Below are 55,010 nucleotides of genomic sequence, written 5' to 3' on the forward strand. Positions count from 1 at the left end.
CACGGGTTCTGGGAGTTCGAGTAGCTCAGGCTCATGTTCGGCGACTGGATGACGACCGTGTTGAGCGTCTCGGCGAACGTGCTGCCGCGACCATCGCCGACGTGCGGCAGGATGTCGTAGCCGACGATGCCCGAGAGCACCGTGTTGCCCGAGTTCACGAGAGTGAGCCGGTAGGTGATATCGCTCGCATCAGGGTCGACACCGACCACGACATCGGGGTTCGAGACCCAGTCGCAACCGTCGTCCGTCACGACACAGATCTCCTTGACGACGTCGAGACGAGCGACGCCGCTGACGCTGACCGAGGTCGAGCTCGAGGCAAACGCCTCGGTCGTGTTGCCGTCACCGTCGATGTCGGTGGTGTCGACGACCTTGCCACCCCACGTCGTGGCGTTCGGGTCGAAGACGTTGCGGGAGTCACCGGCCCAGACGGAGGCCTGGCTGTTGGTGCCGGCGGCGACGGCAGACGTCGGGCTCGCGCTCACGCTCATGGTCGGCCAGGTCACGTTCGCTCCGAACGTGGCACCCGTCGGCCACGACGCGATGACGGCCTGGCGCGAGGCTCCACCGATCGTCACGTTCTTGTACGTGAAGCTCACGCCGGGCGGAACCGCACCGACGGGGAAGCTCGCGGAGTTGGGAAGTACGTTCCACCCGACGGGGGCGATGAACACGTACTGCGGCGACACCGTGCGGTCGGCGGGGATGTTGGCCGTGGACCCGGCCACACCGAAGGTGACCTTGCCGCCCGGGACGACGAGCCCGCCGCCTTCGACGACGGGGGTGCCGATGAATCCCGCGTTGAATGCGGGGGCCGCTGCCGCGACCTTCGGCCACTCGCGGAAGGTTGCTGTGCCCGTTGCCTCGGTGACGATCGGAGCGATCTCCGGATTGGCCGTGTACGTCATGGTCGAGGTCGCAGTGTTCGCCCAGCTTGTGAGCGGCGCACCGACAGGCACTTCGTAGCGGTAGAGCACACGGAACAGGGTGCCCGCGGTGCCCGAGGGGAGCAGATTGGGCCCCGCCAGCTGGCCGGAGGTGACGGTCGCGGCGACGATGCGCTGGCCCGTCGGTGCCGCGTAACTCGTGCCGGTCGCGGTGCCGGTCGTGCCGTTGCTCAGCGTGTAGGCGATCGTCGCGGCGGAGTTCGTCTCGATGCGGTAGACGCGCAACGTCGAATCGCCCAGGTCGTCGTCGACGATGGTGGCGACCGCCGGAACGTTGCCGCGGTTGTTGGCGTCTACGGTCCAGTACTGGTCCGTCCTCGTGGTGAACGGCGCGACCGCCTGGCCGGGGGTGCACACCCGGTTCCAGTCGTCGCGACCGGATGCCGGGCACACGAGCCCCGTGGTGTTCGGGGGCACGTTGACGAAGCGCTGTCCGCCGGCGACTTGATCGGCCGTCGAGGCTTTCGCGAGATCGGCGCGACCGAACGGCTGCACACGCACGACACTGTGGGTGAAACTGTTCGCCGCGGTCTTCACGGTCGCCGCGTCGTCGAGGTACGTGACGCTGACGTCGACGTTGTTGGTGACGGGCACGACGAAATCGGCACCATCGGCCGCCTCGGGGAACGCGCTCGCCGGGTAGCGCACGGTCACCGTGCGCGGGTTGTAGCCATACCCCTGGCTCCACCCGCTGAACGCGGTGACGCCGAAACCGCCGGCGGCCGTCGCTCCGGACTTCGTCCAGGTCACGGTATGGGCGGCCTCGTCGTAGACGCCGCCGTCGCCGGCGCTGACGAACTGCGCCTGTACCGGAAGATGATCGACGACCGTGTAACTCTCGCCGCAGAGCAGGTTGCCCGCTGCCGTCCAGCGTCCGGAACCTCGGTTGGTGAAGCATCCGTCCGACATGGCGATCGAGTAGGTCATGTCGGTGTCGGGGCGCACCGTGGTCGGCCCCGTCTTGGCGATCGTGGGGTTTGCCGGAAGGGCGATCTGCCAGGTGACCGGCGGCGCGGATGCCGTGACCGGCGCCACCGCGTTGGGCGACGTGATCGTCGCCGAGTTCTGTATCTGGTAGCCGTTGGGGAAGTAGGCGGGCGCCGTGACACCCGGAGCGCTGGTGTCGATGTCGCGCACGTACTGCACGAGGAAGGTCGACGACGTGCCGGCAGCGACGTCGCCCAGGCGCACGGTCACCCCGCCCGTGACGCTGTTGGTGATCGTCGCACCGCCACCCGCCGGCGGAGTCCAGGTCTCGTAACGGTGGATACGGAAGGTCCCGTATGTGGGGTCGAGCGCCACGGCCGGCAGCGTCACCACGGCGTCGGTGCACTCCGCCACCGAGCACGAATACGCGATGCGGTAGCCGAGCCGGTTGTTCTGCTGGTTGTATCCCGTCGTTGTGACCGTCTCGCCCGTGCCCGGGTTGATCGGCGTCAACTCGATCGACAGCTGTGCCGGACCCGCCGCGTAGGCCGCGGGCGCAGCGACGAACATCATCGTGACGGTGGCGAGTGTCGCCAGCATGGCGATGGCTGCTGTGCGCAGGCGCGACGGCATGCGAGATTGACCGGTCATCGAACTCCCCTTCAGAAAACCGCAGAGCGTACCGAGGCACGTCTCCTCTGCATGCTTTCGTTTGAAAGGTCGCAGAACGATCACGATGAAGAAACTTCACCCTCACTTCACCCTCCCGCGCACACTCGAGACACCTCATCCGGCGCGAGGCACCACGTCTCCCGTGGTGTCTCGCGCCGGAATCGGTGTCTCAGCGGATCAGGCTCAGCGGCTCAGGCGATCAGGCCGCGCGGCGACGACGAGCGACGAACGTGACCCCACCTCCCGCGACGAGCAGCAAAGCGATTCCGGCGAGCGCGAGCGGCAGGTCGCCACCCGTGGTCGCCAGTTCGTTGACACCGGGGGTGCCAGGGCGGGCTGGGTCGACCGGGGTCTTCTCCGGCTCCTCGGTACCGCCGCCCGGCGTACCAGGCGTCGGCGGAACCTCCGACTCGCGCACGATCACGCCGGCGTCCCACGTCGGGTCGATGCCCTCGGTGGCGCGCACCTCGTTCCACGGGTAGTCGCGGGTGAGGTGGACGTTGTCCGGGCCGAGAACGATCGTCTGCGTCATGCCGGTCGTGGTGTCGGCATCCGAGTCGATCGCGTCATCGTCACCGGCATCCGCCTTCGTGAAGACGTAGATCTTCTGCTGCTCGGGCGTCGGCGCGAACTTCACGCGGTACTCCCCGGCTGGCAGCTCGTCGAACAGGTAGCGGCCGCGATCGTCGGTCTTCGTGGTCTCGATGACCTCGCCGTCCTGGATCAGCTCGACGGTGACGCCGGGCAGAACCTGCTCGTCGTCGTCCTGTCGGCCGTCCTTGTTCGCATCGATCCACGTGACGTCGCCGACGGCGTACGACTTCGCGGGCTCGGGCGTCGCACCCGGAGTGTTGTAGAGCACCACGTCCTCCGAGCCGCCGTTCGCCGCGACAGCGATGCGGCTGAGCTCGGTCGCCAGCTGGTACCCGGCGGGCGCCACGTCTTCGCGCAGCCAGAACGTTCCGGCGCTCTTGACTGTCGGGGTCGTGCCCTCGGCGGTGACGATCTTGCCATCGACCACGCGCAGGTCGCTCAGCACGACCGTCTGTTGGTCGTCGGCGAGCACCGAGAAGCGTGCGCCCGCGTCGGTGATCAGCTTCGCGGCATCCGTGCTGTCGCGCTTGAGCAGGTTGAGCGGATAGTCGTTCGTCGGGGTGATGGTGGCCCCGGTCGCGCCGATCCTGTTGGTGATGCCGACGTTGGCCTGGTGGTCGGCGACACGCACCTTGAAGAACAGGGCCAGTGTCTCGCCGCTCACCAGGCGTCCGCGCTCGAGCGTGACCGTGTCGGTCGCGGCATCATACGCAGCCGTGATGTTCGTGCCGGGCACCGTGTAGGTGGCGCCGCCGACCGTCGTGCCCGAAGTCACGTCGCCCGGTGCGACCCAGCCCAGGAACTCCACGCCCGCGGGCAGCACATCGACGACGTCCTCGACCATGTTGGTGAAGGTGCCGTGCGGCATGAGCTCGACGCGGTAGATGAAGTCGGTCTGGGTCAGTGCGCCCTCAGCATCCATCTCGACCCGCAGGCTTCCGGTGAAGGCGTCGTTCGCGGCGTCGTAGACGCGCTTGCGCACCTCCATCTCGTTGCCGAAGCTGGTCGCGGTCGTGCGCGAGGTCGAGGTGTAGACGATCTCCTGACCATCTCCCTCGTAGCGTGCGGCGTTGTCGACCTCGATGGTCTGCTTGCCCTGCAGCACCTGCGTGGGCAGGTCGACGGTGATCGACCAGCTCTTGGTGAACGGGGCGGCGGCGGATGCTCCCCACGCGGCGTCCTTCGGGAACGCGGAGTTCGGGGCGATGACCAGCGTGCCGTCCTCGGCGATCGTCACGTCGAAGGTGTCGGCGTCGAGTGGGAAGTTGTGGTCGTACGTGCCGGTGATCGACTCCTTGATCGCGGGGAGCGTCGCCGCGGTCACATCGAAGATCGAGTGATCGATCTCATCGATGATGCGGGAAGTGGCCGCGTCTCCGACGTTCTCGCCGATACGGAACGTGTAGGGGATCGTGGTCGACGTGCCGCCGGTGACCGAGACGGTTCCGCCCGGGGCGGTCTTCGAGAACCGACCCGGGTCGTCGACGCCGCCCGAGGTGTCCTTCGGAACCGTGATCGTCGTCGACGCCGACTTGGACTCGTACCTGCCGTCGGCGTACACGAAGTACGCGTCGTTCGATACGCGGTACTGCGTCGCGTACGGGTTGTCGCTGCTGGCCTGCTGCGGCAGAGCGGTGATCGTGGCGGCCGCCGAGAGGCGGTACTCCTTGGTGACGTCCTTACCGATGTTCACGAAAAGGTTCTTGCCGTCGACGACGTAGGCGCCCCGGTACTCGTCGGCGGCGATCGTCTTCTCGATGTCACTCGTGATACCGGTGGCGGGGCGGAGCGCGACGGCGGTGCCGTCCTGGTCGATCGCGGTGAGGAATCCCGCGGCATCCGTCTTCCACGACGTCTGGGCCGGCAGCGTGTCACGGATGACGACGTTGCGCGTCAGCGCGAACGGGCCGTCGGCGAAGTCCGCGAAGACGCGCAGGTCGGCGCGCAGCGTGTAGGTCGCGTCGATCACGGTGTCGAGGGTCGCGCCGGCCGCGAGCTGCTTCTGCAGCTGGACGGCGGTCGGGTCGACGGTCTTGCCGAACGCGGCACCGGTGCCCGGGCGGTCCTGACCCTTGACCGAACCGCGGATGGCGGTGCCGGCGCTGTGCTTCGAGCCGTTCACCTCGACCTGGTTGGTGACGGTGACGGCGTACGAGCCGCCGTTGACCTTGTCGACGGCGTCGTACGCGCGCTGCAGCTCGGCGCGCACGGCCTCGAGGGCTGCGGCGTCGGCGATGGTCGCCTTGTAGGCGAACGTGTAGACGGAGTTCGCCTCGGCACGGAACGTATGGGTGAAGCTCGTACCCGAGATCGCGGGCAGGCCGGTGAGCGTGGTGGTGACGGGGTTCAGGTCGTTCGCGTCGCGCACGACCCGGGAGCCTGCGAGCGATCCCTCGACGAAGGCGAGGTGGGTTCCGAGGGTGTCGGTCAGCGTGACGTCGCGCGCCTCCCTGCTCGAAACGGTGACCGTGTACGGCAGGGCGATGTCGAGGACGCTCGAGTCCATCACGACGCGACCGTCGACGACGGTGTGCGGGATGTTGACGCCGGTGACCGACTTGTTCGACGAGGTTGCCGTCGACTGCGGCGACTCCCCGGGCTCGGTGACGATGACCCTCTGGGTCGTGGGGGTGCCGTCGACGTTCCAGACCAGGTCGCGGACCTCGGACTGCTGCACCTTCTCGAGGGTGAAGGAGAGGTCGAGAACGCCCTGGTTCACATCGGCCGGGAACGGATCGTTGAAGGTCACGACGAGCTCGCCGGCGGCGTTGACCGCCAGGGAGTGGACGGCGGTGTTGCCGTCGGGAACGACGAGCGCCGCATCGGGGATCGTGATTCCCGACGGCAGACCGATCGCGACGACCGCGCCGTCGTCCATGCTGCCGTAGCCGAGCTGGAAAGCGTACGTCCCGCCCTCCTGCAGCACGGGCATGCCGTTGTGCCCGCTTCCGGTATCGACCGGGAAGACGGTGACGCTGCCACCCGCGGCGAGCGCCGGAGCGCTCAGACCGCCGATGGACATGAGGGCGACGAGGAAGCCCGCCAGCCAGTGAACGAATGTGCGCGCGCGGGATCGCCGCGCGATGTGCTCAGACATCGATTACTCCAGAACAGATCAGGGGGCGCATCAATTGGGGGGACGCACCCCTGCGTCGGTACCGATTCCGGTACTCGTCGAACGCCGCGGTCTCGGGAACCGGGCGTTCACGCACGGGTCCGAAGACCCCTGCACTGGAGAGACGGGGAAGGAGGGCTCCGATTACGGAGTGTGGGGGGTGAACCGGGGGTGAAGTTCTCGGATGACGAAGGTCGTCGCGTCATTCGAAAAGGTTGTCTCCGTCCGAGCCTCAGCGACGGCGGGTGTTCCGCTGCGCCTCCTCCGGGCGTCGCCGATGCACGTCGAGCACGACTCCGCCGATCACGGCGAGTAGAAGGGCGGCGCTGAGGCCCCCGATCGCGAGGTGCTCCGGAGTCGGGGCCGGGTCGTCGCGCACTTCGACGCGGGGCGAGGGGGTCTCGCCCGTCAGCGTGCGATCGTGTGCGACAGGGGTGACGGCTGGTGCCGCGGCCGCGGGTTCTGCGGGCGCGACGAATACCGGTCCGGCGGCGAGCGCGGCCGCCAGGGTAAGGGTCGAAAGGGTGCGCGAAAGGCGCGCGCGAACGCGAGTGTTCCCCACCGGGGGTCTCCTTCATGGCTTCGGGTAAAGCCGGACGGATACCGGGCGTACATCCCCCATCACCTCGACTCCGCCCGAGGAGTGGAGAGGCAGCGATACTCTAGCCGATCCCGCGATGCGACCGGGTGGCGGCATCCGCTTGCGGCGGCCTCCGCCGCGGCTTACGCTCGCGACATGTCGAGCAGCGCGGTCGGGGTCGTCCAGGAGTTCATGCGGGCATTCCGCGAGCAGGATCGCGCGGCGGCCGAACGGATCATGGCCGACGACTTCGTCTTCACCAGCCCGCAGGACGACCACATCGACAAGGCGACCTGGCTGGAGCGCTGCTTCCCGACGGCCGGGCATTTCAGCTCACCGGCGCAGACCCTCCAGATCATCCCGATCGACGATCTCGTGCTGCACCGCTACGAGTATGCCGTCGACGGCATACTCTGGCGCAATGTCGAGTCGCTCGAGGTGCGCGACGGTCGCGTGCACGCCGTCGAGGTGTACTTCGGCGGGTCGATCGGTCGCGCCGGCTGACCGGCGACGGCGCCTACTCGGCCGCTGCCTCCGACTCGGCGATCTGGGCGCGCACGGCGTCCATATCGAGGGCGCGCACCTGGCCGATGAGGTTCTCGAGAGCCGGGGCGGGCAGCGCGCCGGCCTGCGAGAAGACGAGGATGTTGTCGCGGAAGGCCATCAGGGTCGGGATCGAGACGATTCCCGCAGCGCGCGAGAGATCCTGGTTCGCCTCGGTGTCGACCTTCGCGAAGGTGATGTCGGGGTGCTGCTCCGACGCACCCTCGAAGATCGGCCCGAACATCTTGCACGGGCCGCACCACTCGGCCCAGAAGTCGACGAGCACGATGCCGTCCTTCTCGACCGTCTGCGCGAAGTCCGCACTGCTGAGCTCTGTCGTTGCCATGGGGTGTCCTCTCCTCGGGGTCTCGACCAGCCTACGGATGCAGCGGCGGCCGAGGGCCGTCGTCCGCTTCTTCCCCGGATCCGCCTGCGACCTGCAACTCCGCCCGCGCGCGTCCGTTCTGCACGGCCAGTACCGTGCCTCCGACGACGGCGGCCAGGAACGAGCCGAGGAGAACCCCGATCTTGACGTGCTCGTCGGCGACCGACGACGACCCGTAGGCGAGCTCGCCCACGAGCAGTGAGACGGTGAAGCCGATGCCCGCCAGGAACGACATCCCGGCGAGGTCGGGCCAGCGCAGCGACTCCTCGAGCCGCAACGCGGGCACACGGCTCAACAGGAAGGTCGTGAAAAGGATGCCGACCGGCTTCCCGACGACGAGGCCGACGATGATGCCGATCGTGATCGGGTCGCGTAGTGCGGAGGTGAGCCCCGCCCAGCCGCCGATGTGCACGCCCGCCGCGAAGAAGGCGAAGACGGGCACCGCGAAGAGCGTCGCGACGACTCCCCATCGGTCGGCGAAGTGCGCGGCCATGCCGTTGTACTCCGGGTCGTCCGAGCGGTTCTCGGCGGAGTCCCCGGCGACGGGCACTCGGGCGCGCTCGGTCGGCAGCACCGGCACGACGAAGCCCAGCAGCACACCCGCCACGGTGGCGTGCACGCCGGCCGCATGCACGAGCGCCCAGACCGCGACGGCGAGGGGCAGCAGGATCCACCAGGCGCGGACGCCCCTCTGCACGGCGAACGCGAAGCCGGCGAGGGGAAGGATCGCGAGCACGAGCAGCGGCAGACTGATGCTCTCGGTGTAGAAGGTGGCGATGATCGTGATCGCGATGAGGTCGTCGACGATGGCCAGCGTGAGCAGGAAGACGCGAAGAGCCGGCGGCAGGAACTTTCCGACGACGGCGATCACGGCCACCGCGAACGCGATGTCGGTCGCGGTGGGGATCGCCCACCCCCGCAGTACCTCGGCTCCGCTCGACAGATTGACGATCACGAAGAAGAGCGCCGGCACCGCGACGCCTCCGACCGCGGCAGCGATCGGGAGAGCGGCCCGCCGCGGGTCGCGAAGCCGACCGGCGGCGAACTCTTCCTTCAGTTCGAGGCCGACGACGAAGAAGAAGATCGCCAGCAGTCCGTCGGCGGCCCAGGCGCCGACGCTCAGGTCGAGATGCAGCGCGGGGATGCCGAAGGTGAAGTCGCGGACGGCCTCGTACCAGGGGGCGGCAGGCGAGTTGGCGAGCACGACCGCGGCGACGGTGGCGGCCAGCAGCAGCGCACCGCCGAGCACGTCGCTGCGGGCGGTCGAGCGGATGCCGCGCCACAACTCGTGCGGCGCGAGACGGAGACGGGAAGAAGACATGGAGGTACCTCGAAGAGTAGGAGTGGTCGACGAAACGGTCGGCCGCCCCCGGTGAGGTGCGGCCTACGGTCGACGCGGCGGCGGGCAGCCGGCGATCTCACCGTGCGAGATCGTTCCCCAGACGCTGGTCCACCCGTTCGTGCCGGGGTGCATCACGACACGCATCCACTCCCCCATCGGGGTCGCCGACGAAAGCCGACGCGGAGCGCGCGTCGAACCGGCGGCGAGGATGGAGGGCATCGCCCCAGGGTATCGGTCGGGCCTGAACGGCACCCGTATCACCGGATCGAGTGGTTGCTTCATTCGAACATATGTACTACACTCGGAGCATGACAACGGATGCCGCGACACCCCTCGACAGGGTCGAGCGCGGTCGTCTGCTCGATGCGTGGGTCGGCGGTGGCGCTGCTGGGGCAGCGCATCGGTGAGCACGATGCGGAGGTCGCGGAGCACCCGTATCACCGTGATGCGATCTACCGGTCGATGATCGCGGAGTACTCCGCGGCGGGGCACCTCTCGCGGGGCGCGGTGGAGTTCGCGTTCGCCGACGCGCTGGCTCTGCGCAGCATGCCGACGATCGAGCAAGCGTTCACCGCAGGGCGGGTGACCGCCGCGCACGTTCGTGAGATGGTGCGAGCCGCGTCGGTCGTGCGTGAGGCGGTGCGCAACGGGCGAGCGGATGCCACAGTGATGGGTCTCTATGAAACCGCGGTGCTCGTGGTCGCCGAAGCAGACTCCCCCGCCCGCACGCGCGCGCACTCCCGGCAGGTCGCCGCTGCCCTCGCCGGTGAGACGCTGCTCGAACGACACCGCCGCGCCGCCTCCGAACGCGGTGTGACCGTGCGGTCGCTCGACGACGGACTCGCCCTGCTCACCGCCGTGCTGCCCGAGACGCTCGCGGTCGCGATCCAGGACCGCATCACCCGAATGGCGCGAGAGGTGATCCGGTCCCGCGGCGCGGTACCCACACCGGCGTTCTTCGACGGCGAAGACCCGGAAGACCTGATCCTGCCCGAACACATCGACCCCGACGACCCTCTCGCCGGCGTTATCTTCGGCGAGGACTCCACCTTCACCAGCGACCCGCTCCCCAGCCCGCTCCCCAGCGACCCGCTCGCCTCACCCGCGGGTCCCGAGAGCGTCAGCGTTCCCGGCAATGCCGTTCCTGATGATGAGCGGACGATGGATCAGATCCGGGCCGACCTGTTCAGCGACCTGCTGCTCGCAGCCTCCCCCAGCCCCGCACTCGGCAACGATCTCGACGGGGTTCAGGCGCGTATCCAGGTGACCGTCGCCGCGACCACGCTCGCCGGTCTCGACGACCACCCCGCCGCGCTCGACGGCCACGGTCCCCTCGACCCCGACGTCGCCCGCGCCCTCGCCGGCCGCAACAACGGCTGGAGCCGCCTCTTCCTCGACTCCGACGGCATGGTCACCGAAACCGACACCTACACCCCGACCGAGGGCATGCGACGATACCTCCGCGCGCGGGACCAGCACTGCCGCTTTCCCGGATGCCGGATGCCCGTCCACCGATGCGAGATCGACCACAATCACGACCATGCCACGGGCGGCAGAACCGCGATCGACAACCTCGCTCACTTCTGCACGAGTCACCATCAGCTCAAGCACCCCGACATCGACCCCGATCACCGCTGGACCGCCCGGTCCAGACCCGACGGCACCATCGAATGGACCAGCCCCCTCGGCCGCATCCACTCCGATCGTGCTCCGCGACGCGTCATGTTCGTCTGACGTGCGCTGCGCGCGCTTCATCGACGCCGTGCGTCCCGTCGGTCCCGGGCGACTCATCGACGCCACGCGACTCATCGATCCCGCGCGACTCATCCACGTCACGCGACTCATCGACGTCACTCCGGGCTGAACCATCGGGACCTTTGGGCCGATCCGCCGAGACCTTCGATCAGTCGCCGACGACGAGTCCCGCCCGGTGCGCCAGGATCACGGCATGGATGCGGTCGCGCGCACCGAGCTTGGTGAGCACACGGCCGACGTGCGTCTTGACCGTCGACTCCGTCACGAAGAGGCTGTCGCCGATCTCGGCGTTGCTGAGGCCTCGGGCGAGCGCGAGGAAGACGTCGCGCTCACGGTCGGTGAGCGACGCGACGAGAGACGCGGCCGCATCTGCCTGGTCGGCGACGCCCTCCACCGCTGCCGCTGAGGCGGGCGAAACGCCCAGCGTCGGGGTCACGTGCTGCAGCAGCATCCGCGTGACCCGCGGCGACAGGGCCGCGTCGCCGCGATGCACCGCGCGCAGTGCGGAGAGCAATTCGTGCCGCTGCACGTCTTTGAGCAGGAAACCGCTCGCCCCCGCGCGGATCGCGCCGAACGCGTACTCGTCGAGATCGAAGGTCGTCAGCACGAGAACGCGGGCCTGCGGATGCCGGTGCACGATCTGCTCGGTCGCGGCGATGCCGTCGAGCCCGGGCATCCGGATGTCCATGAGTACGAGATCGGGCTGCAGCGCCGCGGCCTGAGCGATCGCCACCTCGCCGTCGCCGGCCTCGCCGACCACCTCGATGTCGTCCTCGGCCTCCAGAACCATCCGGAACCCGAGACGGATGAGCTGCTGATCATCGACCAGCAGCACCCTGATCTTCTCGGTCATGCGTCCTCCTGTGCGAGAGGGGATTCGAGATCCGATCCGGGATCTACGAGCGGGAGTTCGGCCCGCAGCATCCATCGTCCGCCGTCGACCGGCCCGTGCGTGATCGTGCCCCGCACGTGCGCGACGCGCTCGTCGAGACCGCGCAGCCCGAAGCCGGGGGAATCGCCCGGCTCCGTCGCCCCGTCGTTCACGATCTCGACGTGCACGGCATCCGCCCGGTGCTCCACGCGCACCGTGATGGCGGTCGCCCTCGGCGCGTGACGCATGGCGTTCGTCACGCCCTCCTGCACGATCCGTGAAAGCGCGTGATCGATCGGTGCGGACAACGTCGTGGGCGTCCCCGACGCTGCCAGGCTGATCGGGTACCCGGCGCGCTGCGCGGCTGCCACCGTGTCTTCGGGCGACGGGGCGGTGAGCGGCGCCAGCGGCAGAGGACTCGTGTCGTCGCGCAGTACCCCGAGCATCGCCCGCATCTCGGTGAGGGCCGTGCGAGCGGTCTGGGCGGTCGCGGTCGAGGCGGCGCGGGCCTGCTCGCGATCGGCCGTCGCCGCCGCCCCCTCCGACAGCGCGACGATCACGGTGAGCGAGTGCGAGACGATGTCGTGCATCTCACGGGCGATACGCGCGCGCTCGGCGGCGGCGGCGAGCTGCGCCTGCTGATCGCGTTCGACCAGCAGTTGCCGCGACCGGTCGATGATCGCATCGAGGTAGCGCTTGCGCCCGCCGACGTTCACACCGATGAGGGTGCCGATCAGACCGAAGACCGCCGCGCCGATCACAGCGTTCGCGGCATCCATGATCTCCAGGCCGGCGAGCAGAACGAACCCTCCGCCCCACACGGCGAGCGCTGCCAGACCGATCCCGAAACCGATCCACGCCGCCCGCGACGAGCGGTACACCGCGAGCGCGTACGTCGTCACGAGGATCAGCGGGGTCCCGCCCGGAAGCAGCCCGATCACGAACAGACCCTGCAGCGAGAACGTGAGCACGAACGGCACGAACGGGTGGCGGCGACGCCAGAACAGGCTCGCGCAGGTGCCCACCACGGCGACGGTCGTCAGGATCGCGAGCACCATGCCCGCCGGGTCCGGCACGGAAGAGCGCAATCCGCTCGCCGGCGTGAGCGTGAAAATCAGGCAGATCGTCGCGACCAGCACGTCGGCGACGATCGGATGCCTCGCCCAGAAGCGCCGGAGAACCCCCGGCGGACGCGGCAGCCGCAGCTCCTCGTCCTCCCGGACCGAGGCCCGGGTCGAGGCGCTGCGGCTGCGCGTCGTGATCACTCGCCAGACTCTACGCGTCGCGGGTGCGCAGCACGGCCCACGCCGTGAGCAGCGTCGCGACGACCCAGCCGCCGAGCGTCAGGTACGCGACGGGCGTCTCGAGCGGTCCGCCCGAGAGGATGAGGCTTTGCGCGGCCGCGGAGGGCAGGTACATCCCGGCATCCGACACCCACTTCCATGCCTCGCCGGCGATCGAGAACATGCTCGCCACGATCGGCAGCACGAACAGCAGGCCGACGGTTGCGGCGATCGCGCCGGCGCCCGAGCGCAGGATGAATCCGAACGCGACACCGATGAGTGCGAACACGGCCATCGAGAGCGACGCCGTGAGGATCGGACCGAACGACAGGTCGAAGTCCGACCAGTCGATGCTCTGATCGCGACCCGCCACGACGGCCGACACGGCAGCCGCCGTGATGCCGAAGATCACGAGCGACGACACGAAGAGGAACACCGCGAGCACGACCGACTTGGCGGCCAGCACCGATCCACGCCCCGGGTTGGCGGTGAGCGTCGAGCGGATCATGCCCGTCGAGTACTCGCCGGTGACCGCGATGGCGCCGAGGATGCCGGCGAGCAGCATCGTGAACTGGATCGGCGAGACGACCGCCTGGATCGGCTCGAAGCCGGGCATGTCGACGGCCGAGGCGAAGAGCACGGCGATGCCGATGGTGAGGGCCGCGGCGATCGCGATCGACCACCAGGTGGAGCGCACGGTGGTGAGCTTGATCCACTCGCCGCCCAGCGCGCGCACGAAGGTCAAGCGATAGCGGGTGTCGACCTGGTGCGGTGCGGCGGCGCGGGGCTGGGTGAGGGCCGGGGCGGTCATGCGATCTCCTTCGTCCGGTACTCGACGGCCTCGCCGGTGAGCGCGAGGTACGCGTCCTCCAGCGATCCGGTGGTCGGGGTGAGCTCGTGCAGGGCGACGCCGCGCTCGGCGGCGAGGTCGCCGATGCGCGAGGCGGGCAGGCCCGTGATGTCGAACAGATCGGGTGCCGTGCTCACGATCTCGACGTCCGGCCCCGCGACGAGCTGGGCGAGTGCCGCACCGTGTGGGGTGCGCACGCGCACGCGGTTCGTGGTCCACGCCCGCACGAGGTCTTCGAGCGGAGCATCCGCCAGCACCTTGCCGCGCCCCATCACGATGACGTGGTCGGCGGTCTGCGCCATCTCGCTCATCAGGTGGCTCGAGAGCAGCACGGTGCGCCCCTCGGAAGCCGCATACCGCACGAACTGGCGCACCCAGCGCACGCCCTCCGGGTCGAGACCGTTGACCGGCTCGTCGAGGATGAGCGTGTGCGGGTCACCGAGCAGCGCCGATGCGATGCCGAGGCGCTGCCCCATGCCGAGCGAGAACTTGCCGGCGCGCTTGCGGGCGACCGATCCGATGCCGGCGAGCTCGATGACCTCATCCACGCGCGATGCGGGGATGCCGTGGGTCGCCGCCATCGCACGCAGGTGGTTGCGGGCGGTGCGGCCGGTGTGCACGGCCTTCGCGTCGAGCAGCACGCCCACCTCGGTGAGCGGTGCCCCGAGCTTGCGGTACTCACGGCCGCCGACGGTCGTGCGGCCCGACGTGGGGCGGTCGAGCCCGACGATCATCCGCATCGTGGTCGACTTGCCGGCACCGTTGGGCCCGAGGAAGCCGGTGACGGTTCCGGGCTTGATCGTGAACGACACGTCGTCGACGGCCGTCTTGTCTCCGAACCTCTTCGTGAGGCCTTCTGCTGTGATCATGTGCTCCACGCTACGAGCGGCTGCCACTCCACCGCATCCGCCGCAGGTACCGTCTTGCGGACGACCGGCGTACGACCTGCGGAGGATGCCCTCGGACAGGCGCGTCAGGAATCCCTCGCTCGCGCAAAGAGAGCGGCGCACGAGCGCGCGACCCGCGCTGTAGCGTCGCTCGCGGAGGGGGAGACCGTGCAACGACTCGTGTGGGTGATGCTGCTGGTGCTGGGACTCGGGGCGGTGGCGACCGCCGTGGTGGTGCGGCTGTGGACGCTCCGGCATCCGCTGATCGACACCGAACCGGTGCCGACCCTGCTCGTCGCCGTCTTCTTCCTCGGCCTCTCGATCGTCGTCGTCGCGACGATCGGCAACGTCGTGCTCACCGCGATCGATCGGCGCGCATGACCCGCAAGAGAAGTGTGTAAGGAATCGTCGGTTCGAGCCAAAGAGCGGATGCCGCGGCTCCGCGCCGCCGACCGATACTGAAGGTCGGGGGGCCGGCTCGTGCGCCCCGACGAGGGGCTGACGCGGGGCGCACGAGTACTCCTTCCCGGTACGGTGAGGGAGCAGCGAGAAGACGGAGCGGGGTGGCGATGCGTCTGCGATCGGACCCTCGCGCGCGCCTGCGCATCGTGCTCGCGGAGGTCGATGACCGGATCGCGCGCGAACAGGCTCACGCCACCCGTTCGGGAGCGACGGGCGCGTCGGGCGCACCGGCGGGGCCGAGCAAGGCCGTCGCCTTCCGCATCCTGTTCGACGAGCACCTGCCCCGGGTGCGGCGCCATCTCTCGTGCTTCCTCGACGACCGGAGCGAGGTCGAGGAGATCGCCGCCGAGGTCTTCGTCGTGGCGTGGAAGAAGCTCCAGCCCGAGAACCCGATGGGGATCACCTGGCTGATCCGCACGGCCGACAACAAGCTGCGCGACGCCGCCCGGCGCGATCGTTCGAAGCGCCGGGCGATCGACGCACTCACTCGTGGCCTACAGGAGACGTCCGGCGCACTGCATCCGCTCGAGGCCCTCGCCCTGCGCGAGGCGATCGTCACCCTGAGCGCGCGCGAACGCCAGGTGGTCGTGCTCACCTACTGGGACGAGCTGAGCGCCGGGGAGGTGGCGCAGGTGCTCCGGTGCAGCGCGTCGGCGGTCTGGACGACGCTCACGCGGGCGCGCGCCAAACTGCGTCGGCAACTCGAGGCGAAGGAGGTGGATGCATGACCTTCACCGACGATCGGCTCGACGAGCTCTTCGCACTCGCACACCCATCGCCCGCCCGCGACACCGCGCTGCGCGCCCAGGACATCGCCCTGCGGGAGCGGATCATCCGCGGCGACATCGCCCCGCGGCGAGCGCCGCACCGTCGCGGGATCTGGGCCGCCGGTCTGACCACCGCCGTCGCCGCCTGCGCGATCGTCGCGCTCATCGCCGTGAACGTGCTCGCCCCCGACCAGCGGGCGGTCGCCCTCACCCCGCCGCCCCTCGTCTACACCGACGCCGAGCCGCTCGACGCGGTGCTCGCCGATGCTCACGCGGCGCTCGCGGACGGCGACGGGCCGGCGCAGGCACCGCACGTCGAACTCGTGACGTGGGGGTGGAGCATCGACATGTCGGAGAAGAACATCGAGGTGATCCCGCAGGACGTCACGATCGACTGGACGCTCGACGAGGGCGGCGTCACGACGATCGTCGCCGGAGAACCCTACTGGGAAGACGGCGAACGGCCCGAAGGCCTCCGCGAGAGCCCCTACGAGCCCGGGGAGCTGATCGATCGCGTCACGATGACGCCCGAGCAGTTCAACATCCCGCCGGCGACGGCGGCCCTCGACGGGTCGAGTCGCGACGAGCTCGAGGCCGCGCTCGCCCCCTATCTGAGCGACGATCCAGCTCCGACGTCGGGAGAACTCGGGGCGGCCATCGTCTCGTTGATGTCGCAGTGGACCCTCACCGACGCGCAGCACGCGACGCTCCTCGACATGCTCGTCGACGCCGGCGGCGTGACCGTGCTCGGCCGGACGACCGATCGACTCGGGCGCGACGTGGTGGGCCTCGAGGTCGCCGAACCGTTCAACCCGCTCTACCGGCTCACCGTGCTCGTCTCGCGCGAGACCGGGCGGATCGTCGGCACCGAGGATGAGCTCACGGAGCCCCTCGACTTCATTCCGGCAGGCGTGACCGGCTACACGCTCTGGGACGTGCGGTAGCGCGCGGGGAGGGTGCGCATGCTCACCGATCCGCGCGTCAGAAACCCTCGGGTTCGCGGGGCGTGTAGGCGCTCTCGAGCGCGTCGATCTCGGCGGGCTCGAGACGGATGCCGGCGGCCGCGACCGCGTCGTCGATATGGGCCGCACGGGTGGCGCCCACGATCGGCGCGGTGACCGCAGACTGCTGCGCGACCCAGGCGAGTGCGATCTGCGCGCGGGAGACGCCGCGATCGGATGCCACGCGGGCGACGGCCTCGACGATCGCCCGGTTGGACTCCTCCTCGCGGTGGTAGAGCGTCGCGCCGAAGGCATCCTTGCCCGAGCGATTCGTCGTCTCGTCCCAGTCGCGGGTCAGGCGGCCGCGCGCGAGCGGCGACCACGGCAGCACCCCGACCCCGGAATCGAGGCAGAAGGGATGCATCTCCCGCTCCTCCTCGCGCTGCAGCAGGTTGTACTGGTCCTGCATCGACACGAACGGGGTCCATCCGTTCTGCACGGCGACGTGTTGCGCCTTCGCGAACTGCCACGCCCACATCGACGAGGCGCCGATGTACCGCGCCTTGCCTGAGCGCACGATGTCGTGCAGCGCCTCCATCGTCTCCTCGATCGGCACCTCGGGGTCCCACCGGTGGATCTGGTACAGGTCGACGTAGTCGGTGCCGAGACGCCGCAGGCTCGCGTCGATGCCCGAGAGGATGTGCGCGCGGCTGAGGCCGGCCTGATTCGCACCGGGTCCCATGCGTCCGTGCACCTTGGTGGCGAGCACGATCTCGTCACGGCGGGCGAAGTCGCCGAGCGCGCGGCCGACGAACTCCTCGCTCGTACCGTCGGAGTAGACGTCGGCGGTGTCGAAGGTCGTGATCCCCGCTTCGAGGGCCTGCCGGATGAGGGGGCGGCTCGACTCCTCGTCGAGCGACCAGCCGTGCGCGCCGCGATCCGGCGCGCCGAAGCTCATGCATCCGAGCACGACGGGCGAGATGCGCAGCCCCGATCGTCCGAGTCGTACGTGGTCACCGGGCTCGATCATGGGGTTCTTCCTTGTCGTGGGTGTGGGACGGATGCCGGGCGGCGCTACTCGATCTGCCCGATCGGCTCGCGCTTCTCCGCCTGGAACTGGTCCTCGGCGCGGCCGCGCGCCCAGTACGCCGAGATCGAGAGTGACTCGCGGGGCACCTCGCGCTGCTTGAGCACGGCGCGCACCTCCTTGATGGTGCCGCGCTCGCCGTGGGCGAAGACCCCGGGGGTTCCCTCTTCCCAGGGCAGATCCGCGAGCGCGCCGAGCAGTTCGTCGTCGGTCTCGGTCCAGCGCACGGTCACGCCGGACGGTGCCGCGGGCAGCACCCGGTCCGACGGGTCGGCCACGCTCAGGAGCACGTGGCCGACGGCATCCGAATCCATCGCTTCGATCGCCGACGAGATCGCCGGCAGCGCCGTGTGGTCGCCGACGAGAAGATGCCAGGGCGTCGACGGCTCGGGACGGTACCCGCCTCCGGCACCGCTGAGGACGAAGGTGTCGCCCGGCTGCGCCCGGCGCGCCCAGGGGCCCGCGACGCCCTCGTCGCCGTGCACGACGAAGTCGATCACGATCAGGCGCGCCTCGGGGTCGGCCGAACGGACCGTGTAGGTGCGGCGGGTCGGCAGCTTCTCGGGGCTGTCCTCGCGCAGCTGCGCCAGGTCGTACGGCGGCGTGAGTCCGTGCGCGGGATCCGCGAAGAGGATCTTCACGTACTTGTCGGTGTAGACGTTGTCGTTGAAGTCGTCGTATCCGTCGCCGCCGGCAGTGATCCGGATCAGATCGGGACTGACCTGTTCGACCTCCTGCACGGCGAGGACTGCTTGTGCGGGTGGCTTACGAGGCTGGTCGGTCATTACATCTCCCGGAGTGTCGAGCGTTCCCTCCAGTCTGCCCGGGATGCGAGGGGTGAGGGCGCAACATCACAGCATCGCGGTCAGCACTCCCCCGTCGGCGCGCAGGGCGGCGCCGTTGGTCGCCGAGGCCACCGGACTCGCGAGATACGTGACGAGGCTTGCGATCTCGGTCGGGTCGAGGAATCGCTCGAGCAGGGTCGTGGCGTTCTGGCCGATGATCGCCTGCTTCATCGCGTCGGTCGGCAACGACTGCGCTTCGGCCACCGCCGCCACGGTCGCGGCGACTCCGTCGGAGTACGTGGGTCCGCCGAGCACCGTGTTCACAGTCACCTCGGTGCCGCGAGTGAGCTTGGCGAGGCCGTTGTTCAGCGCGATCAACGCCGCCTTGGTCACGCCGTAGTGCACCATGTCGGCGGGAACGTTCACGCCGGACTCGCTGCTGATCGAGACGATGCGCCCCCACCCGCGCTCGAGCATGCCGCCGAGAACGTGTCGCGACAGGCGCACGGCGCTCATGACGTTGACGTCGAAGTAGCGCGACCACTCGTCGTCGGTGACGGCGGCGAACTCGGCGAGTCCGAACAGGCCGACGTTGTTGACGAGGATGTCGACGTCGCCGAGGCCGGCGAGCAGTCGCGCGACCTCGTCGGGCCGGGCGAAGTCGGCGACGAGTCCGGTCGGGTGGGATTGCGGATGCTCGGCCCGAAGCCGCTCGACGGCGCTGGCGAGGCGCTCGGCGTCGCGACCGTTGAGCGTCACCTGCACGCCCTCTGCCGCGAGCGCTGCGGCGACGGCGTAGCCGATCCCCTGGGTCGAGCCGCTGATGAATGCCTTCTTGCCGGCGAGTCGCAAATCCATGGTCGATGTCCTTTCACTTGCTTGAGCAAGTAACGGTATCGTGTTTGACTTGCCTGAGCAAGTCATATCGGTCTAAGGTGAGGGCATGCCGAAGACGCACCCCGACGACGGACTGAGCACCGACGAGCTCGCGATCTGGGCCTCGCTCGCCACCCTTTTGGAGCGCCTGCCCACCGCCCTCGACGCGCAGTTGCAGCGCGACAGCGGCCTCACCCACTTCGAGCACGGCATCCTCTTCGCCCTGCACCGCACACCCGAGCGCACCCTGCGGCTCAGCGTCCTCGCCGCTTACGCCAGCTGCACGCTGTCTCGGCTGTCGCGCGCGGTCTCCCGCCTCGAGAAGAAGGGCTGGGTGCGCCGCGAGGTCGATCCCGGCGACGGACGCTTCACGCTCGGCATCCTCACCGATGCGGGTGCGCAAGTGGTCATCGATTCGACACCCGCCCACCAGGCCCTCATCCGTCGCCTCGTGTTCGACACGCTCACCGCCGCCCAGGCGCGGCAGCTGGGGGTCATCAGTCGGAAGGTCGCGGAAGCCGCAGGGCCGGGCGGAGTGTGGAGTCCGGCATAGGAAGACGCGGAGCTCTCACATGACGCCGCCGGGAGCGACCCCCTGTTCGAAGACGCGCGGAACTCTCCGACACGCTCATGAACATGATGGGAGGATGCGCTCCGCAACAGCATGGTTCTTGATCGCGGCGATGGCGGTCGTCTCGTTGCTCTTCCTCGCGCTGGTGGCGACGTTCCGGTTCGCGATTGCCCTCATAGACCCCGCGCCGCCCGCTCCCGACTACGGCGTGCAGGCTGCGGTGGCTTTCGTCACCATGGGGACAGCACTCGCGGGTGGGATCGGGGCAGGCTTCCATGCCTCTCGGCACCCCCGAGAACGCGCCGTGATCGTCGGTTGGGCGGGCGTCGCCTTGCTGATCGGCACGATTCTGGGCACAGTTCTGGCATTCACGCTGAGCGCACGCTAGGCCCGCCGCCGAGGGCATCTCCGCCGTCTTGGACGACGCTCTTCGAGGGAGTTCGCACCCGACGAGAACGCCCCGCGGGAACGAAAAAGGCCCGGCTCCCCAAAGGGAACCGGGCCTTTCGACTCGCTGTGGGGGGGTTCATGAAATCCGCGATCCCAGTCGGGAGTAGGGCTCGCAGAAGGGGCTTCCAAGCGCTTTCCACGCTAAGGGCCTCGATTTTCCACGGGGCCCGGAAATCGTTGAGTTTCCGCGGATGTCGAGCGGCCTCGGGTCGGCGGCCCCGGACCCTCTCCGCGGGCCGTTCGGTGAGCCCCCGTCGAACTGCAAGGTCTATCCTCGCCTCCACCCAGGGAGACGTTGCCGGTTACAGTGTCGGGAAGATAATGGGCGAGAACGCATCCGGGTTTCGAGCGCCAACCGGTGCCGCCTGCGGCCGGTATATGTCTCGCACTTCCAGCGCGGACTGTCCTGGGTGGTCGCGAAGGTGCGTGGCCACGTCGCGGAACTCAGCCAAGCGGTAAGGCGTGATGGCGAGGTTCATCGGTAGATCGCTCATGTCAGGTCGGGGATCCACCACGGTTGCTGCAATGGCCGTCCAGTAGAGGCCCACGCCTTTGAACGCCCGCGCAGTCTCAAAGTCGTCGTAGTCGAGGAGGATCAGCGAACGGGAGGTATCTGCGCATGCGATGGCGAGCCTGAGCCCGAGACCCCCGTGCTCTTTCACTCCCTCAACCAGGTCAGCGTACGTTCGCCATCCCGCGTTCATCGACGCGTGCGTGATCTCGCGAGTCGCTTTCAGCGACTTTCGAATCGGAAGGTCCAGCGCGCTCGCTACTCGACGGTCGAGGGCAAGCGATTCACGGTTGTACTGCACGAAGCGTCGCAGCTCGGACTGGGACAGATCCATGCCGCGCGACGTTCCAGCAGGGAACACTGCGTCGCTGTCGATTTCCGTCCTGATGCTGTCCAGGTTGGTGTCGGCCTGCTCCAGGAGGGCGGCAGTCAGTGCGAAGCGTCGGTTGATCTCCGGGGAGAGCTTGTCCCGTCCGATCTTGAACCGAAAGTCGTGTTCGACCTCAGCCCATGCGTGTTCGACCATGGTGCGAAGCTGAACTTCGATCTTCGTACCCATCCTCGGTGCCATGGCTTCCAAGTCGCCGGGTTCGCTGTCCCAACCGCCCTGTTTTGTCCTACCTACGAACTGCACGCTGCGGTAGCCGAACGAGTCATCGGCGTGCCCTTCTGACTTGTCGACATAGCTGGACGGGTCGATGATGAGAAGCTTCTCGAACACTTCCTCGGCGAGCGGAAGGTCAGAACGGAAGAAGAGGAGGACTCGCACTCCGACGTGGTCCTCGATCTGCCGTCGCGGATCCCCGGCCAGTTTGGCTTTGAACGACTTCAGCTTCTTCGCGCGGGCCTCGATCCGAAAGTGCACAAGTCCATGTCTTTTCAGGCGCTTTTCGACGACCTTCGGAAGCTCTCTCGCGAGCTTGACGTACGCCGGTCGCTGCTGCTTGAACCGGCTTACGGCGTCCGCGTAGGGATCGACGTGGGTGACAGGCTTGCGGGGCATGTTCGAAGGCTACTTGGAGGTTGCGGACGGCTCTTTGTCCTTGGAGAAGAGCCCCAGGACGGTGGTCGGAAGCTCGGAGTGTCCCCCCTGCTGGAGGAAGCTCGCGTACACGAAGAGGAACCGAAGCAGGGTACCCAAACCGACGAAGAACAGCAGCGTGACCGCTACCGACGGCCACGGGTACCACCAGTCCCCGCCGAACGCCATCAGGAGTACCGGTGGCACGACACCGCAGAGTGCGAGCGTGCGAAGGACACGCAGTGCCAGACCGAACCCTTCAGGCTGCCGGGTGGCTTCGTACGCTTTCGATGCCAGGACCGCTCCGAGTTCCGCTTCTTCCGCATCCTTCTTCGCGCCAGCGATCCGAGATGTGAGCATGTCGCGCACCAGCTGATTGTCCACTCGAATCTGAGGAGGCTCTGTCGCGTACGGCTGCTGCGTAACGAACGCGATGTGAGTCAGCGGATCCCCGGCTTTCGCAGCCTGACTCTTCTTCCGCCCACTCACCTGGCCATACACCCACGCCCATGCCTTCGCATGATGGACGGGGAGCGCGGGATGCGTGCCACGGAAGTCGGCCCAGTCGTCCTGTTGGACGGTGTCGGGAATGAGCGGTACCAGCGTGCGGTATGCGGTTCTGATCTGCGCTGTGACGGCATCGAGTTGACCTTGCACCGCTTCTTCGACGTAGTCGACGGGGTCATCTCCCGTGACAGGAAAGACCCTCTCAACAGGGAGCGCAAGGTCAGCGTCGACAATGGCCGCGAACACTCGTTCATCGTTGACGAGGTCGGCCGCTTCAACTTCTTTCACCTCACGTAGGTCCGCATCCATCTGACGACGCGCGTTAGTGGAACGCGCGTTGAGATCGGTCAGACGACGGCTAGCTGCCTGCTGCTCCGCGTGTAGTCCGACGTAGCGTGTCACGAGCAGGCCACCGACGATGGCAATCATCGCCGCGGACGCTTGCGCGACCGAACTCAGCAACCAGTTGATGTCATACATCTGTCCAGTGTGGCAGCGACCCGGCATCACACCGCGGCTCAGCGCGGGAGAAGAGCCTCAGCCCGGATCACCTTCGGTGACATCGGTAACGCACCGAGGATCCTCGGAGCGCCATCGACCCACTCAACCTCCACACCCTCGCGCTGGAGCGCCTCAACATCGATGACGATGTCGAGTAGCGGCAGGGAGAGGTCGCCGTACCTCTTCGCCGCAGCCTCCGCAACGCCCTCGGCTGTGGTCGCGTGGATGAACCCGACGACGTCGAGGTGCTCTCCGCGCGTCGACACGACATACTCGCCGAACCCGCGGCTCATCTCCCCGCTGTTGTCACCCTGGTCGTCATCATCGGGGTCATCCCTGTGCTGATCTGGCCGGGACTCCTCGGCGCACTCGTCTCGGCCATCATCTTCGGAAGCGGGTTCATGGCCGGCCCAACAGCAGCGACAGTCGTTGCCAAACGCACGCTCCCGGCATCCGCATGGACCTCGGGGATCGCCGCTCTCACCGTCGCCTTCTCCATCGGTCAAGGGGTCGGCCCGGTCATCTCCGGCGCGATCTCCGACAGCACGTGGGGCATCGCCGGAGGGCTTTGGCTGTCGGTGGCACTTCTCCTCGCCGCCGGCATCGTGGTCCTCTTCCAGCGCCCACCGAAAGCCGTTGACTGACGGCACTGGACGCTACAAGCCGCCCGGCACGAAGCCAACGACGCCCTCGTACCGGGCTTTCTGGTGCACCTTCGCGTTCCCTCACCGGCCACGCGATGGCACGCGCGACACGCCGTTATGGTTGCCAATGACAACACAATTACTGGTTGTGGGTGTACTCTGGCCACGTGATAACCCGTGACGAGGTACTGCAGGCCCTCCACCGCACCGGCGCTGCCCCCGGCATCGCGTGGGCTTTCGACGCCGCCTGCGAGCAGATTCTTGAAGACTTCACTCGGGGTGCCGGTTATGGTGCGTTGACAGCGGGAGTCGGCCGGTACGAGGTCCTCGCCGACCGGATGGATCGCGTCTTCTCTTGCGGTGACTACGAGGTCGAACCCGGTATGGAGTTCGAAGGTCTGGACATCGTGTTCGACGGGCTGTCGGACCGTGTGCAAGCCTCGATGCCCGTCATCTCAGCCGGCACCGTCACTCGCTCCAACCTGAACGGCAGCAACGGGTGGAGTGTGGGCGGGTTCCGGTTCATCACGCATGCCTTCGACCTGGGTGAGCACGCCAAGATCGACTGGACCAGCGCGACCAAGACAGTGCAGGCAGTATCCCGACAGGCGCCGGGGGTTTTCACCCCCGTCACCCTCCTGGATCACATGCTGCCTGCCCAGGCGAGGGAAGATCTTGCCGCCCAGGACGCGCTTCCACTCATCACCATACCCACGCTCGTCCTCGGCCATGCCCTGAACCTGACCACATCCGAGCGCGAGCTCCTCCTCGGTCACTCCCGCTACAACGACGATGAAGGCAACCCCTGGTACTGGACCGAGAGCCTTCTGGACGGCAATGGCGGGGTGTCCGGCAGCCGCCCGATGCCCGGAGTCGTTCCGCCGCAGGTTGACGAACCCGATGTGGCCGTGCGCCTGCGCACGAACGCCGCGGAGAACGCCCAGTGACGCTGTTCGCTCCGGAACGGCTCACTCTCGCCCGCCAGCTCGAAGGCCTGCGTAAGACCGACCTCGCTGCCCGTCTCGGCAAGAGCTCAACCGCCGTCGCCGCCTGGGAGTCAGGGACGAAGCGCCCGACTCCGGCGAACGTCGCGGAGTTGGCGATGAGTCTGGGCGTCACCCCGGAGTTTTTCAGCCCCCGGGGCACATCCACCGGCCAGAACAGCGCTGTCCCCCACTTCCGGTCCCTGCGCTCCACCAGCCAGCGGGCCCGTGACCAAGCGTTCGCGTACGGGCTGCTGGCGGTCGACGTCGCGGAGGCGGTAGAGAAGCACGTGGAGTTCCCTGAGGTGACCATCCCGGCCCTGGAAGTGGCCGCGGACGATGACACCACCGCACCGGAGGAAGCTGCGCGCAGGCTCCGTCACGAGTGGGGCATCGAGGCGGGGCCGATGAAGCACATGGTGCGTCTGCTGGAGGCCCACGGGGTGCTCGTCGTGTTCAGCCCGCCGCAGACATCTGCGGTCGACGCATATTCTTTCGAGTCGTCTTCCCGCCCTATCGTCGTCCTCAACCCGACGAAGCGCGACTACTACCGGCAACGCTTCGACATCGCCCATGAGCTCGGGCACCTCGTGATGCACCGGGACGCAGAACCTGGGGGGCGGACCGTGGAGGACCAGGCCAACCGCTTCGCCGCCGAGCTGCTGATGCCGGCTGCGGAGCTGCGTGACCTTCTCCCGACGTCGATGAACGCGCGCGCATGGGACAGGTTGGGAGCATTGAAAGAACAGTGGGGTGTCAGCATCCAGGCTCTGCTGTTCCGGGCGCGCCGCCTGGGCACCATCGGGGATGTCACCTATCGGAATGCGGTCATCACTCTGACGCAACGAGGGTGGCGACGCCAAGAACCCGGTCTCGTCACCGCCCCCGAGCAACCGTCCATGCTTCCCACGTCCATCGACCTGCTCGCGTCGGCGGGCATCGTCCGTGATGCTCTCATCGACCAAGCCCGAGCACCCCGCGAGCTGTTCGATATCGCCACCTCGCGCACACCGCAGTCACCGGACGCCACTGCCCCCGACGACGCGCGACCAGCCAACGTCATACCGCTCTTGACCCGCTCGCGAGCCTAGGCGCGGCTGCGGTCAGATAGTCGCGACGTCCGCGGCCATGCCGGGGATCACACGGCCGGAGAACCAATCCGCACGGAGGGCAGCCTCGGCATCCGACATCGTGCAGATGTAGTCAGCGACGGCGCGGAGCTGCTCCTCCGAGAGCTTCTTGACAGGCTTCTTGGGGAGTTTGACTCCGCCTAGGACAAGGGTCTCCTGCAGCCCGTTGGGCAGCGAAGTGATGTCGGGGGCAGACTTGATCCAGCTTGTCAGCCCACGGAACAACCGCTCGATAGTCTTCGTCTGCGCCCGCTGAATCGTCCCCATCCGCGGGGTAGCGATGAGGTACCTGCGGGTGATCACCTTAAGAGCCTGCATGTTGTGCCAGTCAGTTTTCGCCAACCGCACCGCGGGACCATCGTCCGAGTCCAGCGTGTTCGAAACGACAAGGTTCTTGAAGAAACTCGTGATGCGCTCGCTCAACAACTCTTTCAACTGCGAGAGAACGACATGGTCGAGCTCTGACACATCGCTGAAAGCCTCGGTGAACAACGTCTGCGTGGAGATCAGGGCCTGAGAGTATGCCGAATCGTCGAAGACCCCTTCATGGCGTCGGAGGCTCGCCGCCTCGACCGTGAACGGGTCGGTTCCCTCCGATTCCTCGAAAGCTCGAGGGCCGGTGCCCATCTGGTTCAGCGCATCACGCAGGTCCGACAGCACTCGCGCCATGTCAATGGCGCCGGCGGCGGCGAAGTCTTCGAGATCGTGGATGGCGTACGCGATGTCGTCGGCAAGATCCATGATGGACGCCTCGAGGGACTGCTTCTTTGAGGAGGGGTTGTCCTCGAAGAGCGCCTTTCGCGCGCGCGTGAACGTCGCCAGGTCCGAGGTGTAGACACCGAACTTCTTCGTGGAGAGGTCGCTGGCCTTCTGGGCCGGGCGCTGGAACGGATACTTCAGAATCGCGTTCAGGGTCACATTCGTCAGGTCCATGCCGCGACGCCGAATACGTTCGTCGTCGAGAAGCGTGACGATGCGGAACGTCTGCGCGTTGCCCTCGAAACCGTCTTTCACCCCGCCGCTGCGAAGGAGGCGGTCCAACACCTGCTCGCCCGCGTGGCCAAAGGGTGGGTGTCCCAGATCATGGGCGAGCCCCGCGGCTTCGCATGCAGGAACATCCAAACCCCCGTGAGCGGCGATGACGCGGGCGACTTCTTCATCCTGCTGGGCGCGCCGGGAGATCGCTTCGGCAAGCTCGCGCGCGACGAGGGCGACCTTGTGCGTGTGCGAGGCGCGGCTGTGCATCCTCGCGGCTGTCAGGTCAGGGGAGATGACCTGAGTGACCCCGGCGAGACGGCGCAGGTATGGCGAGTACGCCACGCGACCGCGGTCACGTTCGGTTTCTGTCCGGCTGTCGCCTGCGCGCACCGTCCCCGGGATCTCCCGCCCATATCTTTGCGCGCGGCGGGCTTCGACAACGAGCGACCCGGACTGGTCAAGAGTCAAACCCAGATCGCTGAGGTGCCCCATCGAAACCGCAGGTCAGGCTGCGCCGAGACGGACCATAGCGCCCGCGTCGACGGTTACGCGGCCGGAAGACTTCGCGTAGGTCAGCCCATACTTCACCTGCGACATCGCCAGCCGGTAGGTCTGCGCGACCTTCTGTAGGAACTCATTCAGCGCCACGGGGGCGTTGTACGACTTCAGTAGTTCGACGATGCGCTCCGTGATCTGCTCGAGTCGTTCGATGCGCTTGTCGTAAGGCATGTACTCGATAGCGTCGGGCATGGCTCCTCTTTCTGTGCGTACGACTCGTTCCCCGTGGATGTACGCGGCAGCGCCGTTTCCCTGGTGGGCGGCCGCGGCGATGCGATTGTGGGGATCTTCGCCGTTTCTTGTTTCAGCGTACCGCTGACCGGAGACATTGGCTGTAGTGATAACCACAAACTTGATAGTACGTACGGGAGAACGTGAGCGACGACGTCAACAAAACCGTGTGCAAGAACAGCGACGGCGCTGCAGCCATCTTTTTCGTCGGCACCGCGCATGACCTTCATATGGAAGACATCGAAGACACGACGAGCTGCATGGCCGATGAGCTCGGCGACCCGAAGCCCTGCCGTAGCCTGGACGCTATGCCGTCAGCACCTGCCACCCCGTTCACATCCGACGGCATCCACGAGGACGGCGCCCTTCTGTGGTTGCCGCTGCGCGGCACGTGGGTCGATGCGACGAACCGACCAGAAGAGCGCGTCCGTCAGGAATGGCTGAGGAAGCTGCATATGGAGGGCGGCTACGCCCTCGAGCAGATGGGTCAGGAGCTGCGCACGGTCCATGGCCGCCGTGCTCCCCGCGCCGATATCGTCGTCTGGGCGTCCGTCCAAGACAAGGCGCAGAACGCGGAACCCGTCCTCGTCGTCGAGACAAAAGCGGGAACGGGCGCTGTGCAGACCGCCGACTTCTGGCAGGGCGATTCGTACGCGCGCGCCGCTGGGGCACGCTTTCTCATCCTGGCGAACGAGAGCACGTCCGTCGTCTACGAGGTGACCAAGGGCATGCCCGGCTCCTCCCGTGAGATCAACGACTGGCCGAAGCTCGCGGACCTCGACGATGCGCAACGGCTCAACGAGCTGGTCAACCAGCTCGAGGTTTTCGACCGAGAGCAGTTCCAGCGCGTCCTCTTCGAATGCCACACGCTGCTGCGTGACAACCACGCCATGACTCCGGACCGCGCGTTCGACACGATCTCCAAGGTCCTGTTCATCAAGCTGGACAAGGAGCGCACCGGCGCGCACCAGACGTTCACCACCGGCTACCTCGATGACTGGGTCCGCTTCAACGGCACGCACTCCATGTCGGCGCACGAGGCGATGTTCGCGCAGACCAAGGACCACTACTCCGCCGACGAGCTGTTCCCGCCGGACGACAAGCTGGACATCTCCGTGGCCACATTCCGAGAGATCGTCGCCAAGCTCGAGCGTTTCAATCTGTCCAAGACCGGAGAAGACATCAAGGGCATCGCCTTCGAGCGGTTCCTGGGTCGCACCTTCCGGGGAGAACTCGGACAGTTCTTCACGCCGCGTCCGGTCGTCGACTTCATCGTCCAGATGCTCGATCCACAGGAAGGCGAACTCATCTGCGACCCCGCCTCCGGTTCCGGCGGGTTCCTGATCCGCACCTTCGAGCACATTCGTGAAGCCATCACCGCGGACGTCACTCGGCAGCGAGAGGCGGCCATCGAAAGAATCTCCGCCGACTACGCCACCACCCCCGATGGCACCGTCGACACCACGGACGAGAAGGTCCTCGCCGAGTACGATGCCCGCGTCGCAGAGGCTGTCACCGCGCTGACGGCGCAACTCGCACCGACCGGGGAGCACGGTGAGCGCGTCGACACCCGCATGGGACGGCTTGCTTGGGAAGGCATCTTCGGCACCGACAAGGAGCCGCGTGCGGCGCGCACGGCGAAGATGAACATGATTATGCACGGCGACGGTCACGGCGGCATCCACTGGCATGACGGGCTCGTCGATACGCATGGCGTCTTCGAAGGGCGCTTCGACGTCGTCGTCACCAACCCGCCGTTCGGTGCAACGGTCACGACCGCTCAGTTGGTTGGCGCGACTCCGGAGACGCAAGTCCCCAGCGACAAGCGCGTGCTCGCAGACCTCGAAGAGCGTTACGGAGACGAGTGGGCAGCATCACACGCGCGCGTCAAAGCCGCCTACGGTGCCCCGATCCTTGAGCAGTACGAGATCGGCAGAGGCAACAAGTCCCGCAAGACCGAGCAGTTGTTCCTCGAACGGTGCCTCCGACTTCTCAAGCCCGGCGGCCGGGTGGGCATCGTCCTCCCGAACGGTAACCTCAACGCAGCCTCCCAGTCCTGGCTGCGCCGGTGGGCGGAGGGACGGGCGTTCCTGCGCGCTGTCGTCTCCCTCCCTGCGGCGACGTTCAAGTTCTCCGGGGCGTCGGTGACGGCTTCCATCCTTGTCCTCGAGAAGTTCACACAGGCCGATACCGAAGAGTGGGAGAGGGTGTGGACGGACGCCGAAAAGACGCTCGGACCTACCCACATCCAGACTCGCGACGCAGCCATCGCTGACGCTCTCCCTCACGTCCTCACCGGCGGCGACGCGCACCTGCAGCAGCTGGTCGACGACCTTGCCACCGTCGGCGCCACTCCCGTCCTCGAAGCCGCATCGGTACCGCAAACGGGCTTGGTCCGCAGCGGTCCGCGGACCGTCCTCCGCCCCTTGCGCTGGGCGAGAACACCCGGGAAGGCGACGACAGACCTGCTTCGCCGCTACACGTCCGAAGCGGCGAAGGCACCGGAGACGAAGGCCGCTTTGTCGTCGCTGCGGTCCCGGCTCCGGGAACTGGATGACGAGTATTCGCGCCAGCTGTGGAAGCAGGTGCGCGAAGCCTTCGACTATCCGGTGTTCATGGCGACGCCTGACTCTGTCGGTATCACGGCGACCGGTGACACCGGGGAGCACGTCCCCAACGACCTCCCCGAAGTCCTCGCCGCGTGGAACAGCTTCAAGGCTGCATCATGAGTGCGGTGGTCCAGCAGATCCGGTTCGCCGACATCGACCGGTGGGATCCACCGTCGACCATTGCCCCCACGATGTTCCGATATCCGACGGCAACACTCGGGGAGATCGCCGATGTCCGGCTCGGCCTACAGGTACCGAGGAAGGGCTCCCGACCGGTGGGCGTGAAGCGCCCCTACCTGCGCGCGATGAACGTCAGGCGGGGCCACGTCGACACCGCCGACGTTCGCACCATGTACCTGTCTGAATCGCAGGCGCGCGAGCTGACGCTGCACGACGGTGACCTGCTCTTCGTGGAAGGCTCCGGCTCTATCACGGAGGTCGGGCGTGCAGCGCGGTGGGACGGCAGCGTCGACGACTGCGTGCACCAGAACAGTGTGGTGCGCGCACGGGTGACGGCAGAAGACCTGGACTTGGACTACCTCGTCACCTGGTTCAACTCTCGCGCCGGCAACGCGTACATCAGGTCGATGGCGACGACGACGAGCGGCCTGTTCCACATCGGCGCGAACAAGCTCACCGGGATGACCGTGCCCCTCCCACCGACAGATGTGCAGCACACACTGGTCACGGGCGTGGCGGCGGCTCGTCAAGCGGCGCTCGACACCGAGATGGCCGCGCACGCGCACCGCAGAGCCGCTTGGGCACAGTTCGAGCAGGGCACGTCGCATGCCGCGGCAGCAGTCGCGGATACCGGGAAGGCCGCCATCGTGTCGTTCGCGGCGCTCGACCGCTGGGATGTCGCCACCTCCATCGAGACCCTCACGAGCCCCTATCCGCTTCATCCGCTCGCGGACCTCGGCGATATCCGGCTCGGCACGCAAATCCCCAGGAAAGGCTCCGACGCTCCGGGAACACACACACGGTATCTTCGCGCCGCGAACGTGCAGAAAGGTCGCGTGGACCTCTCTGACGTCCGCACCATGGCGGCGACGCCGGCAACGGTGGAGAGATTGCGTCTCCGGGACGGTGATCTGCTCGTCGTCGAAGGCAACTCCGAGGAGGAAGTCGGACGAGCAGCAGTGTGGCGCGGAGATGACGACCTGGTCATCATCCAGAACAGCATCATCCGCGTTCAGCTCGACCGGACGCTCGTCGACCCGGATTTCGTTGCCGCCTGGTTGAACAGCGACGCGGGCCGCGCATACGTGCGGCGGCGGGCAACGACAACGTCCGGGTCTCTCTGGCACATCGGCGCGGCGAAACTCGCCGGAGCGCCCATTCCGGTGCCTCCCCTTCCAGACCAACGCGCCTTCGTCGCAACCCTCAACGCCGCACTCGCGACAGCAGATGAATTACTCCGGCAGGCGGAGGAGCACCGCGAACGCGCGGAGACCCTGGTCGACGACCTCCTGGTGCTGTAGCGCGGGGGTCGGCGGTAGGTTGATGCCATGCTTCACACGCGCGTGGTCGCGGAGTTTGGTGACGCGCCCACCGAGCTCCGAGAGTTCTTGACGACAGCACTCGGCGCCCGGTGGTCCGATGGCGGCCAGGAGTTCGATGTCGCGTTTCGGTACGCGGAGACTGCATCCAATCACGTGAAGCTGGCGGGCAGGGTAGCCACCTTCCGCGCTCTGAGCCCTGCCGTTCCACTCGAGGCGCTGATTGCTGAGGCCGTTCGCGTGGCGAAAGAGCGGGAGAGCTGGGAGGTGACCGCGGTGGAGGTGCTCAGCGAGACAGTCGGGGGCACCATCGAGGAGGGGTTCGACCGCCTTGTCTTCCGCGCGAGCTGTGTGGCGCGTGTCACCCAGACCCCGACACCTGTTGCGTAGCCGCTAGAACCGGGCAGCAGCTCGCGAAGGCCTCAGAATCGTATTCCTTTCGGTTCGAGATTGCTGCCCGCATCGCGCTGTCACCGTCGTTAACCGCCGTGCCCTTTCGGCCTAGCACACAAGGCCTTATGCTTGCGCAGACGGAAGGACGACGTGAGAGCTTTAGAGAGCGCTACAGGCATCGAACTGACTGACGAGCGCGTGGCCGTGGTGGGCGACGTCCACGGAAACTTCCGTTGGCTGGACACCCTCGCCCGAGCAGTGCACGCGCTTGCCCCGGACGTCGCGACCCTCTTGCAACTGGGTGACTGGTGGATGAACCCAGACACCACGGACGAGGCCTTCGCCGGGACCAGTGTCGAGCGCATCTACGTGACGCTCGGCAATCACGAGCCCTGGGGCCAGATCACGCCGTTGCTCGACGCGCACCCTGGCGAAGCCGTTCGGGTCTCCGAGATCACTTGGATTCTGCCGAGGCCTGCTCGCCTCACCATCGGCGGCCGTAGCGTCCTCTCGCTTGGAGGCGCGGTATCCGTCGACAGGGCATGGCGCCAGGAGGGCTTCAGCTACTGGAAGGACGAAGAGATCACCAGTGAGCACGTGAAGGCGGCCGTCGCCGGCGGTGCTGCGGACCTCATGCTCACCCACGAGCCGCCGGCGGGAACGCCGGTGCGCGCGGTACAGCAGATTCTGCGCGCGAACCCGATGGGCTTCCCTGATGACGCACTTCGGGACTCGGCCACATCCCGCGCGCGAGTCGCCAAGGTGTGGAACATCGTGTACCCGGAGCTTCTCATTCACGGCCACATGCACGCACCCGGGGGCGGCCAGACCGACGATGGGCTACGTGTGGCAAGCCTCGGTCAGGACGGACAGCAGGGCAACCTCGGGTTTCTCGACATGCAGACCCTGCGCATCGAGACGCCGACGCTCCGCCAGATCCGGGAAGCCGCCGGGAGATGACCGACGAGGACCCTTGGGCCCGGATCGTCGGCCCCTGCTACACATCCGCCTCACTAGCCCGGGTTCTCAGGTGGACGGAGACCGACGTTACGGAGGCTGCGGCGTCGCTCCGGATCCTCGAGGTAGTGACGAATGACGGCGCTGTGCTCTACCCCGCCTTCCAAGTGGCCGATGGACGAGTGGTGGCGGGGCTGCCAGAGGTGCTCCAGGTCCTCAGCACAGGCACACGGTCGAGGTGGACCTGGGCACAGTGGCTGAACGGTCGACTGAAAGACGAGGACGGAAACAAGCTGCCCAGCGCTGTCGAACAACTCAGCGCCGGCGAGCTGGACGATGTCCTGCGTGAAGCCCACCATGACGCGTGGGCATGGAGCAGCTAGCAGCCGGGCAGAGACGAGCAGAGATAGGGTGACCGCATGGGCGCCGTCTACGTTCTCCACAACTGCTCGATGGCCGGCTTGGTGAAGATTGGCATGACAACTGGCACAGCGGAAGATCGCGCCAAGCAGCTCTACACCACGGGCGTTCCCGCCCCGTTCGTCGTCTTGTTCTCGCAACCATCGCGTGACCCGCTGAAGCTCGAACGAGCCGTTCATGAAGCACTCGCAGAGTTCCGAGACAACACGGGGCGTGAGTTCTTCCGCGTCACACCTCGCCGCGCGATTGAAACCATCATCGCGGAAGCGGCGGACGATGTGCCCCTCATGCACCCCACGGCTGAGCGCGACATCACCGTGCTGCTGCGTACCCGCTGGGGTAGCGCGCTCTCCCAAGACCTGACGCACGCCAGACTCAAGCACACGGCGTTCGGGACGACACTCATCGCTGACTTCAAGAACAGCCTCGGTTCCCGGCTCAGCAAGACCGACCTCGAGATCATCTGGGACGACGACGCACCGTTCTTCGCAGCCGACATGAGCGTCGACGAAGCGGCGGAACGTTTCACGGAACTAGATGCCGTCACTCTCTTGATGACAACAGACTTGCTCGACCCGGCTGTCGGTGAGGCCATCGATGACGCGCGCCGCAAGGGGATCCCGACCGAGCGGATAGACACGCTTCTCACCCGTCTGGCATCCAGCGACCCTCCGCTCCCCCGCCACAGCGTCATTGAGGAGATCCACCGCCTCGACGTGGATCAATGGGGTTCACTGACCCCCGTCGACCTGCCGGATTGACGTCGAGGACGAACCTCTTCGGGTGCTCGTGCGACATCGACGACACGCCGGACGCTCATTCCACAGGATGTCGATTGTCGGACAGCGATTTGTCGTTTTCCCTGTGGATGGATCGTACGTAACTGTGATTCCAACTAGAGCCGGTTGAGCTCTTCGTCGAACAAAGCTGTGGAAGAAACTGTGGACAACCCGTGGCCTCAGTCCCGCATCCGCGACGAGCTGCCGACCCGGCTGAACATCGGCGCCCTGGAAGAGCTCAGCACGATATTGGGCGTGTCCGTGAAGATGCTCATTCGCCGCTCGCACACATCTTCGCGCCGCCGCTGCCGAGCCCGAAGCGGTTCTGGGACCTGGGCCGTGCCATTCGCTCCATCATCGACGAGTACCCGTCGGACAGGAAGATCGCCGCTATCGGCAGCGGGCACCTGTCCCTCGAGCTGGGTGGCCCGCGGCAGTTCGGTGAGACCGGGCCTGACCCCGTCTTCGACCGCAAGGCCATCGACTGGCTCGCCTCCGGCGACATCGACGCGATCCTCGAAAACGTCACGCACGAGAGCATGAGCGGGTCCGGCAACGCCACCCATGGATTCCTGGACCTCATCCTGATGATGGGTATCGCCGGCCCGGAGAAGGCGGCCTACGTCGATGAGCTCGACCTGTTTCACACGCGCGAGATGTACATGACCTGGTACCCGGAAGGAGACTCCCGATGAGCGTCTACTACGTCAACAAGTTCCTGTTCCAGGTGGATGGCAACCCGGAGCTGCTCGCTCAGTACAAGAGCGAACCCGAGGCCCTCGTCGACCGGTGGGAAGCGGAGTACGGGCGCCGGCTGGGAACGAACAACTCCATCGAGACGACTTCCTGGTTGGAATTCACCGACCAGGAGCGTCGCGCGCTCATCGAGCACGACTACGTCACCCTCTTCGAGATCGGCGCGCACTTCTTCCTCTGCCTGACGATCTTCATCGCCATCTACGACGAGGACTACCTGAAGAACAGCGGTCCGCTGTCCTTCCAGCGGGAGTACGCCACCAAGCTCTCCCACTGGTTGGGCAAGGACTACCCCACCGTCGCCCTCTAAGATCCCGGGGTGAGGTCGCCCACGCACACCGCGGCCTCACCCCGGCAATATCGACAGCGGCACGACAGAGACGGACGGGTGATGGAGAAGTTCGAGACGTTCACGGGCGTGGCGATGCCCCTGAAGAAGACGAATGTCGACACCGACCAGACCATCCCCGCCCGCTTCATGAAGCGGGTGACGAAGACCGGCTACGAGGACGCGCTGTTCCACTCCTGGCGACAAGACCCCGACTTCGTGCTGAACGACGCCCGATACGAACGCGCGTCCACCCTCATCGCCGGAGCCGACTTCGGAACCGGGTCCAGCAGAGAGCACGCTGTCTGGGCGTTGAGGGACTACGGCTTCCGCGCCGTCTTCAGCCCACGGTTCGCCGACATCTTCCGGGGCAACTCCGGCAAGCAGGGTCTCCTCGCGGGTGAACTTCCGCAGCCCGCCATCGAGCAGGTGTGGCGGACGCTCGATGCAGACCCGGACACGGAGATCACTGTCGACCTGGAGTCGCGAACGCTGCAGGCAGGTCCCGAAACTCTCGATTTCGAGATCGACGACTACACCCGGTGGCGCCTACTGGAGGGTTTGGACGACATCTCCCTCACGTTGCAACACGAGGACGTCATAGCCGCATTCGAGCAACGGCGCCCGGCCTGGCTGCCCAGGACGCTCCCCGCACGCTGAGGGCATCCCCGCAGACCCCGCCCGTCCGATGCGGCCCAGGGTTCACCACTCCCAACCCGGGATCGCCGATAGCCGATCCCGCTGGAAGCTGTTCAACGCATCCCTCCGCTGAACGGCGATCCACTCACGCTCCGCGCGAGACAGATCACCGTCCGCGCGCGAGAGGTCGCCCGCCCGAAAGGCGGCACCCTCCACGCGCCGCGCGGTGCGCGCCCATCGGTGGGCGTCACTGGTCGCCGCAAGCCCATCCATCTCGTCGATGCATGCGACGAGAGAGTCGAGGGCGGCGCGCTCGTCGGCGTTCAGGCTGGCGCTCGGACGGTGAAAAAGGATTGCGGTGGGAGTCAGGTAGTCGGTCACGCCTTGGATATGCGCGGTGCCCTCCTGCGGCAGTGACAGGTCACATATCGACGGCGGCGAAGAATTCCGAGACGCTCATCTCGAACGCGGCACTCAGTCCGACGATGCTTGCAAGAGTGGGGTTCGCTGGGCTGACGCTCCCCGCTGCACCGGATCCCTTACCCGCCTCAAAGAGCTGGATCTGATTCTTCGTCAGGCCGGACGCATGAGCCAGTTGCTCCTGCGTCAGTTGGTGTTCGTGGCGAAGCGACTTCAGTGATGCACCGAATTCCTTGGCCTTGTCGTAATCCCACATCACATGAAATTGTGCGGCACAAGGCCTGAGCGAAAACACCCTGCCCGGCAGGCCTTGCTTGTGAGACCTCACAAGCAAGGTTTATTGTTCATCTATCCTGCGACTTATCGCGGGGGTTTACGCATGCCACGCGGAGCCGACACATACGGATTCTCAGGGCCGCTGCGCACCGCGGGTGCGACGGGTTCTGACCTCTGTGCGGCCATTTGCTGTCTGAGAGCGTCCAACCGGCGATCTACTTCGACAGGAACAGGTGTCGACGCGGACACCGTCGTCGGGATCACGGTGTCATCTTCAGCGTCGTTGTTCGCGCCGAACCATGCCCCAGTCTGCTCGGAAATCGCCTCGGCGACGGCGGGGAAGTGGCCCATCCAGAACATCAGGTCCGTGAGTTGCGCCATGGTCTCCCCGCGGAAGACCCGACGCACTCGATCCGCGCCGAGACCTCGTTCGGCAATGCGCTCAGCAAAGGCCACCGGGGTGAGCCCCCGCGACTTCAACAGTTCCGCCCGCACCGTTGAGGCCATCACGTGCTGCACCATCGCGGCCCGATATCGCTCACTGGTCACGGCGACCTCATGAACAGGCTCGAGAAGACCCGGTGCGGATCCGAACGCTTTCGGCTGCTTTACGAGTTCCCGGGGCACGAAAGCGAACCCGCGACCGTCAATAGGTCGCACCATGGAGCCTCCATCCTGCTGATTATGCACTGCACGAACTGGCTAACACCCAGGTGCGGTTGCCTATTCCATGCTTCGAAAAAGAATACACGCGAGAAGTGGTTTATCGGACGTGTTCCGTTACGAGAGCTGCCGCCTAGGAGAGCGTGCGGAAAAACCAGAAACACCTTATCCGGGAGTCCAAGCAGCTCCACTACAACGACACCACCTGGGCTCGACGCCACCATGTCGTGCTCCGCGAGAACCTGGGCACCCTGCGGGGTGTCGCAACCGTCGGCTCCGCCCTCGTCGAGGCGCTCCGTCGCGCCTCGTGGGCCATCCTGCCCCTGGCGGTGGTCGCGTTCATGACGGACTACGTCCCGAAAATCGACCGGGCAATGTGGGAGCGCATCGGCCCGTTCGTCCGCGACGCCGTGTCCGTCGCGGCACCGATGACCCCGTACTCCGCGGAGGTTCTCATCCGGGCCGCGTCGCACTTCGTCTCCTGGTGCCTGCGGCGAGGATGGCCGCTGGACGCGGAGACCATCTGGTCTCGGCAGGCCATCGACCTGTACGTCAACGACAAGCGCCTCAAGCTCGCCGACGGTACCCGCCGCAACTACCGCGGCTACCTCATGCGCATCTCCGAAGTCCTGCTCCCCGAGGAGCACGGCGAGAAGATGACCGCTCTCAGTCGCAAGACCACGGCCGCGCCGTACACGGCGGAGGAGATGTCCGAGTTCCGGCAGTGGGCGGTCGCGCAGCGCACCCCGCTCAAGGTGTACCGCTGCATGCTCGCGCTCATCATGTGCGCTGGTGCGGGTCTCCGGGCGGGTGAGCTGGTTGAGGTCCGCGCGGAGGATGTGGAGCGGACCTCCGCGGGCGGTTACGTCGTTCACGTGGCCGGTGACCTTGAGCGCAGCGTGCCGGTGCTCGCCGAATGGGACGAATGGATGGCAGCCGTCCTCGAAAAGGTCCCGGCCGGACACCAGACGCTGTGGGGGATGCCGAACCGGAAACGGCCCACTGCGGCGCTGTCCGCGTTCACCCAGCACACGGACGGCGACGCCCCGAACGGACTCCGCTTGCGCGCAACCTGGCTCGTCACTCACCTGCGCACCATCGCCCACATCAAGTCGCTGTTCATCGCCGGCGGCTTCGAGAAGTTCGAACACCTCGGCCGGCTCCTGCACTACGTCGAGGATGTCCCCGACGACAACTACATCGACTTCCTGCGTGGGGAGGTCGAGCTGTGAGCACCGAGCTGGACCTCGACACCGAACTGCGAAACGTTATCGGCGTCGGCCACTTCGCCTACAAGCGGGCGATGGCAGTGACCGGTGAGATGCCGATGGAGCTGTTCAACAGTTTCGTGGACATCGTCGACCGTTCCGGCGTACCGCAGGCCCTGGAAGGCTGGGCGCAGGCGAAGCGCAAGAAGGCATCGGGTCGGAAGGCCCTGATTCCGTTCCGCGCCGTCCTCGTCATCGAACTCATCACCGCGGTCTGGAGCAAGGGCGCGCAATACCAAGAGTTCGCCGACACCCTCGCCCACCGTCTCTCCGCCGAGCAGTTCGAGGCGCTCGGCATCCGGTGGGAGGAAGCCGACGAGAACACCTGGTACCACCGACACTGGCGCGCCAAGAGCCGCCTCAGCCACCTCATCGACCCGTACTACCTCACCCAGAAGAGGCGCCGACTCACCCTCAAAGAGCAGGTCGACGCCGAGTCCGCCCGCGATGAGACCCGCGCCGACCGCAGCCGCTGGGTGCGACAGGCGCTCGTGGACGCATCCGTCGCACTGCTCCCGCAGCGCTACCGCGAGCGCTACAACGGAGACGTCTCCGTGGACTCGACAAACGTCCCCATCCTGGGCAAGGTGCACTCGCGGGCGACGACCCTCGTGCGTAACGGGAAGCCACTCAACGACCCAGAAGTCCTCGAGTACAGCAAGTCTCTCGGTCCCGGAGGTCTGGCAACCAACGTCGACTTCACCGCCGGCACCTACAACCACGCGCATCGAGACGACGCGCCCAAGATGCCACCCATCCCGGCATTCGAGATGGACATCGTCACCATGATGGACACCGAGGGCTACGACCGGAAACGCCACCCCGCGTTCTGCCGCCTCATCACCGGGGTCGGCTTCCACCGCCCCGGCAACATCAAGCACGAACCGCGGGAAGCCATGCACCAGCACTCGCGCACCTTCGAACAGCGCGGCATCGCCGCCGCCGACCGCGCGTTCAACGGCCAGAAGTCGGAGAACTTCCAGCAGCCCCTCCGCGTCGACGGATGGGAGTTCGCCTTCGACTACAAGAAGGACCAGTTCGGCGTCCAGGCGACCGTTCCGGGCTATCACGCCATCGTGGTCGATGGAGCGTTGTACGTGGACTACATGCCCAACCGTCTCCGGTACATCACCTACTGGTTCCACAACGACGAGCCTGACCCGGAAACCGGAGAGCTGTTCACCTGGCAAGACGTCGAGGACGCCATCGAAGCCCGCAAGGCATACGCGCTGAAGCGGCACGGCGGCATCCGAAAGGAAGCGGCAAAGCGCGGTAAGCAGCGCTTCACGTACCCGGACCCCCGCACCTACATCGCATTCGACCCCGCGACCGGCAAAAGGGTCTCCGCGGCGAAGAACACGCTGCGCGGCGGCTTCCAGCTGGACCCGCACGCCGACGTCGTCAAGCACCTCCAGCGTTACGCCTGGGGCACGAGCGAATGGAAGCAGGCCTACGGCCAGCGCAACCAGGTCGAGTCCGTCAACAAATCCATCAAGCACACCCGCTTCACGGACCTGGAGTCCGCCGCCAAGCGCCCCGGTCGCGGCGAGGCCTATCACAGCCTCGCGACTGCGCTGATGGCAGTTGCATACAACGTGCGCGTCCTCGTGCGTGCCCTCATCGAGGAATGCACGCCAGAGGGTATGCGTCGCCGAAAGTCGAAGAAGAAGTTCTCAGCCGAAAAGGTCCAGCATGCGCGACCAGCGACCAGGGAACCGCTCGCGCCCCCTGCGTAGCCGGCGACACGCTCCGAACAGAACAGAAAGTCGAATGGCCCCCCGAGGGGCTATTCGTCGTGGGCTCATACTGCGGCGAGCGCGGATTGGCCGGTTCGAGGGCGATGCCTGCCGAAAAATGAAGCGGCGGTTGCCCCGATTCTCACCGAGGCAACCGCCGAACTCGCATTTCATGAACTGATTCACATGTTTTTCATGAACCAGCCCTGTGCGCGAGGGGGGACTCGAACCCCCACGCCCGCAAGGACACTGGCACCTGAAGCCAGCGCGTCTACCATTCCGCCACTCGCGCGAGTGTCTCGTTCCGAAGAACTCAACCTCGTAAGGCTATCACGCGTCACGACCCCACGAGAAACTCCCCCCGCACCCCGAAAAACCCCGGAAATCCGCGACTGCGAGCCCGTCGCGGGGCGGATCTTCAGCACACCTGGCTACGATGGCCCTACCAGTTGGCATGCCAGAGGAGCCCAGTGGGACTACTTGACAGCTTTGAGAAGGGTCTCGAGCGCGCCGTGAACGGCGCGTTCGCGAAGACCTTCCGCAGCGGCATCCAGCCGGTGGAGATCGCTTCGGCGCTTCGGCGCGAGGCCGACACGAAGGCGGCGGTCGTCAGCCGCGACCGCATCATCGCGCCCAACAACTACGTGGTGCGCCTCAGTGCCGACGACGCCGAGCGCATGCGCGGACTCGGCGGTGCGCTGACCGACGAGTTGCACGCCCTCCTCACGAAGCACTCGAAGTCGCAGGGCTACAGCTTCGCCGGCCCGCTCTCGATCGCACTCGAACCCGACGAGAAGGTGTCGACGGGAACGGTGCGCGTGAGCTCGGGAACGGTCGAAGGCCGTGTGAGCTGGGAGGCTGTGGTCGACGTCGACGGTCGCCGTCACCGCATCACCCGCGCACGCACCGTCATCGGACGCGGCACGGATGCCGACATCACCATCGCGGATGCAGGATCGAGCCGCAAGCACGCCGAGATCCTGTGGGACGGTGAGCGCGCCATGATGCGCGACCTCGGCTCCACCAACGGCACCAAGGTCAACGGGCAGAAGCTGCGCGAAGCGGCCCTCCCCTCCGACACCACGATCACGATCGGTCGCACCGATCTCGTCTTCCGCGTCGTGCCGCAGTCGGTACCGGCGCGTGTCAGCGACGCCACCCGTGCGTTCGGAGGCATCCATGAGTGAACTGGTCCTCCTGCTCCTGCGCATCGGTTTCCTGGTGCTGCTGTGGTTCTTCGTGTTCGGCGTGGTCTACTCGCTGCGCGCCGACCTCTTCGGCGTGAAGGTGCGCAAGCTCCCGGCCGAGGCAGCTGCGGGTGCCCCGGCATCCGGTACCACCGCCCCGGCGGCCCCTGTCGCGAAGCCGGCCGCGGCGAAGCCCGCCTCCGCCAAGCCCTCCACCGGGCCGGCGACCGTCGCGACCGCCCAGCGCCTCGTCATCACCTCGGGCCCGAAGGCGGGACTCGAACTCCCCCTCGGCAACGACACGCTCACGATCGGCCGCTCGAGCGAGTCGGCGCTGGTGATCCGTGATGACTACACGTCCAGCCACCATGCCCGCCTGATCCTGCGCGGCGACGCGTGGGCGGTGCAGGACCTCGACTCCACCAACGGCACGTTCGTCGCGGGCCAGCGCGTCGGCAACTCCCCCGTCTCGCTGTCGCTCGGCACCCCCATCAAGGTGGGCGCCACGACCTTCGAGCTGCGAGCCTGACGCCGGCATGGTCTTCGAGGGCTCGAGCGCTGCGATCTCCCATACGGGCAAGATCCGCTCCAACAACCAGGACTCCGGGTACTCCGGGGCCAACCTGTTCGTCGTCGCCGACGGCATGGGCGGCCACGCGGGCGGCGATGTCGCCTCGAGCCTGGCGATCCAGCGCCTCGAACCGCTCGACCAGGCCTACGCCTCGACCGACGACGCGCAGGCGTCGCTGCAGGCCGCCGCGACGACCGCTGCGGGCGATCTCATCCGTGCCGCGAAGGACCGCCCCGAGCTCGCGGGCCTGGGCACCACGGTCAGCGCGATCATCATGGTCGACGAGTACGCGGTCATCGGCCACATCGGTGACTCGCGCATCTACCTGTATCGCGACGACGTCCTGACGCAGATCACCGCCGACCACACCTTCGTGCAGCGGCTCGTGGACTCGGGCCGCATCACGCCCGAGGAGGCCCGCTACCACCCGCGTCGCTCGGTGCTCATGCGCGTGCTCAGCGACATGGACTCCGACCCCGAGCTCGACATGTTCGTCATGCCGACGCAGCCGGGCGACCGCTGGCTGCTCTGCTCCGACGGCCTCTCAGGGGTCGTCGACGAGAATCGCATCCTCAAGGCGATGCGCCTGGGCCTCGCGCCGGGGCGCACGGCCGACAACCTCCTCAAGCAGGCCCTCGACGGCGGTGCCCCCGACAACGTCACGATCGTGCTCGTCGACGTCGGCGGGCAGCACCCGCTCTCCTCCGGCACCCCCACGATCGTCGGCGCGGCCTCGAACCCCTCGGGCATCATCGTGCCGCCGGTGCGTGCACCGCGCGGCAACTGGCTGCATCCCGTGCGGCAGGCGGCCAACGATCCCAGCCACTTCGAGCCGGCCGCCGAGTACCTCGAAGAGCTCATCGAGGAGGACCGTCGACGCGCGACGCGTCGCCGGGTCGGCTGGATCGCCGCGATGTTCCTGGTGCTCGCGATGCTCGGGTTCGCCGCCTTCGCGGCCTACAGCTGGACGCAGACCCGCTACTTCATCGGCGCCGACGACGACAGCGTGGTGATCTTCCAGGGCGTGCAGCAGAACATCGGCCCGATCACCCTGTCGACGCCCGTCGAAGACACCGACATCCTGCTCGCGAACCTGCCCGAGTACCAGCGCGCCTCGGTCGAGCGCACGATCACGGCCCGATCGCTGTCGGATGCCATGGCCATCGTCGACCGCCTGCGAGCGGGTGCGGATGCCAACGCGCTGCCGACCCCGCTCCCCACGCCGACCCCGACCGAGACGCCCGCCGAAGACGGGGGTGACGGATGAGCACCGACGTCTCCGCCGACACCGCGGTCATCAAGGCTCTGAAGCGCATCCGCACCCCGCAGAAGCAGCGCAACCGCGAGTTCTGGCTGCTCCTGTTCGCCGTGCTGATCGCCGGCTCCGCGCTCACCCTCGTGCAGCTCGGCGCCCTCGGCACGGTCGACCCCGCCATCCTCGCGATCGGCGGCGGCCTGGCCGTGCTCGCGTTCGCTCTGCACATCGTGCTGCGGGTCGTGGCATCGGATGCCGATCCCTTCGTCGTTCCCATCGCCACCCTGCTCACGGGCCTGGGCATCGCGATGATCTACCGGATCGACATCGCCAAGTCGTTCACGGGGTGGGATGCCTATTCGACGAAGCAACTCGCCTGGACCGGCATCTCGCTGGCGGGCGCGATCGCCGCGGTGATCCTGCTGCGCAACTACCGCGTCCTCTTCCGCTACACGTACATCTTCGGTTTCGTCGGCATCGTGTTCCTGCTGCTGCCGTTCGTGCCCGGCCTGCGCATCCCCGACGCGAATGCGGCCGTCTGGGTCTCGCTCGGCGGTGCGTTCGCCTTCCAGCCGGGTGAGATCGCGAAGATCTGCCTCGCGATCTTCTTCGCGGGCTACCTCGTGCGCACCCGCGAGAGTCTCACCTCGGCGGGCACGCGCTTCCTCGGCATGACCTGGCCGCGCATGCGCGAGCTGGGTCCGGTGCTGGTGGTGTGGCTGATCTCGCTCGGCATCATCGTGCTGCAGCGCGACCTGGGCACCGGAACCCTGATCTTCGGCATGTTCGTGGCGATGCTGTACGTCGCCACCGGCAAGACCAGCTGGGTCGTCATCGGCCTCGGGCTCGTGGCCGCGGGCGTCGCCCTCGCGACGCAGATCCTCAGCTACGTGCGCGGGCGCTTCGTCAACTGGCTGTTCCTGTTCGACCCGAACCAGGTAGACCCCGAGAACGCCGGCTACCAGCCCATGCAGGGCCTGTTCGGTCTTGCGCACGGCGGGCTCATCGGCACCGGCTGGGGTCAGGGTCGCCCCTGGGTCACTCCCCTGGCCCACAGCGACTACATCATCACCAGCCTCGGCGAGGAGATCGGGCTGATCGGCCTGTTCGCGATCCTCTGCCTGTACATGGTGTTCGTGAGCCGCGGCGTGCGCATCGGTCTCGCCGGTCAGGACGACTTCGGCAAGCTGCTCGCGATCGGCTTCTCGTTCACGATCGCCCTGCAGGTGTTCATCATGGTCGGCGGCGTGACCCGCCTCATCCCGCTGACGGGTCTGACCACACCGTTCCTCGCCGCGGGCGGTTCGTCGCTCGTCGCCAACTGGCTCATCGTGGCACTGCTGCTGCGCATCTCCGACGGCGTCCGCCGCCAACCGAGGGTGGTGATCGGATGACACGCGCCCTTCGACGCGTCGCTGCGCTCCTTGCTCAGGAACCGCGCTGCACGTCACCCCGAGGGGGTGCCGTATGACTCGTGAACTGCGTCGCCTGAGCATCGTGATGCTCTTCATGTTCATCGCGCTGTTCGCCGCCACCAGCTGGATCCAGGTCGTCGACGCCGACGCGCTGGCCCAGAACGACAACAACCAGCGCACGCGCCTCGACAGCTTCGAGATCCAGCGCGGCTCGATCATCATCGACGGGGCGAACGTCGCGACGTCCGTGCCGTCGAACGATCGTTACCAGTTCCAGCGCGTCTATGCCGACGCCGGCATGTGGGCACCTGTCACCGGGTACTTCAACGCCGCCCTGGATTCCCGCACCGGCATCGAACAGGCGATGAACGCCGATCTGTCGGGTACCGGTTCGAGCGCGTTCTTCTCCGAGATCGAGCGCATCCTCTCCGGGCAGCCGCAGACCGGCTTCAGTGTCGAGCTCTCCCTCGACGCCGCGGCGCAGAAAGCGGCTTACGACGCGCTCGGAGGACTGCAGGGCGCGGTCGTCGCGATCGAACCGAGCACGGGCCGCATCCTCGCCATGGTCTCGACGCCCGGCTTCGACACGAACCTGCTCGCCACGCACGATGCGGATGCTGCGAACGCGACGTACGACCAGCTGGTGCAGGACCCGCTCAAGCCGCTCTCGAACCGTGCGATCGCCGGTGACCTCAACCCGCCGGGCTCGACGTTCAAGCTCGTCGTGGCGGCCGCGGCCTACGCGAGCGGTGACTTCACGCCCGACTCGACGCTCCCGAACCCCGCCTCGTATACGCTTCCCGGCTCGAGCAACCGCGTGTCGAACGCGTGGGGCGGCACATGCGGCGGCGGCGAGACCGTCACGATCGCCGAGGCGATCCGCCTCAGCTGCAACATCCCGATGGCCGAGCTCGCGGTCAAGCTCGGAGACGACGCGATCCGTGAGATGGCCGAGAAGTTCGGGTACAACCAGAGCTTCGAGACCCCGCTCGAGTCGACGGCGTCGAGCTACCCGCGTGCGCTCGACGACGCGCAGACGGCCCTCTCCGGATTCGGGCAGGGACAGGTCACCGCGACGCCGCTGCAGGTCGCCATGATCTCCGCCGGAATCGCGAACGACGGGCTCGTGATGAACCCGCGGATGGTCGACCAGGTGATCGGCAACGACCTCTCGGTGGTGCGTTCCTACGACGACACCGAGTTCGGCCGTGCGCTCGAGCCCGACGTCGCCGACGAGGTCACGGATGCCATGGTCGCGAGCGTCTCAACGGGCGCTGCGCAGGGTGCAAGAATAGACGGGATCGACGTGGCCGGTAAGACCGGCACCGCTGAGAACGGAAACAAGCCGCACACGTTGTGGTTCACCGGCTTCGCGCCGGCGGACGACCCCGCTGTGGCGGTGGCAGTCGTCGTCGAAGACGGCGGAGGACAGGGTCAATCCGGATCCGGCGACACGATCGCCGCTCCGATTGCGAAGAAGGTCATAGAGGCGGTGCTGGGCAGATGAGACCGACGCAGGGTGTGTCGTTCGGTGGTCGTTACGAGCTGCAGTCGCGTATCGCGATCGGTGGCATGGGTGAAGTCTGGGAGGCGACGGATCACGTCATCGGACGTACCGTCGCGATCAAGATCCTCAAGGACGAGTACATGGGTGACCCCGGGTTCCTCGAGCGCTTCCGCGCCGAGGCCCGTCACGCCGCACTCGTCAACCATGAGGGCATCGCGAGCGTGTTCGACTACGGCGAGGAGAACGGCAGCGCCTATCTCGTCATGGAGCTCGTCCCCGGCGAGGCGCTGTCGACCGTGCTCGAGCGAGACGGAGCGCTGAGCGCCGACAAGACGCTCGACATCGTCGCCCAGACGGCATCCGCTCTGCAGGCCGCGCATGCGGCCGGTCTCGTGCATCGCGACATCAAGCCGGGAAACCTGCTGATCACGCCCGACGGCCGCGTCAAGATCACCGACTTCGGCATCGCGCGCATCGCCGACCAGGTGCCGCTCACGGCCACCGGTCAGGTCATGGGAACCGTGCAGTACCTGTCGCCGGAGCAGGCGTCGGGTCACCCGGCCTCCCCCGCGACCGACACGTACTCGCTCGGCATCGTGGCCTACGAATGCCTCGCCGGCAAGCGCCCCTTCACGGGCGAGTCGCAGGTGGCGATCGCGATGGCGCAGATCAACGAGCAGCCGCCGCCGCTGCCGCCGACCGTGCCGATCCCCGTGCAGAACCTCGTCATGGCGATGATCGCGAAGAAGCCGAGCGACCGTCCGTCGTCGTCGGCCACCGTCGCGCGCGCCGCCCAGGCGCTGCGCCGCGGCGACCTGAACTCCGCGGCGATCGCCGTGCCCGCCATCGCGACGGGCGGAGTCGCCGACGACGCGACACGCATCCTCACCGCGAACGGCGACGACGGGGCCACCCGCGTGCTGCCGACCACGGCGCAGCTCCCCACCGGAGCAGGCGACGACGAAGCGCCCGACGGCACGAAGAAGAAGAAGCGCAGTCCCTGGACGTGGCCGCTGGTCGCACTGATCGCTCTGCTGGTGATCGTGCTCGGCGGAACCGTCTTCGCGCTCATGAACCAGGGAGGCGGAGAGGCCGACCCGACTCCGAGCACGTCGACCTCGACCACGCCGACCCCGAAGCCCACTCCGACCGAGACCACGCCTCCCGAACCGGAGCCGGTCGACGTCGATGCCCTGCAGCTGCCGGGGATGACGTGCGAGGCGGCCCTGCAGGTCGCCCGCGATGCGGGTCTGGTCCCGAACTGCGTCACCGGCACGACCATCGCGCCCTCGGCCGACCTCCAGGGTGCCGTCGAGCGCGTCGAACCGCGCGGCTCGGTCGACGTCGGCAGTGACATCACGCTGTACCTCTACGCGAACCAGGCCGAGGTCGGTGCCCCCAACAACGCGCCGACGTTCTCCGGCACCTTCCTCGAGGGCAGCACGGCGACGATCAACTGGACGGCGTTCTCCTGCCCGAACGGCACCGGAACCCTCTCCTCGTACGAGGTGACGATCACGAACGCCTCGTTCGCGGGGCCGGGCCAGCCGGCCGTGACCACGAAGAGCTTCGGACCGGGTGAGACGACCGCAGGTATCTCGATCAACACCGGCACGGCCGGGCAGGTCGTCACCGGCACCTACAAGGCCTTCTGCGGTGACCGCGAGTCGGGTGTCTCCCCCCAGGGACAGTCCACCGCCATCCAGGGCGCGGTCGTCGACCCGGGCAACGGAGACGACGGCGGTGACGGCGGGAATACAGGCAACGGAGGGTAGCCTTTACTCCACCGCACATCACGTCCAGTTGTCCCAGGGGGGTCATCCGTGTCCACAGAGCCACGCGTTCTCGCGGGTAGGTACCGCGTCGACGAGCTCATCGGGCACGGCGGCATGGCGAAGGTCTACCGCGGGTACGACCTGACCCTCGGTCGCGAGGTCGCGATCAAGATCCTCGACCCCGACCTGGCGCGCGACACCGCGTTCCGCACCCGGTTCCGGCTCGAGGCGCAGGCAGCGTCGCGCATGTCGCACCCATCGATCGTTCGCGTCTTCGACGCCGGCGACTCGGCGGCGGACGCCTCGTCCGACGACCCGCCCTACATCGTGATGGAGCTCGTCAAGGGCACGCTGCTCAAAGACATCATCGCGGCGGGACCCGTGCCCCTCGACGACACGATCCGCTACGTCGACGGCATCCTCGAGGCGCTGAACTACTCGCACCGCGCAGGTGTCGTGCACCGCGACATCAAGCCGGGCAACGTGATGGTCACGCCCGACGGCAAGGTCAAGGTGATGGACTTCGGCATCGCCCGTGCCGTCTCCGACTCCTCGTCGACGGTCGCCGAGACCACGCAGATCATCGGCACGGCCGCGTACTTCTCACCCGAGCAGGCCAAGGGCGAGCCCGTCGACGCCCGTGCCGACCTCTACTCCACCGGCGTCGTGCTGTACGAACTGCTCACCGGTCGCCAGCCGTTCCGGGGCGAATCGCCCGTGGCCGTGGCCTACCAGCACGTCAGCGAGACCCCGGTGCCGCCCACCGAGCTCAACGAGGACTCCCCGGGCGCCCTCGACCCGATCGTGCTGCGCGCCCTCGCCAAGGATCCGTACCAGCGCTACCCGGATGCCGCGCACTTCCGGTCGGCTCTCGACGCCGCGGTCGCGGGCGAAGCCCCGACCCGCAAGCAGCTGGGCGCGCTCACGAGCGAGCTCTACGGCGCCAACCCGCGCCAGGCGCAGGAGACGGCTCGATCGCTGCGCCAGCTCAGCACCGACACCACGATGGCGCGCACGCAGTCGGGTCCGCCCGTCGCGTGGATCTGGGCCGGTGTCGCCCTGCTCGCCGTGCTCATCGCCTCGGTGCTGTTCTGGGTGGTCACGATGCGTCCCCCCGAGGTGCCGCAGACCGCTCGCGTGGTGCCCGACCTGGTCGACGTCGCCTCCGACCGCGCGCAGTCCGATCTCGCCGAACTCGACCTCGAGGCGAAGCTGGTGCTCGAGACGAGCTCCGATATCGCCGAGGGCAACGTCATCCGCACCGATCCGCAAGCCGGTGTCGCCATCGAGAAGGGCGACCTGGTCACCATCTACGTCTCGACGGGTCAGGAGACGGTCACCGTCCCCGCCATCGAGGGCATGGCGCTCGACGCCGCCCGACAGGCGTTGACGGATGCCGGACTCGAACTCGGCACGGTCATCCAGAGGAATGATCCCGAGATCGCCGGTGACACGGTCATCGAATCGAGTCAGCCGGCTGATACCGAGGTCGCGCCCGGAACGGTCGTGAACCTCGTCGTCGCGAGCGGCAAGATGGCTCTCTATAACCTCGGGGGCTTCACGGTCGACGCGGCGAAGCAGGAGCTCGAGAAGATCGGTCTCGTGCCCAGCCCGGTCGACCAAGGTGAGTGCGCGCCGAAAGAGGTCCCGAACACTGTGCTGTCGATGTCTGCGGCGCCCGGTGACGTGGCGATCGGGACGACCGTCGAACTGCGCTTCTGCTCGACCGTTCCCGCCGACTGACCTCGGTTCGCGCTACACCAGCGGATCGAGCCCGGCCGATCGCGCCACGGCATCCGTGTCGCCGGCGAGAGCGAGCCAGTTCGCCAGCAGGCGGTAGCCGCTCTCGGTGAGCACGCTCTCGGGGTGGAACTGCACGCCGACGATCGGCAGGTCACGGTGTGCGATGCCCATGATCGTGCCCGATGCGGTCTGCGCAGTGGCGCGCAGAGCCTCGGGAAGATCGGATGCCGCGATCCCGAGCGAGTGATACCGCCCGACGTCGAAGGGGGAGCGGATGCCGTCGAACAGCGCCGAGCCGTCGTGCACGACCGCCGACACCATGCCGTGCATGAGCTCGGGCGCCGCGGTCACCGGGGCGCCGAAGGCCTCGCCGATCGCCTGGTGACCGAGACAGACGCCGAGCAGCGGCATCCGTCGTTCGGCCGCGAGTCGCACGGCATCGACCGAGACCCCCGCGTCTGCCGGGGTGCCGGGGCCGGGAGAGAGGAGTAGGGCGTCGAACGCGGGAAGGAGCGCGTCGAGTTCTGCGGCGTCGACGGCATCCGCCTCGATCATCGAGGTCTCGGCGCCGAGCTCGTGGAGGTAGCCGACGAGGGTGTGCACGAAGCTGTCGTGGTTGTCGACCACGAGCACCCGGGTCATTCGAGGTCGACCTCGCCCGGGTTGATGATGGGGCTGATCCACGGGAAGACGTACCAGAACAGCCCGTAGAGGATCGCACCGACGACGACGAGCACGATGAGCAGACGGATCCACCAGGGGCCGGGCAGCAGGCGCCAGATCGCGGCGTACATGTTTCTCCTCGTGCCTCTAGATGGACGGTGCCGCCGGGGGCGGCGGCGGGTCGGTCAGCGCCGGGGGCGGGCCCTCGGCGCGGGGCTGGAAGCTCTCGAACACCCCGTAGGCCACGATGCGCTCGGCCAGCGAGTACAGGGGAGAGCACGCGGTGAGGGTGATATAGCGCTCACCGGTCGCGACGTCGGGCATCTGCGGCACGTCGGCGAGCACGTCGGTCTGCGTCGGCTTGACGTACTCGAGCGTGCGGAACCGGTAGGTGTACCAGCCGTCCTTGGTCTCGACGACGATCGCGTCGTTGATCTGGAGCTTGTCGAGCTGGTTGAACGGCTTACCCCACGTCGTGCGGTGCCCGGCCATCGCGAAGTTGCCGACCTCGCCGGGCATCTTCGAGTTGGTGTAGACGCCGATGCCGAGGTTGTCGAGCGTGCGGGCGCGCGTCGTGCCACCGTAGATGCCGTAGTTGTAGTCGGCACCGAAGCGCGGGATGTGCATCTGGCCGAGCTGCTCGGTGTCGGCGGGCGGCGCGGGGATCACCGGTTCGTAGTACGTCGTACCGTCATCGCCCTGGACGAGCGGCGGGAGCTCGGGCGTCGGGCCGGCGGCCCACTCAGCCGAGACGGCCGCTCCCTCTTCGTTCTTCTGGGCGGCGATGATGATGTCGCCGATCCACATCTGCCAGGCGACGAACAGCAGAACGAGTACGCCGGCGGTGAGCAGGAGCTCCCCGAGGACGCTCGCGAACGTGGCGCGCGACCGTCGACGGGACCGTTGCGCGCGTCGCCCCCCAGGCACGACGGATGCAGTCATGGCGCGATCTTATCCCGTCGCGCTGTGGGCGTGCCGCGCGTGTCGCGCGGCGCCCCGGCATCCGCACTCGGGATCGTCATCCGACTTCGGTACAATGCTGGAATGGCACGAGACCGAAAGACCGAAGAACCCGCTGTCGAGCGCGCCGAAGGCGACGCCGCTCCCAACGCCGTGTGGTTCAAGCCGGTGATGATCGGCTTCATGCTGCTGGGCCTCGCGTGGATCCTCGTGTTCTACATCTCCGGCCAGCAGTTCCCGATCCCGGGTCTCGGCAACTGGAACCTCGGCATCGGCCTGGGCATCGCGCTGATCGGTTTCCTCATGACCACGCGCTGGCGCTGATCTCCGCACCCACGACTTCCGAAGGCCCTTCGCTCCGGCGAGGGGCCTTCGTCGTTCCCGGGTGGCCGGTATCCCCAGGAACTCACAAGCCACCCACAGAGTTATCCACAGGTCTATCCACACCTGGGGAGAATTACACGAGTGTTATTCACAGGTGTTAACAGAGTTGTTAACAACCTCTCATCAGGCCAGAATGATCAGCGGGGGAACGACGAAGACCACGACGAGCAGCACGATCGTCAGCGCCGCCAGGGTGATGATCTGCCAGATCCGCTGCTCCCGGCGCTTCGTCTTGACGATGATGTAGGCCACGAGGGCGCCCACGACGAGTCCGCCGAGATGGGCCTGCCACGAGATCCTCCCGCCGCCGAAGAACAGCCCGTAGACGAAGTTGATCCCCAGGATCACCAGGAGTCCCGTGACATTCGCTCCGATGTGGCGGCCGATGATGAGCAGCGCCGCCATCATCCCGAAGATCGCGCCGGAGGCTCCGACCGTCGGCTGACTCGGGTCGAGAAGAGCGACCATCACCGAGCCACCGAGACCACTGATCAGATAGAGCGCGAGGAAGCGCACGCGGCCGAGCATGGGCTCGAGGCTCTGGCCGATCAGGAACAGAGCCAGCATGTTCAGCGCCAGATGGACGAAGCCGCCGTGGGCGAACACCGCCGTGAGCAGGCGCCAGGGTTGGAAAGGCGCTCCGGAGAGTTCGGGGTAGAGGTAAGCGGCCGCGAACACCATCTGCTGCGTGAGTGCCTCACCCACCCCGGGAATGAGCTGGATGAGACCGATCAATGAGGTCACCGCCAGGAGGGCGTATGTGACCAGTGGCCGCCCGCTGCGGGTGATACCCATGGCGGCGGCCGTCGAACCTCCGCCCCAGCGGCGCTCGGCGCGCTTCTGCGCGGGGGTGCGGTTCTTGCGCTCGGCCTTCATGCACTCGGGGCAGATGACCCCGACCGCTGCGGGCGTCTGGCATTCGCCGCAGATCGTACGCAGGCAGCGCTGGCAGAGCACGAAGCTCTGCCGATCCGGATGCCGGTAACAGAAGTTGTCGCGATTGCTCGCGAACTCAGGCGTCGTCATCCGGATCGGCGATCGTCGTCGTCAGGCCGCGACGATGTCGATCGACTGGAGCACGACGGGCTCGATCGGGCGGTCACCGGCGCCGGTGGGAACCGAGCCGATCTTGTCGACGACGGCCTTCGAGGCGTCATCGGCGACCTCGCCGAAGATCGTGTGCTTGCCCTTGAGCCACGGGGTCGGGTCGGTCGTGATGAAGAACTGCGATCCGTTCGTGCCCTCGGCCTCGCCCGTGATGGCATTGCGGCGCAGGCCGGCGTTCGCCATCGCGAGGATGTACGGCTGGTCGAAGTTGAGCTCGGCGTTGATCTCGTCGTTGAAGTTGTAGCCCGGACCACCGACGCCCTGACCGAGCGGGTCGCCGCCCTGGATCATGAAGTTCGGGATGATGCGGTGGAAGATGACGTCCTTGTAGAGAGGACCCTCGCCCGGCTTGCCGGTGGCGGGGTGCGTCCACTCCTGGGTGCCGTCGGCGAGGCCGACGAAGTTCTTGACCGTCTTCGGGGCCTGATCGCCGAAGAGGTTGATGACGATGTCACCGTGGTTGGTGTGCAGGGTTGCGACATGGGAAGCGTGAGGCATACGTCCATTCTCGCAGAGCTTCCGGTGTGTTCGCCGGGTTCTCCTGCACATCTCGGGATAAGTCAAGGGGTGGGCGATTCCCTCCCCCCGTACAGACTTGTCTGGCAGGATGGGGAACCCGTACTCCACATCGACAGGAGAGCATCGTGAGCCTCAGCCGCAAGCGGAAGAAGCAACTGCGTCGTCTTCAGAAGGACGCGAACCAGCTCTGGGAGGCGCAGCAGGAGCTCGTCGGGCACGCTGCCGGCGTCGCCCGAGAGGCCAGCCACCAGCTCGGCCACTCCTACCGGGAGCAGGTCGTACCGGTTGTGCAGGACGCCTACAACCGTCGTGTCGCCCCCGTGGTCGACCGCGGAGTGAAGATCGGCAAGCACGTGGTCGACGACAAGGTCGTTCCGATCGTCGGCGGCGTCGTGGGCAGTGCCCTCAGCGCCTGGGACGTCGCGAACAACAAGCGTCACGGCATCGTCGCCCCGGTCTCGAAGAAGATCAAGAAGGCGCAGAAGGCGCACCAGAAGAAGCAGCAGAAGAACTCGGGCCTCGGCTCGATCGTCGCGCTGATCCTCGGTGCCGCAGCGGCCGCCGCGGTGCTCTACGCCGCGTGGACCGCTCTGCGCGCGGACGACGAGCTCTGGGTCGCGGACGACCCGCTCTCCGCGCCCGACGCGTGAGCGCCGAACGCTCCACCGACCCGCATGCGCGGGTCACCGACGCCGCCGCTGCTCGCGGTCTCGACATCGAGATCCGCGAGCGGCCGGAGGCGCGGAGCCTCTTCGAGGCAGCCGAGCTCCTGGGGCTCGACCCGTCCGGCATCGTGAAGACCCTCGTGGTCAAGCGCGCCGACGACACCTACCTCTTCGCCCTGATCCCGGGTGGACGCTCGATCTCGTGGCCCAAGCTGCGCGCCGTCGTGGGCGTGAACAAGCTACGGCTCCCCGAGGCCGACCTGGCTCTCGCCGCCACCGGTTACGAGCGCGGCACCATCGTGCCGATCGGCAGCACGACCGACTGGCCGGTCTTCGCCGACGAGTCGATCGTCGGGCAGCGCATCGCCATGGGAGCGGGGGCGCACGGATACAGCCTCTTCGTCGAGGCCGACGATCTCATCGCCGCCTACGGCGCCACCGTCGCCGACATCTCGGTTCCCGAGGAGCCGCGCGTCTGAGACGCCTCGTCCCGGGCATCCGCTCTCCCCGCTGTTGCGGTCAGAAGATCCCGGCCATGCGCAGCGAGATGTCGACGAGCTTGACCCGCTGCAGCTCGGCCACGGCCGAGCGCGTGAACCATCCCGCCATGTCGGTCGACCCGTCGGTCTCGTAGCGCAGCTTGCCGCCCGTCACCGTCGCCCGGTACACGATGCGGAGGGTGTGCAGCGGCCGATCGGCCTTGTGCACGCGCTGACCGGCGGGGATGACCCGGGAGTGGATGCCGAGCAGCTCGCCGACCTT

59 protein-coding genes and 1 tRNA gene (2 of these 60 running past the window's edge) are annotated in these 55,010 nt (G+C 67.2%); 32 read left to right on the forward strand and 28 right to left on the reverse strand.

Annotated elements, in window-relative coordinates; all coding sequences use genetic code 11:
* The 3 genes from ACIPVN_RS09765 to ACIPVN_RS09775 form a co-directional block, all read right to left on the reverse strand.
* Nucleotides 1-2,525 carry the start of an isopeptide-forming domain-containing fimbrial protein gene (locus ACIPVN_RS09765; protein WP_400442453.1) on the reverse strand. It extends 3,019 nt beyond the left edge of the window, so the window shows 2,525 of its 5,544 coding nt (coding positions 1-2,525); it begins with the start codon at nt 2,523-2,525; its stop codon lies off the left edge, out of view.
* A gap of 220 nt (nt 2,526-2,745) precedes the next feature.
* Nucleotides 2,746-6,237 carry an SdrD B-like domain-containing protein gene (locus tag ACIPVN_RS09770; RefSeq protein WP_400442455.1) on the reverse strand — a complete coding sequence of 1,164 codons (3,492 nt, stop codon included), beginning with the start codon at nt 6,235-6,237 and terminating at the stop codon, nt 2,746-2,748.
* A 250-nt stretch (nt 6,238-6,487) separates the two neighbouring features.
* The gene (locus ACIPVN_RS09775; protein ID WP_400442457.1) at nt 6,488-6,817 is read right to left on the reverse strand and encodes a hypothetical protein; all 330 of its coding nucleotides are present in this window, start codon (nt 6,815-6,817) and stop codon (nt 6,488-6,490) included.
* 174 nt (nt 6,818-6,991) lie between these two features.
* Here ACIPVN_RS09775 and ACIPVN_RS09780 point away from each other — a divergent pair, with 174 nt between their 5' ends.
* Nucleotides 6,992-7,339: a nuclear transport factor 2 family protein gene (locus ACIPVN_RS09780; RefSeq protein WP_400442459.1), complete on the forward strand. Its 348-nt coding sequence runs from the start codon at nt 6,992-6,994 to the stop codon at nt 7,337-7,339.
* Nucleotides 7,340-7,352: 13 nt separating this feature from the next.
* On the opposite strand, the gene trxA is transcribed toward ACIPVN_RS09780, so the two are convergent.
* From trxA to ACIPVN_RS09795, 3 genes are all read right to left on the reverse strand, one after another.
* Nucleotides 7,353-7,724, reverse strand: coding sequence for a thioredoxin (gene trxA / locus ACIPVN_RS09785; RefSeq protein ID WP_400442460.1), 372 nt, complete (start codon nt 7,722-7,724; stop codon nt 7,353-7,355).
* Between the two features lie 31 nt (nt 7,725-7,755).
* A complete protein-coding gene (gene nhaA, locus ACIPVN_RS09790; protein ID WP_400442462.1) occupies nt 7,756-9,084 on the reverse strand; it encodes a Na+/H+ antiporter NhaA in 1,329 nt (442 codons plus the stop codon).
* 63 nt (nt 9,085-9,147) lie between these two features.
* Nucleotides 9,148-9,324, reverse strand: coding sequence for a hypothetical protein (locus tag ACIPVN_RS09795; protein ID WP_400442464.1), 177 nt, complete (start codon nt 9,322-9,324; stop codon nt 9,148-9,150).
* A 99-nt stretch (nt 9,325-9,423) separates the two neighbouring features.
* Here ACIPVN_RS09795 and ACIPVN_RS09800 point away from each other — a divergent pair, with 99 nt between their 5' ends.
* Complete coding sequence (locus tag ACIPVN_RS09800; RefSeq protein ID WP_400442466.1) at nt 9,424-10,839, forward strand: HNH endonuclease; 1,416 nt, start codon at nt 9,424-9,426, stop codon at nt 10,837-10,839.
* A gap of 1 nt (nt 10,840) precedes the next feature.
* Nucleotides 10,841-10,969 (forward strand): hypothetical protein, encoded by a 129-nt coding sequence (locus tag ACIPVN_RS09805; RefSeq protein WP_400442468.1) that lies wholly within the window; start codon nt 10,841-10,843, stop codon nt 10,967-10,969.
* Nucleotides 10,970-11,008: 39 nt separating this feature from the next.
* Here the strand turns inward: ACIPVN_RS09805 and ACIPVN_RS09810 are convergent, their stop codons facing one another.
* The 4 genes from ACIPVN_RS09810 to ACIPVN_RS09825 are packed head-to-tail and all read right to left on the reverse strand — an operon-like array spanning nt 11,009 to nt 14,733.
* Nucleotides 11,009-11,713: a response regulator gene (locus tag ACIPVN_RS09810; protein ID WP_400442469.1), complete on the reverse strand. Its 705-nt coding sequence runs from the start codon at nt 11,711-11,713 to the stop codon at nt 11,009-11,011.
* Nucleotides 11,710-12,996: a sensor histidine kinase gene (locus ACIPVN_RS09815; protein ID WP_400442471.1), complete on the reverse strand. Its 1,287-nt coding sequence runs from the start codon at nt 12,994-12,996 to the stop codon at nt 11,710-11,712. The genes ACIPVN_RS09810 and ACIPVN_RS09815 overlap by 4 nt, the downstream gene beginning before the upstream one ends.
* Nucleotides 12,997-13,006: 10 nt before the next feature.
* Entirely contained in the window at nt 13,007-13,825 is an 819-nt protein-coding gene (locus ACIPVN_RS09820) for an ABC transporter permease (protein ID WP_400442473.1), read from the reverse strand.
* Nucleotides 13,822-14,733, reverse strand: a complete 912-nt coding sequence (locus ACIPVN_RS09825) for an ABC transporter ATP-binding protein (RefSeq protein ID WP_400442475.1) — start codon at nt 14,731-14,733, stop codon at nt 13,822-13,824. Before ACIPVN_RS09825 ends, ACIPVN_RS09820 begins: the two co-directional genes overlap by 4 nt.
* 186 nt (nt 14,734-14,919) lie before the next feature.
* On the opposite strand from ACIPVN_RS09825, the gene ACIPVN_RS09830 reads away from it, so the two are divergent.
* From ACIPVN_RS09830 to ACIPVN_RS09840, 3 genes are all read left to right on the forward strand, one after another.
* Entirely contained in the window at nt 14,920-15,132 is a 213-nt protein-coding gene (locus ACIPVN_RS09830) for a hypothetical protein (protein WP_400442477.1), read from the forward strand.
* Nucleotides 15,133-15,320: 188 nt separating this feature from the next.
* Nucleotides 15,321-15,941: an RNA polymerase sigma factor gene (locus ACIPVN_RS09835; RefSeq protein WP_400443347.1), complete on the forward strand. Its 621-nt coding sequence runs from the start codon at nt 15,321-15,323 to the stop codon at nt 15,939-15,941.
* Complete coding sequence (locus tag ACIPVN_RS09840; RefSeq protein ID WP_400442479.1) at nt 15,938-16,924, forward strand: hypothetical protein; 987 nt, start codon at nt 15,938-15,940, stop codon at nt 16,922-16,924. The genes ACIPVN_RS09835 and ACIPVN_RS09840 overlap by 4 nt, the downstream gene beginning before the upstream one ends.
* Nucleotides 16,925-16,961: 37 nt before the next feature.
* Here ACIPVN_RS09840 and ACIPVN_RS09845 read toward each other — a convergent pair whose 3' ends face one another.
* The 3 genes from ACIPVN_RS09845 to ACIPVN_RS09855 form a co-directional block, all read right to left on the reverse strand.
* Nucleotides 16,962-17,951, reverse strand: a complete 990-nt coding sequence (locus tag ACIPVN_RS09845) for an aldo/keto reductase (RefSeq protein ID WP_400442481.1) — start codon at nt 17,949-17,951, stop codon at nt 16,962-16,964.
* Nucleotides 17,952-17,995: 44 nt separating this feature from the next.
* Nucleotides 17,996-18,793: a siderophore-interacting protein gene (locus tag ACIPVN_RS09850; RefSeq protein WP_400442483.1), complete on the reverse strand. Its 798-nt coding sequence runs from the start codon at nt 18,791-18,793 to the stop codon at nt 17,996-17,998.
* A 66-nt stretch (nt 18,794-18,859) separates the two neighbouring features.
* Nucleotides 18,860-19,651: an SDR family NAD(P)-dependent oxidoreductase gene (locus ACIPVN_RS09855; RefSeq protein ID WP_400442484.1), complete on the reverse strand. Its 792-nt coding sequence runs from the start codon at nt 19,649-19,651 to the stop codon at nt 18,860-18,862.
* Between the two features lie 85 nt (nt 19,652-19,736).
* Between ACIPVN_RS09855 and ACIPVN_RS09860 the strand changes: the two genes are divergently transcribed.
* Together ACIPVN_RS09860 and ACIPVN_RS09865 are read left to right on the forward strand one after the other, a co-directional pair.
* Nucleotides 19,737-20,222: a MarR family winged helix-turn-helix transcriptional regulator gene (locus tag ACIPVN_RS09860; protein WP_400442486.1), complete on the forward strand. Its 486-nt coding sequence runs from the start codon at nt 19,737-19,739 to the stop codon at nt 20,220-20,222.
* A gap of 94 nt (nt 20,223-20,316) precedes the next feature.
* The gene (locus tag ACIPVN_RS09865; RefSeq protein ID WP_400442488.1) at nt 20,317-20,628 is read left to right on the forward strand and encodes a hypothetical protein; all 312 of its coding nucleotides are present in this window, start codon (nt 20,317-20,319) and stop codon (nt 20,626-20,628) included.
* Nucleotides 20,629-20,992: 364 nt separating this feature from the next.
* On the opposite strand, the gene ACIPVN_RS09870 is transcribed toward ACIPVN_RS09865, so the two are convergent.
* Genes ACIPVN_RS09870 through ACIPVN_RS09880 form a run of 3 tightly spaced genes read right to left on the reverse strand, consistent with a single transcriptional unit; the run spans nt 20,993 to nt 23,523 of the window.
* Nucleotides 20,993-22,204 (reverse strand): GTP pyrophosphokinase family protein, encoded by a 1,212-nt coding sequence (locus ACIPVN_RS09870; RefSeq protein WP_400442490.1) that lies wholly within the window; start codon nt 22,202-22,204, stop codon nt 20,993-20,995.
* Nucleotides 22,205-22,213: 9 nt separating this feature from the next.
* Entirely contained in the window at nt 22,214-23,209 is a 996-nt protein-coding gene (locus ACIPVN_RS09875) for a hypothetical protein (protein ID WP_400442491.1), read from the reverse strand.
* Nucleotides 23,210-23,247: 38 nt separating this feature from the next.
* Complete coding sequence (locus ACIPVN_RS09880) at nt 23,248-23,523, reverse strand: DUF952 domain-containing protein (protein ID WP_400443378.1); 276 nt, start codon at nt 23,521-23,523, stop codon at nt 23,248-23,250.
* Between ACIPVN_RS09880 and ACIPVN_RS09885 the strand changes: the two genes are divergently transcribed.
* The 3 genes from ACIPVN_RS09885 (at nt 23,476) to ACIPVN_RS09895 (ending at nt 25,948) form a co-directional block, all read left to right on the forward strand.
* Nucleotides 23,476-23,874, forward strand: a complete 399-nt coding sequence (locus tag ACIPVN_RS09885) for a YbfB/YjiJ family MFS transporter (RefSeq protein ID WP_400443349.1) — start codon at nt 23,476-23,478, stop codon at nt 23,872-23,874. The genes ACIPVN_RS09880 and ACIPVN_RS09885 overlap by 48 nt on opposite strands.
* Nucleotides 23,875-24,041: 167 nt before the next feature.
* Nucleotides 24,042-24,821 carry a hypothetical protein gene (locus tag ACIPVN_RS09890; protein ID WP_400442493.1) on the forward strand — a complete coding sequence of 260 codons (780 nt, stop codon included), beginning with the start codon at nt 24,042-24,044 and terminating at the stop codon, nt 24,819-24,821.
* Nucleotides 24,818-25,948, forward strand: coding sequence for an ImmA/IrrE family metallo-endopeptidase (locus ACIPVN_RS09895; protein WP_400442495.1), 1,131 nt, complete (start codon nt 24,818-24,820; stop codon nt 25,946-25,948). The genes ACIPVN_RS09890 and ACIPVN_RS09895 overlap by 4 nt, the downstream gene beginning before the upstream one ends.
* Nucleotides 25,949-25,960: 12 nt before the next feature.
* Here the strand turns inward: ACIPVN_RS09895 and ACIPVN_RS09900 are convergent, their stop codons facing one another.
* Together ACIPVN_RS09900 and ACIPVN_RS09905 are read right to left on the reverse strand one after the other, a co-directional pair.
* Nucleotides 25,961-27,457 (reverse strand): deoxyguanosinetriphosphate triphosphohydrolase family protein, encoded by a 1,497-nt coding sequence (locus ACIPVN_RS09900; protein WP_400442497.1) that lies wholly within the window; start codon nt 27,455-27,457, stop codon nt 25,961-25,963.
* Between the two features lie 12 nt (nt 27,458-27,469).
* The gene (locus ACIPVN_RS09905) at nt 27,470-27,715 is read right to left on the reverse strand and encodes a hypothetical protein (protein WP_400442499.1); all 246 of its coding nucleotides are present in this window, start codon (nt 27,713-27,715) and stop codon (nt 27,470-27,472) included.
* A gap of 182 nt (nt 27,716-27,897) precedes the next feature.
* Here ACIPVN_RS09905 and ACIPVN_RS09910 point away from each other — a divergent pair, with 182 nt between their 5' ends.
* The 9 genes from ACIPVN_RS09910 (at nt 27,898) to leuD (ending at nt 36,155) form a co-directional block, all read left to right on the forward strand.
* On the forward strand, nt 27,898-30,483 hold the full coding sequence (locus tag ACIPVN_RS09910; protein WP_400442501.1) for an N-6 DNA methylase: 2,586 nt from the start codon (nt 27,898-27,900) through the stop codon (nt 30,481-30,483).
* Entirely contained in the window at nt 30,480-31,844 is a 1,365-nt protein-coding gene (locus tag ACIPVN_RS09915; protein WP_400442503.1) for a hypothetical protein, read from the forward strand. The genes ACIPVN_RS09910 and ACIPVN_RS09915 overlap by 4 nt, the downstream gene beginning before the upstream one ends.
* 27 nt (nt 31,845-31,871) lie before the next feature.
* Nucleotides 31,872-32,252 (forward strand): hypothetical protein, encoded by a 381-nt coding sequence (locus tag ACIPVN_RS09920; protein WP_400442505.1) that lies wholly within the window; start codon nt 31,872-31,874, stop codon nt 32,250-32,252.
* Nucleotides 32,253-32,405: 153 nt separating this feature from the next.
* A complete protein-coding gene (locus tag ACIPVN_RS09925) occupies nt 32,406-33,215 on the forward strand; it encodes a metallophosphoesterase (RefSeq protein ID WP_400442507.1) in 810 nt (269 codons plus the stop codon).
* Nucleotides 33,212-33,595, forward strand: coding sequence for a hypothetical protein (locus tag ACIPVN_RS09930; RefSeq protein WP_400442509.1), 384 nt, complete (start codon nt 33,212-33,214; stop codon nt 33,593-33,595). Before ACIPVN_RS09925 ends, ACIPVN_RS09930 begins: the two co-directional genes overlap by 4 nt.
* Nucleotides 33,596-33,631: 36 nt before the next feature.
* Nucleotides 33,632-34,393, forward strand: coding sequence for a GIY-YIG nuclease family protein (locus tag ACIPVN_RS09935; RefSeq protein ID WP_400442511.1), 762 nt, complete (start codon nt 33,632-33,634; stop codon nt 34,391-34,393).
* A gap of 191 nt (nt 34,394-34,584) precedes the next feature.
* The gene (locus tag ACIPVN_RS09940) at nt 34,585-35,106 is read left to right on the forward strand and encodes a hypothetical protein (RefSeq protein WP_400442513.1); all 522 of its coding nucleotides are present in this window, start codon (nt 34,585-34,587) and stop codon (nt 35,104-35,106) included.
* Nucleotides 35,103-35,477, forward strand: coding sequence for a hypothetical protein (locus ACIPVN_RS09945; protein WP_400442515.1), 375 nt, complete (start codon nt 35,103-35,105; stop codon nt 35,475-35,477). Before ACIPVN_RS09940 ends, ACIPVN_RS09945 begins: the two co-directional genes overlap by 4 nt.
* An 81-nt stretch (nt 35,478-35,558) precedes the next feature.
* Entirely contained in the window at nt 35,559-36,155 is a 597-nt protein-coding gene (leuD, locus tag ACIPVN_RS09950; protein WP_400442517.1) for a 3-isopropylmalate dehydratase small subunit, read from the forward strand.
* Between the two features lie 42 nt (nt 36,156-36,197).
* On the opposite strand, the gene ACIPVN_RS09955 is transcribed toward leuD, so the two are convergent.
* The 3 genes from ACIPVN_RS09955 to ACIPVN_RS09965 all read right to left on the reverse strand — a co-directional run bounded on the left by ACIPVN_RS09955 (nt 36,198) and on the right by ACIPVN_RS09965 (nt 37,493).
* Nucleotides 36,198-36,515 carry a hypothetical protein gene (locus tag ACIPVN_RS09955; RefSeq protein WP_400442518.1) on the reverse strand — a complete coding sequence of 106 codons (318 nt, stop codon included), beginning with the start codon at nt 36,513-36,515 and terminating at the stop codon, nt 36,198-36,200.
* Nucleotides 36,516-36,555: 40 nt separating this feature from the next.
* Nucleotides 36,556-36,810, reverse strand: a complete 255-nt coding sequence (locus tag ACIPVN_RS09960; RefSeq protein ID WP_400442520.1) for a helix-turn-helix domain-containing protein — start codon at nt 36,808-36,810, stop codon at nt 36,556-36,558.
* Nucleotides 36,811-36,914: 104 nt separating this feature from the next.
* Nucleotides 36,915-37,493 carry a hypothetical protein gene (locus ACIPVN_RS09965; protein WP_400442521.1) on the reverse strand — a complete coding sequence of 193 codons (579 nt, stop codon included), beginning with the start codon at nt 37,491-37,493 and terminating at the stop codon, nt 36,915-36,917.
* 143 nt (nt 37,494-37,636) lie between these two features.
* On the opposite strand from ACIPVN_RS09965, the gene ACIPVN_RS09970 reads away from it, so the two are divergent.
* Together ACIPVN_RS09970 and ACIPVN_RS09975 are read left to right on the forward strand one after the other, a co-directional pair.
* Nucleotides 37,637-38,725 carry a hypothetical protein gene (locus ACIPVN_RS09970; protein WP_400442523.1) on the forward strand — a complete coding sequence of 363 codons (1,089 nt, stop codon included), beginning with the start codon at nt 37,637-37,639 and terminating at the stop codon, nt 38,723-38,725.
* Entirely contained in the window at nt 38,722-40,497 is a 1,776-nt protein-coding gene (locus ACIPVN_RS09975; RefSeq protein WP_400442524.1) for a hypothetical protein, read from the forward strand. Before ACIPVN_RS09970 ends, ACIPVN_RS09975 begins: the two co-directional genes overlap by 4 nt.
* A gap of 209 nt (nt 40,498-40,706) precedes the next feature.
* On the opposite strand, the gene ACIPVN_RS09980 is transcribed toward ACIPVN_RS09975, so the two are convergent.
* Nucleotides 40,707-40,789, reverse strand: a tRNA-Leu gene (locus ACIPVN_RS09980).
* Between the two features lie 178 nt (nt 40,790-40,967).
* Here ACIPVN_RS09980 and ACIPVN_RS09985 point away from each other — a divergent pair.
* The 7 genes from ACIPVN_RS09985 to pknB all read left to right on the forward strand — a co-directional run bounded on the left by ACIPVN_RS09985 (nt 40,968) and on the right by pknB (nt 49,950).
* Nucleotides 40,968-41,684: an FhaA domain-containing protein gene (locus tag ACIPVN_RS09985; RefSeq protein WP_400442526.1), complete on the forward strand. Its 717-nt coding sequence runs from the start codon at nt 40,968-40,970 to the stop codon at nt 41,682-41,684.
* A complete protein-coding gene (locus tag ACIPVN_RS09990) occupies nt 41,677-42,213 on the forward strand; it encodes an FHA domain-containing protein (RefSeq protein ID WP_400442528.1) in 537 nt (178 codons plus the stop codon). Before ACIPVN_RS09985 ends, ACIPVN_RS09990 begins: the two co-directional genes overlap by 8 nt.
* Nucleotides 42,214-42,220: 7 nt before the next feature.
* Nucleotides 42,221-43,522 (forward strand): PP2C family protein-serine/threonine phosphatase, encoded by a 1,302-nt coding sequence (locus ACIPVN_RS09995; RefSeq protein WP_400442530.1) that lies wholly within the window; start codon nt 42,221-42,223, stop codon nt 43,520-43,522.
* Entirely contained in the window at nt 43,519-44,904 is a 1,386-nt protein-coding gene (locus tag ACIPVN_RS10000) for an FtsW/RodA/SpoVE family cell cycle protein (protein ID WP_400442532.1), read from the forward strand. The genes ACIPVN_RS09995 and ACIPVN_RS10000 overlap by 4 nt, the downstream gene beginning before the upstream one ends.
* Before the next feature lie 73 nt (nt 44,905-44,977).
* Nucleotides 44,978-46,432: a penicillin-binding transpeptidase domain-containing protein gene (locus ACIPVN_RS10005; RefSeq protein ID WP_400442534.1), complete on the forward strand. Its 1,455-nt coding sequence runs from the start codon at nt 44,978-44,980 to the stop codon at nt 46,430-46,432.
* Entirely contained in the window at nt 46,429-48,207 is a 1,779-nt protein-coding gene (locus ACIPVN_RS10010) for a protein kinase (protein ID WP_400442536.1), read from the forward strand. The genes ACIPVN_RS10005 and ACIPVN_RS10010 overlap by 4 nt, the downstream gene beginning before the upstream one ends.
* 48 nt (nt 48,208-48,255) lie before the next feature.
* Complete coding sequence (pknB, locus tag ACIPVN_RS10015; RefSeq protein ID WP_400442538.1) at nt 48,256-49,950, forward strand: Stk1 family PASTA domain-containing Ser/Thr kinase; 1,695 nt, start codon at nt 48,256-48,258, stop codon at nt 49,948-49,950.
* Between the two features lie 12 nt (nt 49,951-49,962).
* Here pknB and ACIPVN_RS10020 read toward each other — a convergent pair whose 3' ends face one another.
* From ACIPVN_RS10020 to ACIPVN_RS10030, 3 genes are read right to left on the reverse strand one after another with little or no spacing between them, the layout of a single operon-like run.
* Complete coding sequence (locus tag ACIPVN_RS10020) at nt 49,963-50,592, reverse strand: anthranilate synthase component II (RefSeq protein ID WP_400442540.1); 630 nt, start codon at nt 50,590-50,592, stop codon at nt 49,963-49,965.
* Nucleotides 50,589-50,744 (reverse strand): hypothetical protein, encoded by a 156-nt coding sequence (locus ACIPVN_RS10025; RefSeq protein WP_391479659.1) that lies wholly within the window; start codon nt 50,742-50,744, stop codon nt 50,589-50,591. Before ACIPVN_RS10025 ends, ACIPVN_RS10020 begins: the two co-directional genes overlap by 4 nt.
* 16 nt (nt 50,745-50,760) lie before the next feature.
* Nucleotides 50,761-51,555: a class E sortase gene (locus tag ACIPVN_RS10030; protein WP_400442542.1), complete on the reverse strand. Its 795-nt coding sequence runs from the start codon at nt 51,553-51,555 to the stop codon at nt 50,761-50,763.
* 102 nt (nt 51,556-51,657) lie between these two features.
* On the opposite strand from ACIPVN_RS10030, the gene ACIPVN_RS10035 reads away from it, so the two are divergent.
* Nucleotides 51,658-51,897 carry a cell division protein CrgA gene (locus tag ACIPVN_RS10035; RefSeq protein ID WP_247624028.1) on the forward strand — a complete coding sequence of 80 codons (240 nt, stop codon included), beginning with the start codon at nt 51,658-51,660 and terminating at the stop codon, nt 51,895-51,897.
* Between the two features lie 183 nt (nt 51,898-52,080).
* Here ACIPVN_RS10035 and ACIPVN_RS10040 read toward each other — a convergent pair whose 3' ends face one another.
* Both ACIPVN_RS10040 and ACIPVN_RS10045 read right to left on the reverse strand, forming a co-directional pair.
* Nucleotides 52,081-52,983: a rhomboid family intramembrane serine protease gene (locus tag ACIPVN_RS10040; protein WP_400442544.1), complete on the reverse strand. Its 903-nt coding sequence runs from the start codon at nt 52,981-52,983 to the stop codon at nt 52,081-52,083.
* A 21-nt stretch (nt 52,984-53,004) separates the two neighbouring features.
* The gene (locus tag ACIPVN_RS10045) at nt 53,005-53,562 is read right to left on the reverse strand and encodes a peptidylprolyl isomerase (RefSeq protein ID WP_400442546.1); all 558 of its coding nucleotides are present in this window, start codon (nt 53,560-53,562) and stop codon (nt 53,005-53,007) included.
* Between the two features lie 146 nt (nt 53,563-53,708).
* Between ACIPVN_RS10045 and ACIPVN_RS10050 the strand changes: the two genes are divergently transcribed.
* Both ACIPVN_RS10050 and ACIPVN_RS10055 read left to right on the forward strand, forming a co-directional pair.
* On the forward strand, nt 53,709-54,233 hold the full coding sequence (locus ACIPVN_RS10050) for a DNA helicase (protein ID WP_400442548.1): 525 nt from the start codon (nt 53,709-53,711) through the stop codon (nt 54,231-54,233).
* Nucleotides 54,234-54,298: 65 nt separating this feature from the next.
* The gene (locus ACIPVN_RS10055) at nt 54,299-54,727 is read left to right on the forward strand and encodes an aminoacyl-tRNA deacylase (protein ID WP_400443351.1); all 429 of its coding nucleotides are present in this window, start codon (nt 54,299-54,301) and stop codon (nt 54,725-54,727) included.
* Nucleotides 54,728-54,767: 40 nt separating this feature from the next.
* Here the strand turns inward: ACIPVN_RS10055 and ACIPVN_RS10060 are convergent, their stop codons facing one another.
* A protein-coding gene (locus tag ACIPVN_RS10060) for an NUDIX hydrolase (protein WP_400442549.1) crosses the window boundary here: on the reverse strand, nt 54,768-55,010 show its 3' portion. 180 nt of this gene lie beyond the right edge of the window; only the last 243 of its 423 coding nucleotides appear in the window; the start codon falls outside the window, past its right edge; its stop codon occupies nt 54,768-54,770.

Source organism: Microbacterium sp. NPDC090003, from assembly GCF_044748385.1.
Classification (GTDB): Bacteria; Actinomycetota; Actinomycetes; order Actinomycetales; family Microbacteriaceae; genus Microbacterium.

Bases quoted from the DNA above. Each gene is read 5' to 3' on its own strand.
- ACIPVN_RS09770 (WP_400442455.1), bottom strand. From the start codon at position 6,237: ATGTCTGAGCACATCGCGCGGCGATCCCGCGCGCGCACATTCGTTCAC.
- ACIPVN_RS09780 (WP_400442459.1), top strand. From the start codon at position 6,992: ATGTCGAGCAGCGCGGTCGGGGTCGTCCAGGAGTTCATGCGGGCATTC.
- trxA (WP_400442460.1), bottom strand. From the start codon at position 7,724: ATGGCAACGACAGAGCTCAGCAGTGCGGACTTCGCGCAGACGGTCGAG.
- nhaA (WP_400442462.1), bottom strand. From the start codon at position 9,084: ATGTCTTCTTCCCGTCTCCGTCTCGCGCCGCACGAGTTGTGGCGCGGC.
- ACIPVN_RS09795 (WP_400442464.1), bottom strand. From the start codon at position 9,324: ATGCCCTCCATCCTCGCCGCCGGTTCGACGCGCGCTCCGCGTCGGCTT.
- ACIPVN_RS09800 (WP_400442466.1), top strand. From the start codon at position 9,424: ATGCCGCGACACCCCTCGACAGGGTCGAGCGCGGTCGTCTGCTCGATG.
- ACIPVN_RS09810 (WP_400442469.1), bottom strand. From the start codon at position 11,713: ATGACCGAGAAGATCAGGGTGCTGCTGGTCGATGATCAGCAGCTCATC.
- ACIPVN_RS09820 (WP_400442473.1), bottom strand. From the start codon at position 13,825: ATGACCGCCCCGGCCCTCACCCAGCCCCGCGCCGCCGCACCGCACCAG.
- ACIPVN_RS09825 (WP_400442475.1), bottom strand. From the start codon at position 14,733: ATGATCACAGCAGAAGGCCTCACGAAGAGGTTCGGAGACAAGACGGCC.
- ACIPVN_RS09835 (WP_400443347.1), top strand. From the start codon at position 15,321: ATGCGTCTGCGATCGGACCCTCGCGCGCGCCTGCGCATCGTGCTCGCG.
- ACIPVN_RS09840 (WP_400442479.1), top strand. From the start codon at position 15,938: ATGACCTTCACCGACGATCGGCTCGACGAGCTCTTCGCACTCGCACAC.
- ACIPVN_RS09845 (WP_400442481.1), bottom strand. From the start codon at position 17,951: ATGATCGAGCCCGGTGACCACGTACGACTCGGACGATCGGGGCTGCGC.
- ACIPVN_RS09850 (WP_400442483.1), bottom strand. From the start codon at position 18,793: ATGACCGACCAGCCTCGTAAGCCACCCGCACAAGCAGTCCTCGCCGTG.
- ACIPVN_RS09855 (WP_400442484.1), bottom strand. From the start codon at position 19,651: ATGGATTTGCGACTCGCCGGCAAGAAGGCATTCATCAGCGGCTCGACC.
- ACIPVN_RS09860 (WP_400442486.1), top strand. From the start codon at position 19,737: ATGCCGAAGACGCACCCCGACGACGGACTGAGCACCGACGAGCTCGCG.
- ACIPVN_RS09865 (WP_400442488.1), top strand. From the start codon at position 20,317: ATGCGCTCCGCAACAGCATGGTTCTTGATCGCGGCGATGGCGGTCGTC.
- ACIPVN_RS09870 (WP_400442490.1), bottom strand. From the start codon at position 22,204: ATGCCCCGCAAGCCTGTCACCCACGTCGATCCCTACGCGGACGCCGTA.
- ACIPVN_RS09875 (WP_400442491.1), bottom strand. From the start codon at position 23,209: ATGTATGACATCAACTGGTTGCTGAGTTCGGTCGCGCAAGCGTCCGCG.
- ACIPVN_RS09880 (WP_400443378.1), bottom strand. From the start codon at position 23,523: ATGAGCCGCGGGTTCGGCGAGTATGTCGTGTCGACGCGCGGAGAGCAC.
- ACIPVN_RS09900 (WP_400442497.1), bottom strand. From the start codon at position 27,457: ATGGGGCACCTCAGCGATCTGGGTTTGACTCTTGACCAGTCCGGGTCG.
- ACIPVN_RS09905 (WP_400442499.1), bottom strand. From the start codon at position 27,715: ATGCCCGACGCTATCGAGTACATGCCTTACGACAAGCGCATCGAACGA.
- ACIPVN_RS09915 (WP_400442503.1), top strand. From the start codon at position 30,480: ATGAGTGCGGTGGTCCAGCAGATCCGGTTCGCCGACATCGACCGGTGG.
- ACIPVN_RS09920 (WP_400442505.1), top strand. From the start codon at position 31,872: ATGCTTCACACGCGCGTGGTCGCGGAGTTTGGTGACGCGCCCACCGAG.
- ACIPVN_RS09930 (WP_400442509.1), top strand. From the start codon at position 33,212: ATGACCGACGAGGACCCTTGGGCCCGGATCGTCGGCCCCTGCTACACA.
- ACIPVN_RS09935 (WP_400442511.1), top strand. From the start codon at position 33,632: ATGGGCGCCGTCTACGTTCTCCACAACTGCTCGATGGCCGGCTTGGTG.
- ACIPVN_RS09945 (WP_400442515.1), top strand. From the start codon at position 35,103: ATGAGCGTCTACTACGTCAACAAGTTCCTGTTCCAGGTGGATGGCAAC.
- leuD (WP_400442517.1), top strand. From the start codon at position 35,559: ATGGAGAAGTTCGAGACGTTCACGGGCGTGGCGATGCCCCTGAAGAAG.
- ACIPVN_RS09960 (WP_400442520.1), bottom strand. From the start codon at position 36,810: ATGTGGGATTACGACAAGGCCAAGGAATTCGGTGCATCACTGAAGTCG.
- ACIPVN_RS09965 (WP_400442521.1), bottom strand. From the start codon at position 37,493: ATGGTGCGACCTATTGACGGTCGCGGGTTCGCTTTCGTGCCCCGGGAA.
- ACIPVN_RS09990 (WP_400442528.1), top strand. From the start codon at position 41,677: ATGAGTGAACTGGTCCTCCTGCTCCTGCGCATCGGTTTCCTGGTGCTG.
- ACIPVN_RS09995 (WP_400442530.1), top strand. From the start codon at position 42,221: ATGGTCTTCGAGGGCTCGAGCGCTGCGATCTCCCATACGGGCAAGATC.
- ACIPVN_RS10000 (WP_400442532.1), top strand. From the start codon at position 43,519: ATGAGCACCGACGTCTCCGCCGACACCGCGGTCATCAAGGCTCTGAAG.
- ACIPVN_RS10005 (WP_400442534.1), top strand. From the start codon at position 44,978: ATGACTCGTGAACTGCGTCGCCTGAGCATCGTGATGCTCTTCATGTTC.
- ACIPVN_RS10010 (WP_400442536.1), top strand. From the start codon at position 46,429: ATGAGACCGACGCAGGGTGTGTCGTTCGGTGGTCGTTACGAGCTGCAG.
- ACIPVN_RS10020 (WP_400442540.1), bottom strand. From the start codon at position 50,592: ATGACCCGGGTGCTCGTGGTCGACAACCACGACAGCTTCGTGCACACC.
- ACIPVN_RS10025 (WP_391479659.1), bottom strand. From the start codon at position 50,744: ATGTACGCCGCGATCTGGCGCCTGCTGCCCGGCCCCTGGTGGATCCGT.
- ACIPVN_RS10030 (WP_400442542.1), bottom strand. From the start codon at position 51,555: ATGACTGCATCCGTCGTGCCTGGGGGGCGACGCGCGCAACGGTCCCGT.
- ACIPVN_RS10035 (WP_247624028.1), top strand. From the start codon at position 51,658: ATGGCACGAGACCGAAAGACCGAAGAACCCGCTGTCGAGCGCGCCGAA.
- ACIPVN_RS10040 (WP_400442544.1), bottom strand. From the start codon at position 52,983: ATGACGACGCCTGAGTTCGCGAGCAATCGCGACAACTTCTGTTACCGG.
- ACIPVN_RS10045 (WP_400442546.1), bottom strand. From the start codon at position 53,562: ATGCCTCACGCTTCCCATGTCGCAACCCTGCACACCAACCACGGTGAC.